30 protein-coding genes and 1 pseudogene are annotated in these 40,482 nt (G+C 73.1%); 21 read left to right on the top strand and 10 right to left on the bottom strand.

The genetic code is table 11. The features are described 5' to 3' along the window. Window positions 1-130: 130 nt before the first annotated feature. The 3 genes from AB0G56_RS38705 to AB0G56_RS38695 form a co-directional block, all read right to left on the bottom strand. Window positions 131-2,260, bottom strand: coding sequence for an ATP-binding protein (locus AB0G56_RS38705; protein WP_360979919.1), 2,130 nt, complete (start codon window positions 2,258-2,260; stop codon window positions 131-133). Beyond that, window positions 2,257-2,937 carry a DUF4255 domain-containing protein gene (locus AB0G56_RS38700; RefSeq protein WP_360979916.1) on the bottom strand — a complete coding sequence of 227 codons (681 nt, stop codon included), beginning with the start codon at window positions 2,935-2,937 and terminating at the stop codon, window positions 2,257-2,259. The genes AB0G56_RS38705 and AB0G56_RS38700 overlap by 4 nt, the downstream gene beginning before the upstream one ends. A 248-nt stretch (window positions 2,938-3,185) precedes the next feature. Further along, entirely contained in the window at window positions 3,186-3,854 is a 669-nt protein-coding gene (locus AB0G56_RS38695) for a response regulator transcription factor (RefSeq protein ID WP_360979913.1), read from the bottom strand. 914 nt (window positions 3,855-4,768) lie between these two features. On the opposite strand from AB0G56_RS38695, the gene AB0G56_RS38690 reads away from it, so the two are divergent. From AB0G56_RS38690 to AB0G56_RS38675, 4 genes are all read left to right on the top strand, one after another. Next, the gene (locus AB0G56_RS38690; RefSeq protein WP_360979928.1) at window positions 4,769-7,573 is read left to right on the top strand and encodes an AAA family ATPase; all 2,805 of its coding nucleotides are present in this window, start codon (window positions 4,769-4,771) and stop codon (window positions 7,571-7,573) included. A 208-nt stretch (window positions 7,574-7,781) separates the two neighbouring features. Continuing rightward, window positions 7,782-8,312, top strand: a complete 531-nt coding sequence (locus tag AB0G56_RS38685) for a hypothetical protein (RefSeq protein ID WP_360979910.1) — start codon at window positions 7,782-7,784, stop codon at window positions 8,310-8,312. A gap of 138 nt (window positions 8,313-8,450) precedes the next feature. Further along, the gene (locus AB0G56_RS38680) at window positions 8,451-8,564 is read left to right on the top strand and encodes a tryptorubin family RiPP precursor (protein ID WP_360979907.1); all 114 of its coding nucleotides are present in this window, start codon (window positions 8,451-8,453) and stop codon (window positions 8,562-8,564) included. Window positions 8,565-8,732: 168 nt separating this feature from the next. Then, on the top strand, window positions 8,733-9,782 hold the full coding sequence (locus AB0G56_RS38675; RefSeq protein ID WP_360979904.1) for a cytochrome P450: 1,050 nt from the start codon (window positions 8,733-8,735) through the stop codon (window positions 9,780-9,782). On the opposite strand, the gene AB0G56_RS38670 is transcribed toward AB0G56_RS38675, so the two are convergent. Next, the gene (locus AB0G56_RS38670) at window positions 9,769-10,479 is read right to left on the bottom strand and encodes a glycerophosphodiester phosphodiesterase (protein ID WP_360979901.1); all 711 of its coding nucleotides are present in this window, start codon (window positions 10,477-10,479) and stop codon (window positions 9,769-9,771) included. The genes AB0G56_RS38675 and AB0G56_RS38670 overlap by 14 nt on opposite strands. Before the next feature lie 42 nt (window positions 10,480-10,521). Beyond that, the gene (locus tag AB0G56_RS38665) at window positions 10,522-11,571 is read right to left on the bottom strand and encodes an adenosine deaminase (protein WP_360979898.1); all 1,050 of its coding nucleotides are present in this window, start codon (window positions 11,569-11,571) and stop codon (window positions 10,522-10,524) included. Window positions 11,572-11,771: 200 nt separating this feature from the next. Between AB0G56_RS38665 and AB0G56_RS38660 the strand changes: the two genes are divergently transcribed. After that, entirely contained in the window at window positions 11,772-12,500 is a 729-nt protein-coding gene (locus AB0G56_RS38660; protein WP_360979895.1) for a DUF4190 domain-containing protein, read from the top strand. A gap of 186 nt (window positions 12,501-12,686) precedes the next feature. After that, window positions 12,687-13,166: a DUF4190 domain-containing protein gene (locus AB0G56_RS38655; RefSeq protein ID WP_360979892.1), complete on the top strand. Its 480-nt coding sequence runs from the start codon at window positions 12,687-12,689 to the stop codon at window positions 13,164-13,166. Window positions 13,167-13,403: 237 nt separating this feature from the next. On the opposite strand, the gene AB0G56_RS38650 is transcribed toward AB0G56_RS38655, so the two are convergent. Further along, window positions 13,404-13,979, bottom strand: a complete 576-nt coding sequence (locus tag AB0G56_RS38650; protein ID WP_360979889.1) for an NADAR family protein — start codon at window positions 13,977-13,979, stop codon at window positions 13,404-13,406. Window positions 13,980-14,186: 207 nt separating this feature from the next. On the opposite strand from AB0G56_RS38650, the gene AB0G56_RS38645 reads away from it, so the two are divergent. From AB0G56_RS38645 to AB0G56_RS38610, 8 genes are all read left to right on the top strand, one after another. Further along, window positions 14,187-15,722, top strand: coding sequence for a gamma-aminobutyraldehyde dehydrogenase (locus tag AB0G56_RS38645; RefSeq protein WP_360979886.1), 1,536 nt, complete (start codon window positions 14,187-14,189; stop codon window positions 15,720-15,722). Between the two features lie 51 nt (window positions 15,723-15,773). Continuing rightward, window positions 15,774-17,021: a spermidine/putrescine ABC transporter substrate-binding protein gene (locus AB0G56_RS38640; protein ID WP_360979883.1), complete on the top strand. Its 1,248-nt coding sequence runs from the start codon at window positions 15,774-15,776 to the stop codon at window positions 17,019-17,021. A gap of 5 nt (window positions 17,022-17,026) precedes the next feature. Beyond that, window positions 17,027-18,211, top strand: coding sequence for an ABC transporter ATP-binding protein (locus tag AB0G56_RS38635; RefSeq protein WP_360979880.1), 1,185 nt, complete (start codon window positions 17,027-17,029; stop codon window positions 18,209-18,211). After that, window positions 18,211-19,140, top strand: coding sequence for an ABC transporter permease (locus AB0G56_RS38630; RefSeq protein WP_360979877.1), 930 nt, complete (start codon window positions 18,211-18,213; stop codon window positions 19,138-19,140). The genes AB0G56_RS38635 and AB0G56_RS38630 overlap by 1 nt, the downstream gene beginning before the upstream one ends. Beyond that, a complete protein-coding gene (locus tag AB0G56_RS38625) occupies window positions 19,141-19,941 on the top strand; it encodes an ABC transporter permease (RefSeq protein ID WP_360979874.1) in 801 nt (266 codons plus the stop codon). A gap of 47 nt (window positions 19,942-19,988) precedes the next feature. Next, window positions 19,989-21,407: an FAD-dependent oxidoreductase gene (locus AB0G56_RS38620; RefSeq protein ID WP_360979871.1), complete on the top strand. Its 1,419-nt coding sequence runs from the start codon at window positions 19,989-19,991 to the stop codon at window positions 21,405-21,407. Window positions 21,408-21,564: 157 nt separating this feature from the next. After that, a complete protein-coding gene (locus AB0G56_RS38615; protein ID WP_360979868.1) occupies window positions 21,565-22,026 on the top strand; it encodes a hypothetical protein in 462 nt (153 codons plus the stop codon). Window positions 22,027-22,329: 303 nt separating this feature from the next. Beyond that, window positions 22,330-24,165, top strand: coding sequence for a glycoside hydrolase family 18 protein (locus AB0G56_RS38610; protein ID WP_360979865.1), 1,836 nt, complete (start codon window positions 22,330-22,332; stop codon window positions 24,163-24,165). On the opposite strand, the gene AB0G56_RS38605 is transcribed toward AB0G56_RS38610, so the two are convergent. Together AB0G56_RS38605 and gabT are read right to left on the bottom strand one after the other, a co-directional pair. Then, window positions 24,104-24,688: a phosphatase PAP2 family protein gene (locus AB0G56_RS38605; RefSeq protein WP_360979925.1), complete on the bottom strand. Its 585-nt coding sequence runs from the start codon at window positions 24,686-24,688 to the stop codon at window positions 24,104-24,106. The two genes, AB0G56_RS38610 and AB0G56_RS38605, sit on opposite strands and share 62 nt — an antisense overlap. 547 nt (window positions 24,689-25,235) lie before the next feature. Beyond that, on the bottom strand, window positions 25,236-26,570 hold the full coding sequence (gabT, locus tag AB0G56_RS38600) for a 4-aminobutyrate--2-oxoglutarate transaminase (protein WP_360979862.1): 1,335 nt from the start codon (window positions 26,568-26,570) through the stop codon (window positions 25,236-25,238). Between the two features lie 308 nt (window positions 26,571-26,878). Here gabT and AB0G56_RS38595 point away from each other — a divergent pair, with 308 nt between their 5' ends. The 3 genes from AB0G56_RS38595 to AB0G56_RS38585 all read left to right on the top strand — a co-directional run bounded on the left by AB0G56_RS38595 (window position 26,879) and on the right by AB0G56_RS38585 (window position 33,164). Further along, the gene (locus AB0G56_RS38595) at window positions 26,879-29,362 is read left to right on the top strand and encodes an ATP/GTP-binding protein (RefSeq protein WP_360979859.1); all 2,484 of its coding nucleotides are present in this window, start codon (window positions 26,879-26,881) and stop codon (window positions 29,360-29,362) included. A gap of 293 nt (window positions 29,363-29,655) precedes the next feature. Further along, a complete protein-coding gene (locus AB0G56_RS38590; protein ID WP_360979856.1) occupies window positions 29,656-31,323 on the top strand; it encodes a PucR family transcriptional regulator in 1,668 nt (555 codons plus the stop codon). Window positions 31,324-31,718: 395 nt separating this feature from the next. Next, complete coding sequence (locus AB0G56_RS38585; RefSeq protein ID WP_360979853.1) at window positions 31,719-33,164, top strand: aldehyde dehydrogenase family protein; 1,446 nt, start codon at window positions 31,719-31,721, stop codon at window positions 33,162-33,164. 348 nt (window positions 33,165-33,512) lie between these two features. On the opposite strand, the pseudogene AB0G56_RS38580 reads toward AB0G56_RS38585, so the two are convergent. Together AB0G56_RS38580 and AB0G56_RS38575 are read right to left on the bottom strand one after the other, a co-directional pair. After that, a pseudogene (locus AB0G56_RS38580) lies at window positions 33,513-33,703 on the bottom strand (hypothetical protein); the annotation flags it as partial. Between the two features lie 86 nt (window positions 33,704-33,789). Beyond that, window positions 33,790-34,803, bottom strand: coding sequence for a LacI family DNA-binding transcriptional regulator (locus AB0G56_RS38575; protein ID WP_360979850.1), 1,014 nt, complete (start codon window positions 34,801-34,803; stop codon window positions 33,790-33,792). A gap of 418 nt (window positions 34,804-35,221) precedes the next feature. On the opposite strand from AB0G56_RS38575, the gene AB0G56_RS38570 reads away from it, so the two are divergent. From AB0G56_RS38570 to AB0G56_RS38555, 4 genes are all read left to right on the top strand, one after another. Beyond that, on the top strand, window positions 35,222-37,162 hold the full coding sequence (locus AB0G56_RS38570; protein ID WP_360979847.1) for an acyl-CoA dehydrogenase family protein: 1,941 nt from the start codon (window positions 35,222-35,224) through the stop codon (window positions 37,160-37,162). Between the two features lie 221 nt (window positions 37,163-37,383). Continuing rightward, complete coding sequence (gene dxr / locus AB0G56_RS38565) at window positions 37,384-38,646, top strand: 1-deoxy-D-xylulose-5-phosphate reductoisomerase (RefSeq protein ID WP_360979844.1); 1,263 nt, start codon at window positions 37,384-37,386, stop codon at window positions 38,644-38,646. Window positions 38,647-38,654: 8 nt separating this feature from the next. Continuing rightward, window positions 38,655-39,947 (top strand): site-2 protease family protein, encoded by a 1,293-nt coding sequence (locus tag AB0G56_RS38560; RefSeq protein WP_360979922.1) that lies wholly within the window; start codon window positions 38,655-38,657, stop codon window positions 39,945-39,947. Window positions 39,948-40,117: 170 nt separating this feature from the next. Next, the coding region (locus AB0G56_RS38555) for a flavodoxin-dependent (E)-4-hydroxy-3-methylbut-2-enyl-diphosphate synthase (protein ID WP_360979841.1) at window positions 40,118-40,482 on the top strand (365 nt) is incomplete at its 3' end.

Below are 40,482 nucleotides of genomic sequence, written 5' to 3'. Positions count from 1 at the left end.
ACCCCCCCTATTGCACAACCCCCCCCCACTTCTCCGCCGGGCGTGACCCCCCCCGCCGGCTGTCGGGGGGGGGGGGGGGGGCCCCCCGGGGCCCCCCCCACCCCACCCCTTCTCGCTGCTTCCCCGGCGTCTACCAGGAGCCCTCGTCCGGCAGCAGCCGGCCCGCCTTGCGGTACTCACGGCGGGCGCCCTCCAGCACGTCGGCCGAGGTGACCAGCCCGTCGCGGCCGGCGGCGAGGTAGGCGGCGGTCACCACGGCGCTGCGGATCGAGCCGCCCGCCAGCTCGAAACCGGCGACGACCGCGTCGAGTTCGACGCCCTCGGCACAGGGCACGTGGGACAGGCTGTGCCGCCACAGGGCCAGGCGCTGCCGGGCGTCGGGGAACGGGAAGTCGACGACCAGGTCCAGGCGCCGGGTGAACGCCTCGTCGATGTTGGCGCGCAGGTTCGTGGTGAGCAGGGCGATGCCGTCGAAGGACTCGAGGCGCTGGAGCAGGTAGGCGCTCTCCATGTTGGCGTACCGGTCGTGCGAGTCCTTCACCGCGGACCGCTTGCCGAACACGGCGTCGGCCTCGTCGAAGAGGAGCACCGCGTCGGTGCGGTCGGCCTCGGCGAAGATGCGCTCCAGGTTCTTCTCCGTCTCGCCGACGTACTTGTCGACGATGGAGGACAGCTGGACGACGTACAGGTCCAGGCCGAGTTCGGCGGCGACGACCTCCGCGCTCAGCGTCTTGCCGGTGCCGGACTCGCCCGCGAACAGCCCGAGGACGCCCCGGCCCCGGCCGCCGCCCGCGCTCAGCCGCCACTCGCCGAGGACCCGGTCGCGGTGGCGGGCCCGCAGGGCCAGCTCGTGCAGCTGGGCCAGGGGCCCTTCGGGCAGGACCAGGTCGCTCCAGTCGACGGCGGGCCGGATGCGGCGCGCGTGCTGCTCCAGCCCCGACGCGGACTGCCGGCGCGCGGCGACGCGCAGATGGGCCGGGGCCATCGGGACGCCGTCGAAGGCGGCGAGGGCGCGGGCGGCGCGGGCGGCGCGCGCGATCCGGTCGTCGGCCAGATGGTACGGCGCCACGGTGGCGGCCAGGTCGAAGCCGGGCTCCTCGCCGAGCGCGGCCGACCAGGCGCGCAGCGCCCCGGCACGGCGCGGGGGCACCTCCAGGACGAGCGGGTCGCCCGCGTCGTCGTCGCACCAGAGCGGGTCGTAGGGCCGGGAGCCGGCGATCAGTACGGGTACGTCGGTGGCGGCGGCCAGCTCGCGCACGATCCGGGCCGGTTGCTCCGGCAGGGCCGAGACCACGACCACCCGTCCGCTCAGCCGCGCCTCGCGCAGCAGGCCGGGCACGTGGTCCTCGGGCCCCGTGAAGTGCAGGGCGGCCAGGCCGGCCGTGCGCAGCGCGGCGGCGGCACAGGTGAGCGCGTCGCCCTCGCGGCCCTCGCGGAGGTAGGCGGTGGGCGGCGGCGCGGCGGTGAGCCGGGCGGCCAGGCGCCGGGCGAGGACGGTGAACTCCTCGTCCCCGCCGTCGTCCGCGGCGCCGTCGGTGCCGACGGTGTCGTCCGGCCACGGCGGGTCGGGCAGCGAGCGCAGGTGCCCGGCGAGGTCGGGGTCGTGGGTGTCGTCACCGAGGAGATGGGCCACCAGCCGGTCCGGCACGCGCAACGAGCGGCTGAGGAAGGGGCGTTCCGGCTCCTCCACGACGAGCAGCCCGAGCGCGGTCAGCGGTGCGGTGGGGTGCAGCCGGGCCCGCGCGGGCGCCGAGTGGGCGGGGACGCCGCACAGGTCGAGGGCGAGGGCGACGGTGGCCCGCCGGCGGCTGACGTCGTCGTTCAGGTAGCCGTAGAGCGGTTCGAAGGAGCGGTCCAGGTCGGGCGCGAGGGCGACCAGGAGGAGGGCGGTGTCCAGGTCGCCCAGTCCGAACCGCGCGGCCAGCCCGGCCAGCCGGTCACCGGCAGGGCCGGTGGCGCCGGTAGAGCCGGTGGCGGCGGTAGAGCCGAGGGCGGCGGTGGCGGCGGCACCGGCCGGGTCGTCGGACACCGCGTCGGGCTCGGACGCCGGGTCGGGTTCGGACTCCGCCACGCGCAGCAGGTGCCGTACGGCGTCCTCGGACAGGTACAGGCCGCGCAGCGGGTCGGCGGCCGTGGGGTCGTCGGCGGAACGCCTGCCGACCAGCAGCGCGACCCGGTCGCGCAGCACGGCGAGGCGGTCGAGGAGCGCGTCGGCGGGCGCCGGCACCGGCTGCGCGGGTGCCTGTTGCGAGACGGTCATGTCGCCCTTCCCGGACCGCGGCGGCGCCGGGCCGCCTCGCGTGCGGCGCGGATCGCGGCGACCTGCCGCGGCCGATGCGCGCGTTCCTCCGTCCCGGCCCCGCCGTCCAGGGTGCGTACGCGGACGGCGGCACCCTCGGTGACGGGCGGTCCGGCGTCGTACTCGGGGTAGGCGGGGAACGGTGCGGTGACGACGACGTCCAGGGACGGCTTGAGTTCACCGCCGAGCGCGGACCAGATCTCGGCCAGCGAACGGGACTCCGTCTGGATGCCGGCCACCGACACGGGCACGCTCAGACCCAGCGCGCCGAGCGCGGCGGGGAGTTCACCGGGCGCGATCACCTCGCGCGGGATCAGCGTGGCCAGGACCGCGGACAGCAGGCGGTGTTCGTCCTGCGGCTGCTTGGTCCAGGCGGTCACCAGGTACGAGAGCCGGAACCAGCGCGGCGGCTGGCGCCGTTTGACGACCACGTCCCGCTCGTCGGTCACGGGGATGTGACCGCGCTGGCGGCGGTTGACGTCCTCCCGGATGTCGTACAGGTAGGCGTTGATCGTGGGCGCGTTGCGCCGGGCGGCCCAGTCGCGGGTGGGCGCGTCGAGGACCACCTCGATCCCGGATCCCGTCAGGGCGCCGCCGCCCAGCAGGGTCTTGAGGACCTCGTCCACTTCGTGGATCACCGTCGTGCTCCCGCCCTGCCGTGCTCTGTTCCGCGTTCCGTGGCCCGCGTCCCGTGGTCCGCGTTCTGGCCCCGTGTGACTGTGGCCCGTGCCTGGGCCCGTGCTCGTGTGTTCGCCCCGGCGCCCGGGGCCGGCCGCCACGCGGTGTCCGATCATGCCCCGGCGCCTGCCCCCGCGCGCAGGAGCGGCGGGGACAGGGGCCAGGCAGACACCGCTGCCCCGGGGGGCGGCCTCGAGTGCCCGTTCGGTCAGATGTAGCCTTCCCGGAGGGCATGGGCGACGGCATGCGCGCGGTTGCGAAGGTGCAACCGGGTGGTCAGCCCGTGGATGACGTTCTTGACGGTCCGTTCGGAGTAGGACAACTTGCCGGCGATCTCCCCGGTGTCGAACCCCTCGGCGACCAGCCGCAGCACGTCGACCTCGCGCGGCGTCAGCCCGGAGCCGGGCGCACCGGCCCGGCCGGCGGCGTTGCGGTGCAGGGTGCCCACCTGGTCGATGAGGCGTCCGAGCAGGTCGGCGGGCAGGTCGCCGTCGCCGCGCGCCGCGGCGAGCACGGCCTGCACCAGACGGTGCGCGCCGGCCTCGTGGCGCCACACGATGGCGCCCACGCCGCACTCGATCACGTCGAGCAGTTCGGCCTCGCGCAGGGAGCTGACGACGACCACGGCCCGCGCGCCCTCGCTGCGCACGACCCGGCGCAGCCGGGTCAGCGCGGCCTCGTCGAGCGTGTCGTCCACGAGCAGCGCCACGGTGCCGGGGCCCGAACCGGTCTCTTCCCGCAACTCGACCTCGGGGAACCGGCGCAGCTGGCTCAGCACCCCTTCACGCAGGATCGGATCCGTGGCGTGCACCACGACCGGTATGCGGTCGGCGGAACCGGCGGTGCCGGGGTGCGTGGTCCGCGATGAGCTGAGCAACGGTTTCCCCTATGTCCACGTGCCCGTCACCTCTGTGGGGGCGGTGACTGGCGTGTGCTCACCACACTCCTGTGGTGGCGGGGGTCCGCACAATCGTGGAGCACCACGAGCCGCACCACGAGAACAGGCGTACGTACACCACGACGGTGACCGCCCGGGCGGTTCCCTCTGCCCGGCCGTCGGGTGCAGTGGGACTTGTCACGTCACCGGCGGCCGGTGGGGGACGTCCTGGTGTGCGGAGGGCGTCACGTCCGAGCAAGGAGGCAGGGATGGCAGCGTTGCCGGGACCGCGTCGGGAACACCCGTGCGAGCAGTTGCGCACGCGTCCGTTCGACCACCCGACCGACCACGGGACTGACCACATGCCCGAACGGCCCTCCGTCCGGCTGCCCGACCATGCGCCGGCGCGGCCCTTCGAGCACCCTGCGGCCCGGCCTTCCGGGCCCTCGTCCGACGGGTCTTCCGGGTCCTCCTCCGACTGGTTTCCCGGGCCCTCGTCCGAGTGGTCCTCGGGTCCCTCGTCCGACCGGTCCTCGGGTCCCTCGTCCGCGACGCTGCCCGGCCGCCCCTGGGAGCACCCGCAGGCCCGGCTGTCCGGCCACCCCACCGAGCGAATCTCTGACCGGCCTTCCGACCGGCCTTCCGACCGGCCCGGCGAGCGACCCTACGACCGGCCGGCCGAGCAACGGCACGCCCGGCTGCCCGAACAACGGGGTCACCAGCCGCATGCCACGGCGCCCGACCTACGGGACCATCAGCCGCATGCCACGGCGCCCGACCTACGGGACCATCAGCCGCATGCCACGGTGCCCGAACACCGGGACCACCAGCCGCACCCCGTGCCGCCCGAAGAACGTGCCCACCAGCCGCACCCCACGCCGTCCGAGCGACCGGACGACCACCGGTGGCGCGACCTGCCGCCCGAACACCGGGAGGCAGCGGCGCTGCTGGCGGCCAAGGCCGAGCGCGCCCGGGCGGGGTCCGGCGGCCTCGTCCTGCTGCGCGGGGCCACCGGCACCGGACGGACCACGGTCCTGGAGGCCGCTGCCCGGTCCGCCGCCGGGCACGGCATGCGCGTGCTGCGCGCCCGCTGCGCCCCCACCGACGCCGGTCTGCCGTACGCCACCGCGCTCCAACTCCTGGGCGCCGTACCGGGGTTCGAACAGCACGGCCGACCGGACGCGTCCGGCGGCCCAGACGGCCCCGGCGACGAGCGCGGCCGGGCAGAACTGCTGTGGCGCGCCCTGAGCGCGTACGCCGCCCAATCGCCGCTGCTGGTGGCCGTGGACGACGTCCACCTCGCCGACGGGCCCTCCCACCGCTGGCTCGTGGAGACCGCCCGGCACCTGGACCGCTTAGCGCTACCCGTCCTGCTGGTGGTCACCGAACGCAGCCAGTACGACGTCGACCAGCCCCGCCCGGGCTTCACCCACACCCTCTCGCCCGCCCTGGTGCGCACCCACACCCTCGCCCCGCTCACCCCGGGCGCGGCGGCCGCCCTGGTGTACGCCCGGTTCCCGGCCGCGCCCGCCGCCTGGGTCGAGGACTGCGTACGGGCCGGGGCGGGCAGCCCGCTGCTGCTGCGCGCCCTTCTCGACGACCTCGGCGGCCCGGCCCGGCACCCCGCCGTGCCCGAGACGTCGGCGGCGCTGTACCCCGGCGCCTACCCCGCCGCCGTGTCGTGGTGGCTGGACAGCGCCGGAGACGGCACCGCCGAGGTGGCGCGGGCCCTGGCCGTCCTCGACGACGGCCCGGACCGCCGGAACACCCCGCCCGGCGACCGGCGGCCGTCGGGGGCCGGCGCGCGGGCCGCCGAGGAGTCGGTGGCGCTGCTCGCCGACCTCGCGGGCGCCGACCCGGCCCGCGTGACGGGCTGGCTCACCGCCATGACCGGGCTCGGCCTGCTGCGCACCCCGCCCGGCGGCCGGCCCCGCTACGCCCACCCCCTGCTGCGGGACGCGGTGCTCACCGGCGTACCCGAGGCCCGGCGGCGCGCGGCGCACCAGGCCGTCGCCGAGGCGATGCTGCACCACGGCGCGCCCACCGAGACAGTGGCCGGGCAGCTGCTCCGGTCCGGACCGGTCGGCGCCCTCTGGGCGGTGGGCGTGCTCCAGGACGCCGCCTCCCTCGCCCTGGGCGAGGGGCGTGCCACCGACGCCATGGCCTTCCTGCGGCGGGCCCTGGACGAGCCGCTGCCCGAACCGCGCCGGCAGCGGCTGCTGACCGAGCTGGGCTCCCTGGAGTGCGCCGGGGACGAGTCGGCCTCCGGGATCCCCCGGCTCAACGAGGCGCTGCGGCTGCCCGGCGCCCCGCAGGACCGGGCCCGCGCCGCCGTCGCCCTGGGCACCGCGCTCGCCGGCCGCGGCCGGCCGCGCGCCGCCGTGGAGGTGCTGTGCGCGGCGGTGGCCCAACTCGCCGACCGGCCCGACCTGGTGGCCACCTTGCACAGTGCCTCCGCGCTGCTGGCCGACCGGGACCAGACGGTCCGTGGCGAGGTGTACCGGGTGCTGCGCGAGAGCGCCGGCCAGTCGCCCGACCCGGTCGGCGCGGCGGCCCGGATGCTGCTCGTGCGGTACGCGGCCACCGCGGGGCTCACCTCGGCCGAGGACGCCATGCGGCAGGTGCGCGAGCTGCTCGCCGAGCCCGCGCACCCGCTGACCGAGCCGTTCCTGCTGGGCACGGCCGCCGCGGTCGCCCAGTGGGCCGACGAACTCGACGAGGCGGACCGGCTGGTGGACCGCGGGCTGTCCGGTCATCGGCCCGGCCTGCTGCACCCGATGCACGAGGCGCTGCTCAACACCCGGGCCGACATCGCGGCGGCGCGCGGCACCTACGGACGGCTCCCGGCCGAGCCGCCCGCCGTCCACGTCACCGGGCCCGGCAACGTGCACGCCCACACCCTGCTCGCCCTCGTCGAGCAGGACCGTACGGCCGAGGCGCGGAGCCTCGCGGACGGCTTCGACCTGCGCAGCGTGCCCGACTCCTGGGAGCTGAACCGGTTCCTGTACGCCCGCGGCGTGCAGCGCGCCGCCGCCGGGGACCCGGCCGGGGCGCTGCACGACTTCCTGGAGTGCGGACGGCGCCAGTCGGCCCGCGAGGTGGTCAGCCCCGTCGTCACCCCCTGGCGCTCGGCCGCCGCCGAGTGCCGGCTGGCGCTGGGCAGCCCCCTGGACGCCCTCGAACTGGCCGAGGAGGAGCTGCGGCTGGCCCGCGTGTGGGGCACTCCCCGCACGGTCGGCCGGGCGCTCAGGGTGCTGGGCGAGGCCACCGGCGGGCGCCGTGGCCTGCGGCTGGCCGAGGACGCCGTACGGCTGCTGCGGCAGGCCCCGGCCGGTGCGGGGCCTGAACTGGTGGCCGCCCTGCTGGCCCAGGGCCGGCAGCTGACCGCGGCGGGGGAGCGCGTCCGGGCCCGCGCCTGCCTGCGGGAGGCGGCCGAACGCGCCGAACGCCTGGGCGCGCCGCGGCTGCGGACGCTCGCCGAGCAGGCCCTGCGCGCGGGCGGCGCCCGCCGTCCCGCGATCGTCCGCAGCGGTTCAGGCTCGCTCACCGGCAGCGAGCGCCGCATCGCCCGGCTGGCGGCCGACGGCCGCACGAACACCGAGATAGCGGATCTGCTCCACCTGGCCCGGCGCACCGTGGAGACCCATCTGACGAGCACCTACAAGAAGTTGGGCATCCGGCGGCGCGGCGAGCTGAGCAAGGCCCTGGCCGGGGAATGACCTGCCCCGGCCGGCCCGGGCCGGTCCCGGGCCGATCCCGGGCGGTCGGCGAGCCGGTGGGCCCCGTTGTCACCTTCCGGCTGTCAGGAGCTGACCAACAGCCCCTCCCCAGCGCCGCCCTGACCCGGAAGAGGGCCCCGCGGCCGGTGGAGGGAGGACTCGCCGACCCAAGTTTTGAACACGTTCAACACCGGCGTACGCTCCTGCCATGAGCGACAGAGCCGCCCTCCTGAAGGGCATCCGCGTCCGGCTGGTCGTGTTCGTCGTCTGCCTCGCGCTCAGCGGGGCCACCGCCTTCCCGCTCGTCCACGAACTGCACTGGGCCGAAAGCGCGTTGCGCGCCCTGTCGGTGCCCGAGCACCTGCCCGCCCTCATGGGCTGGACCGAGCGGGTGCGGCGCGGGCTCGACACCGCCGACGCCGACTATCCGTTCCTGCTGTACGGCACGGACTGGCTGGCCTTCGCCCACCTGGTCATCGCGGTGGCCTTCTACGGCCCCTACCGGGACCCGGTCCGCAACATCTGGGTCGTGGAGTTCGGGATGATCGCGTGCGTGGGCATCGTGCCCCTCGCCCTCGTCTGCGGACCGCTGCGCGGGATCCCGTTCTGGTGGACGCTGATCGACATGTCCTTCGGGGTGTTCGGCGTCATTCCGCTGTACGGCGTACGCAGGCGCATCAAGCGGCTGGAGGCGCTCCCGGTCAACACCGCCCGTACCGGCGGACAGTGCACTGTGTAGCCGTACCGACCGCCCGTTGAACACGTTGAACAGCGTAGTGATTATCCGGTTGTCATCCTGGGCAGTGCTCTCCGAGCCACCGCACGCGATCTTCAACAGCCCCCGGGTCCTCCCGGAACACCGGCCACGCAGGGTCGTGTGCCTCAGCCCCACCAGAGAGGAAACGCACTCATGAAGCTTCTCTTCGCCGTCCGCAACAAGGTCTCGGCCCGCAAGAGCCTGAAGGCCAGCGCCTGGTACATCTGGTACTGATCCGGCGCGCGGCGCCCCCGCCGTACGGCCGCGGACATCGTTGTCCACCGCGTGACCCGTGCACTCGCACCACGTGCGCACCCGCACTCGTCCACGCATCCGGACCACGGTGCCCGGCCGTCCGGCGGGGGCACCGCACCGGCTCCCACCGCCCCTTCCGGAGAACCCATGCCCCTGTCATCCGTGCCGCGCACCCGCACCACCGTGTTCGCCCCCCGGCTGGCCGCCCTCCTGCACGACCACCTCGGCCAGGACCTCTTCCGGCTCGAACCCGACACCATCGGCGTCGCCGGACCCCGGATCGCGGACCGGATCCTCGCCGCCCGGCGCGCCACGGAGACCGAACGGCCCACCTTCAAGCCCCTGCAGGGCCGCTCGATCTCGCGTACCGAGGCCTCCTCGGTCACCCGGACCGTCGGCAACGACGTCCGCGAGGCGCTGAAGCGGCCGCTGCCCGAGCACGTCGACCTTTCGGGTTCCTGGCCCCTGACCGGGCACCTGTTCCTGCGCGACCTGATCCTCGGTCAGGACCCGCCCAGGCTGCGCATGCTGATGAGCCGCAACCTCGAACTGACCACGAAACTCACCTGGTCCGTGATCGCTGTCGGCGCGGCACTGCCCGGCTGGCCCCGCCCCGGCGGCGGACGCCTCACCGGACTGGGGGAGCGGGCGGCGAACGCCACCGGCTACCAGGAACGCCGGTACGCGATGGGCATGTACCGCAGGGCCGCCGCCCCGGTGTGCTTCACCGTCTCCACGCTGGTGGCCAACGCGCTCTGGCTCGGCTCGCCGTTCGACGAGGGAATGTCCAACCGCAACATCATCCACGAGTCGCTGCGTCTGCTGCCGCCCTCCTGGAACATCCTGCGCAACGCCTCCCCGGAGTACCCCGCCCTCGACGACAGGATCGGCGCGGACGACGACGTGCTGCTGCTGCCGCTGCTCTCCCACCGCGACCCGGCGCTGTGGGAGGACCCCGAGGCCTTCCGCCCGGAACGCTGGGACACGCTCGACCCCGACAACACCCCGGGCTACCTGCCCTTCGGGCACTCCTCCGAACGCTGCTGGGGCCGGCACATGGTCATGCCGCTCGCCGAACTCCTCCTGGACCTCGTGCGGGACGCCGGCCTGGTGGTCGACCCCGGACAGCACACCGGGAACGTGCCGCTGCTCGGGCTGCTGGGCGTGGACGACGTACGCCTCGTCAGACCGGCCTGACCCCGCCCGCACCTCCCCGGCCGCGCAGCGCGCACAGCACGTCGACGCGGTTCGTCGTGACGGAGTCCACGCCCAGGGCGAGGAGGCGGCGCAGCGAGCGGCGGGTGTCCGGGGTCCAGACCGACAGCAGGTGGCCGCCGTGGTGGACCCGGGCCGCGAGGTCCCGGTCCACCAGACCGAAGCGGTAGTTGAGCCACTTGGGCCGCACCGCGTCCAGCAGCCCGGGGCGCGGCGGCGCGAGCGAGGTCCACGTCAGGGCGATCTCCGCGGACGGCTGCGCGGCCCGCACCGCGAGCATCGCCTCGGGGCCCGCGCAGTAGTAGACGCGGTCCTGCGCCCCGCACTCCCGGACCACCCCGGCGACGCGCCCCACCGCCCGCGCTCCCGGCGCCCCCGGCAGGTCGATCATCACGCGGTGGCCCTCCGTGGCGGCGAGCGCCTGCGCGAGCGTGGGCACCCCGCCGTCCGTGAGCCCCTGCACCTCCTCGGCCGAGAGCGACCGCAGCGGCCGGTCGTGCGCCCACAGCCGCTTCAGCGAGTCGTCGTGCAGCAGCACGGGAAGGCCGTCCCGGGTCAGCCGTACGTCGATCTCGACCGCGTCCGCGCCCCGGTCGAGCGCGGAGCGGAGCGATTCGATCGTGTTCTCACGGAAGCGGTAGGGGTCGCCGCGGTGCGCCACGGCCGTCACGGTCTGCATGGGCCCATTGTGTCCCCGGCCGCCGGCCGCCCTCCGATGCGGTCAGGGAGCGAGCCACCGCGCGGTGTACGCGTCGATCTCGTCGGCGATCCGCGCCTTGCCCGCCTCGTCCAGGAAGGAGGCGTGCACCGCGTTCTTGGCCAGCTCGGCGATGCCCCGCTCGTCCAGGCCGAGGAGCCGCGCGGCGACGGCGTACTCGCTGTCGAGGTCCGTGCCGAACATCGGCGGGTCGTCGGAGTTGACCGTGACGAGCACCCCGGCGCGTACGAACTCCCGGATCGGGTGCTCGTCCAGGGTGCGCACGGCCCGCGTGGCGATGTTGGAGGTCGGGCACACCTCCAGCGCGATCCGGTGCTCGGCGAGATGCGCGAGCAGCTTCGGGTCCTGCGCCGAGCTGGTGCCGTGGCCGATCCGCTCGGCGCGCAGCTCGGTCAGCGCGTCCCACACCGTCTCGGGGCCGGTGGTCTCCCCGGCGTGCGGGACGGAGTGCAGCCCGGCGGCGATCGCACGGTCGAAGTACGGCTTGAACTGGGGCCGCGGCACGCCTATCTCGGGGCCGCCGAGCCCGAACGACACCAGCCCCTCGGGACGCAGCCGGTCGTCGGTGGCGAGCCGCACGGTCTCCTCGGCCGACAGCAGCCCGGCCTCGCCGGGGATGTCGAAGCACCAGCGCAGTACGGTCCCGAAGTCCGCCTCGGCAGCCTTGCGGGCGTCCTCGATGGCGTCCATGAACGCGCGCTCGTCGATACCGCGCCGGGTGGACGAGAACGGCGTGATGGTCAGCTCCGCGTAGCGCACCTGCTGGCGGGCCATGTCCCGGGCCACCTCGTACGTGAGCAGGCGCACGTCCTCGGGGGTGCGGATCAGGTCCACGACCGACAGGTACACCTGGATGAAGTGCGCGAAGTCCGTGAACGTGAAGTAGTCGGTCAGCGCCTCGGGGTCGGTGGGCACCTTGGAGTCGGGGTGGCGGGCGGCCAGTTCGGAGACGATCCGCGGGGAGGCGGAGCCGACGTGGTGCACATGGAGTTCGGCCTTGGGCAGTCCGGCGATGAAGGCGTGCGGATCGCGGGGTGCGTGCTGGTCGGTCAAGGTGTCCCTCCCCGGGAACGGCGCCGCGGGCCCCTGGGGCACGCGGCGCGGGTGATCGGCTGATCGATGAGCACGGCCATCGTAGGCGCAGGCCCGGCCGCCGTGCCGTGGGGTCGCGGAGCATGATCCGCCCGGCGGGCAACGGCCGTGAGCCCAGGCCTTAGCATGTCCTGACGATCGACCGAGGGGGACCGGAGAACATGACGGACGGAACACGGGCGGGCGAAGACGCCGGGTCCGGCGACAACCCGTGGGCCCCGCCGGAGAGCGGCTCCTCGCTGGAGAAGCGCCCGCCCGCGCCCGAGCAGCCGCCCGCGGCCCCGCCCTCCGTGCACGACCAGGCCACCATGGCCGCGATGCCGGCCACCCCGCCCCCCGGTTTCCCGCCGCCGGGACACGGCACCCCCGCGGACGTCCCGCCCGGCGCTCCCGCGGACGCCGTTCCCGGCGCTGCGGCCGGTGACTTCGCCGTGCCGCCGCCGCCCGTCGCGCCCACCGGTCCGGCCCCCTCCGCGGGTCCCGGCGGCTACGGCTATCCCGGCGCGCCCGGCTACCCCGGCTACCCGGCCTACGGCTGGCCCGGCATGGCGCCGGCCCCGCGCAACGGCATGGGCATCGCGGCCATGGTGCTCGGCATCCTGGCCTGCTGCCTGTTCTGCCTGTACGGCGTGGTCTCGGTGGTGCTCGGCATCCTCGCCGTGGTCTTCGGCGTCAAGGGCCGTCGCAGGGCGGAGCGGGGCGAGGCCGACAACCGAGGCCAGGCCCAGGCCGGCTTCGTCACCGGCATCATCGGGATCGTCCTGGGCATCGCGATGATCGTCGTTTACGTCGTCCTGATCGCGACCGCCGTCCACGAGTCCCGCACCTCGGACCCGTACTCCTACGACGGCGCCGCGCGCCCGTCCGCGACGGTCCTCGCCGACCGCTGAGACCGGGGCCCGGATCCGGCCGTCCGTCGGCCGTCCGTCGGCCGTCCACCGACCGGAGACGCGACCGGAGCCGGGACCGGCCCGCGCGTGCGGGCGTCCGCGCGGGACGGTGCCGTCCGCGCCCATCCACCGCGCGGAACAGGGGCATTACGATGCCCTGACTGTCAACGGAGGGGAAACCACACCATGTCCAACACCCAGCCCGCACCGGACGGATTCGGACCGCCGTCCCAGCCGCCGCAGCAGCCCGCGCCGGGCTACGGCCAGCCCGCGCCCGGCTACGGCTACCCGCAGGCCGGCCCCGGCTACGGCTACCCGCAGTCCGGCCCCGCCTATCCGGCCGCGCCGCCCGTGGGCTACCCGCAGGCCCCCGGCTACGGCATGCCGATGCAGCCGAGCAACGGCATGGGCACCACGGGACTGGTGCTGGGCATCATCGGCGTCGTCTGCAGCCTGACCTTCTTCCTGTGGTTCTTCGGGATCATCCTCGGCATCCTCGGGATCATCTTCGGCGCCATCGGGCGGGGCAAGGCCAACCGCGGGGAGGCCACCAACAAGGGCGCCGCGACGGGCGGTCTGGTCTGCGGCATCATCGCCACGGTGGTCCTGCCGCTACTGGGCATCCTGGTCTTCGCGAGCATCATGGGCAGCGCCGGCACGTTCTGACCGTCCCCGCCACATCGCAGCACCGCCGCCCCGCACCACCGACACACCGCAGGGGCCGGCCGCCCACCGGGACCGGCCGCCCCTGCCGGCCACCGGCACCGGCCCCTGCGGGGCTGCCCGCCGGGACCGGCCCCTGCCGGGCTGCCCGCCGGGACCGGCCCCTGCCGGGCTGCCCGCCGGCACCGGCCCCTGCCGGGCTGCCCGCCGGCACCGGCCCCGGCCCGGCCGCGCGCCGCCTCAGACGGCCACCCCCTCCTGTCCCGTGCGCAACCGCTCCCGCGCCTCCATCAGGGCGAAGCCCAGCAGGTTGGGGCCCCGCCAGCGGTTCGGGTCCGCCGCCGCCTCGTCGTCCGCGGTCAGGCCTATGCCCCACACCCGGTCCAGCGGCGACGCCTCCACCAGAAGCCGCTCGCCCGTCCCCAGCAGGAACGCGCGCAGCCCGGCATGGGCGGCGAACTTGTGGACGCTGCCCTCCACCACGATCCGGAAGCGCTCGCGCGCCCAGAGCGCGTCGTCGAAGCCGCGCACCAGCCGCCCGGCCTTCTTCGCCTGTGCCGGATGCCCCGCGGCCAGCGCCCGCCGCTCCGCCTCCGCGTCGCCGAACAGCCGCGCCTTGCCCGCCATCATCCAGTGCTCGGCGGTCGCGTACGTCACCCCGTCCACCGTGAACGGCGACGGCCACCACTGGCTCAGGCAGCTCGCGCCCACCTGTCCGTCCGGCCGCGGCCGGTGCCCCCAGAAGTACAGGTACCTGGTCCTCGCCCCCGCGCGAACCTCTCTGATCAGGGCTTCCTGTGAGTCGATCTTCCCCATGCACGCGAGTGTGGCACGCACCACTGACACTCCGTCCTGCCTTTTCCGTGCCGACTCGACACCTGGTCGACAGATTCCGTCGCGTAACCAAAAGGCAACAACGGAATCACTTGTTGGCTCCCGGGTGCTCTGTCAGGATCGGCACTCAAATCGAGCTGAAGCTACGCCACCCGCCCCTGAACAGCGGCGACGGCGGAGGAGAGCGACATGCACAGACCGGGCACCGCCACCCCGGAACGATTCCCCGCACAGGAGCGTTTCGCCGAGGGCGCGCAGTTCGTCGCCGGACGCCTGACGAAGGGCACGTCCGGCCGTACCCACGCCGTGATCGACCCGGCCACCGGCGAGGAGGTCCTCACCTACGAACTGGCCGGCCGCGAGGACGTCGACGCCGCGGTCGCCGCCGCGCGCGCCGCGTTCCCCGGCTGGGCGGGCGCGACGCCCGGTGAGAGGTCGGACGCGCTGCACCGCTTCGCCGCCGTGCTCGCCGAGCGCGCCGAGGACTTCGCCCGCGCCGAGTCGCTCCAGTGCGGCAAGCCGCTCAAGCTGACCCGTGAGTTCGACGTGCCGGGCACCATCGACAACACGGCGTTCTTCGCCGGTGCCGCCCGGCACCTCCAGGGCCAGGCCGCCGCCGAGTACTCCGGCGACCACACCTCGTACGTGCGCCGCGAGCCCATCGGTGTCATCGGCTCCATCGCGCCCTGGAACTACCCGCTCCAGATGGCCGCCTGGAAGATCCTCCCGGCGATCGCGGCGGGCAACACCATCGTCCTGAAGCCCGCCGAGCCGACCCCGCTCACCTCGCTGATGTTCGCCCGGGCGGCCACCGATGCGGGCCTCCCGGACGGCGTGATCAACGTCGTCACCGGCACCGGCAAGGAGGCGGGGGAGCACCTGGTGGGCCACCCCGACGTGGCCATGACCTCCTTCACCGGCTCCACGGGCGTCGGCAGGCGGGTCGCGGAGATCGCCACCGCCACCGTCAAGCGCCTCCACCTGGAACTGGGCGGCAAGGCGCCCTTCGTCGTCTTCGACGACGCCGACCTGGACGCAGCGGTCAACGGCGCTGTCGCGGGCGCGCTGATCAACACCGGCCAGGACTGCACGGCCGCCACGCGCGCGTACGTGCAGCGCCCCCTCTACGAGGAGTTCGTGGCGCGCACCGCCGCCCTCATGGAGACCGTCCGGCTCGGCGACCCGTTCGCCGCCGGCACCGACCTCGGCCCGCTGATCTCGCACGTCCAGCGGGACCGCGTCGCCGGCTTCGTCGACCGGGCGCGCGCCTACGCGCGCGTGGTCACCGGTGGCGAGGCACCGCAGGGCGACCTGAAGCGCGGCGCCTACTACCGGCCCACCCTGGTCGCGGACGCCCCGCAGGACAGCGAGATCGTCCAGGCGGAGATCTTCGGGCCGGTGCTGGTCGTGCTGCCCTTCGACAGCGACGACGAGGGGATCGCGCTGGCCAACGACACCCCGTACGGCCTGGCCGCCTCCGCCTGGAGCCGGGACGTCTACCGCACGGGCCGCGCCACCCGGGAGATCAAGGCGGGCTGCGTGTGGGTGAACGACCACATCCCGATCATCAGCGAGATGCCGCACGGCGGGTACAAGTCCTCCGGCTTCGGCAAGGACATGTCCGCGTACTCGTTCGAGGAGTACACGCAGGTCAAGCATGTCATGTTCGACAACACCGCGGTGGTCCGCAAGGACTGGCACCGCACGATCTTCGGAGACCGATAGCCGAACTCCGGCCCGCGTCGGGCCGAATCCTCCCGAAAGGGCACCACGCGCATGGAGCAGTACGAGCCCGACCGCCCGCCACCGGCCCGACCGGACGCCGCGGGGCGGGGTCTGCCGGGCGGCAGGCCCGCCCCCACCCGCCGATCGCTGCTGCGCGCCGGCGCGGGCGGCGCGCTCACGGCGGGCGCACTCGGGGCGCTGAGCGCCTGCGGCATCCCGGCGGCCGGCCGGACGCAGGGCGGCACCGCCACCGAGGACCGCTCGGCCGAGGAGAAGACCGTGAACTTCTCCAACTGGCCCGAGTACATCGACGTCGACGACAGCGGCAAGCACCACCCGACGCTGGAGACGTTCACCCGGCGCACCGGCATCCGGGTCCAGTACAGCGAGGACATCAACGACAACAACGAGTTCTTCGGCAAGATCAAGCCGCAGCTCGCCGCCGGCCAGGACACCGGCCGTGACGTCATCGTCCTCACCGACTGGCTGGCCGCGCGGGTGATCCGGCTCGGCTGGGTGCAGAAACTGGACCCGGCCAACCTGCCGCACGCCTTCGCGAACCTCGCCGAGCAGTTCCGCAGCCCCGAGTGGGACCCCGGGCACGCCTACTCCTACCCCTGGCAGGGCGTCTCCACGGTCATCGCCTACAACAAGAAGGCGCTGGACGGCATCCAGGTCGGATCGGTCTCGGACCTGCTCGACAACCCCAGGCTCAAGGGACGGGTCGGTTTCCTGTCCGAGATGCGCGACAGCATGGGCATGACCCTGCTCGACATGGGCAAGGACCCGGCGAAGGTCACCGGCGACGACTACGACGCGGCGATCGCCCGCGTCCAGAAGGCCGTGGACAAGGGCCAGATACGCCGCTTCACCGGCAACGACTACACCTCCGACCTCAGCAAGGGCGACCTGGCCGCCTGCCTCGCCTGGGGCGGTGACGTCGTCCAGCTCAAGGCGGACAACCCCGACGTCGGCTACCTCATCCCCGACGCCGGCTACATGACCGCCACCGACTGCATGCTGATCCCCAACAAGGCCCGCCACAAGGCCAACGCCGAGCGCCTGATCGACTTCTTCTACGAGCCCGAGCAGGGCGCCGCGCTCGCCGCCTACATCAACTACGTCTCTCCGGTCGACGGCGTGAAGCCCTACCTTGCGAAGATCGACAAGTCGGCGGCGGACAACCCGCTGATCATTCCCGACAAGGCCACGGCGGCCAGGTCCCACGCCTTCCGCGCGCTCGGCGAGAAGGAAGAGGCGGCCTACGAAGAGAAGTTCGCGAAGCTCACAGGGGCGTGACGACCATGAAGACGACAACTGACGCGACGGACACCAGCGGTGACGTCCGCCTGACCGGGATCGGCAAGCGCTACGGCGCCTTCACCGCCGTGCACCCGCTCGACCTGACCGTGCCGCAGGGCTCCTTCTTCGCCCTGCTCGGCGCGTCCGGCTGCGGCAAGACCACCACCCTGCGGATGATCGCCGGCCTGGAGGAGCCCACCCAGGGCACCGTCCACCTCGGCGACCAGGACGTGACCCACCTGCCGCCCTACAAACGCCCGGTGAACACGGTCTTCCAGTCCTACGCCCTCTTCCCGCACCTGGACATCTTCGAGAACGTGGCCTTCGGCCTGCGCCGGCGCGGCATCAAGAGCGTGAAGAAGCAGGTCGAGGAGATGCTGGACCTCGTCCAGCTCGGCGAGCAGGCCCGCAAGAAGCCGCACCAGCTCTCCGGCGGCCAGCAGCAGCGCGTCGCCGTGGCCCGCGCCCTGATCAACCACCCCAAGGTGCTGCTGCTCGACGAGCCGCTGGGCGCCCTGGACCTCAAGCTGCGCCGCCAGATGCAGCTGGAGCTCAAGCGCATCCAGACCGAGGTGGGCATCACCTTCGTGCACGTCACCCACGACCAGGAGGAGGCCATGACCATGGCCGACACGGTCGCCGTGATGAACGCCGGACGCGTCGAACAACTCGGCTCGCCCAACGACCTCTACGAGAACCCGCGCACCACGTTCGTCGCCAACTTCCTCGGCACCTCCAACTTCATCGAGGCCGAGGTCGACACGGCGAGCGGCGACGAGGTCGTGCTGAGGGCCGGCGGCGGCAAGCTCTGTCTGCCCAAGGCGCGCTGTCCGGCTCCGGCCGGCCCCGGCGGGAAGGTGCTGGCCGGGGTGCGCCCGGAGAAGATCTCCCTCACCCACGCCGACGACGCGGGCGACATCCCCGAGGGGCGCAACCGCATCACCGGCAAGATCGCCGACTCCAGCTTCATCGGCGTCTCCACGCAGTACGTGATCGACAGCCCGCTCTGCGCCGACTTCGAGGTCTACGCCCAGAACATCGACCGCGACCCGCGCCTGGTGCCCGGCGCCGAGGTGGTCCTGCACTGGAACCCGGCCCACACCTTCGGCCTGGACGCCGCCCAGTCCCTGCTTGCCGGGACGACGGGCTCCGCCGGTGCCGGGCCGGCCGAGGAGGACGCCGCCTGATGTCCGCCGTCACCGAGGCGCCGCCCCCGCTCGCGCCCACCGCCCCCCGGGCGAAGCCGCCGCGCAGGCGGGGCCGCCTCACCCCGTACTGGCTGCTGCTGCCCGGCATCCTGTGGCTGGTCGTCTTCTTCGCCCTGCCGATGATCTACCAGGCCTCCACGTCGGTGCAGACCGGCTCCCTGGAACAGGGCTACAAGGTCACCTGGCACTTCGTGACCTACTGGGACGCCCTGTCCGAGTACTGGCCGCAGTTCCTGCGCTCGGTGCTGTACGCGGCCTCCGCGACGATCCTGTGCCTGCTGCTCGGCTACCCGCTGGCGTACCTGATCGCCTTCCGCGCCGGCCGCTGGCGCAACCTGATCATGATCCTCGTGATCGCGCCGTTCTTCACCAGCTTCCTGATCCGCACCCTGGCCTGGAAGACGATCCTCGCCGACGGCGGCCCGGTCGTCGGAGCCCTCGGCGCGCTGCACGTCCTCGACGTCACCAACTGGCTCGGCTGGACCTCCGGCGACCGCGTGCTGGCGACGCCGCTCGCGGTGGTGTGCGGACTGACGTACAACTTCCTGCCCTTCATGATCCTTCCGCTGTACACCTCGCTGGAGCGGATCGACGGGCGGCTGCACGAGGCGGCGGGCGACCTGTACGCCCGGCCCGTCACCACCTTCCGCAAGGTCACCTTCCCGCTCTCCATGCCGGGCGTGGTCTCCGGCACCCTGCTGACCTTCATCCCGGCCGCCGGCGACTACGTCAACGCCGACCTGCTCGGCTCGACCGACACCCGCATGGTCGGCAACGTCATCCAGTCGCAGTTCCTGCGGATCCTGGACTATCCGACGGCCGCCGCCCTCTCCTTCATCCTCATGGCCGCGATCCTCGTCATGGTCACCGTCTACATCCGCCGGTCCGGGACGGAGGATCTCGTCTAAATGCCCTTCGTCACCTGGCTCAAGCGCCGTCTCGTCGTCATCGCGGGACTCCTGACCCTCGGATACCTCCTCCTGCCGAACGTCATCGTCACGGTCTTCTCCTTCAACAAACCCAAGGGCCGTTTCAACTACGAATGGCAGCGGTTCTCCACCGACGCGTGGAAGGACCCGTGCGGCGTCGCCGGAATGTGCGGATCGCTCTCCCTGAGCCTCCAGATCGCCGTCTGGGCCACTCTGGGCGCCACGATCCTCGGCACGATGATCGCCTTCGCGCTGGTCCGCTACCGCTTCCGCGCCCGCGGGGCCGTCAACTCGCTGATCTTCCTGCCGATGGCGATGCCCGAGGTCGTCATGGCCGCCTCGCTGCTAACCCTCTTCCTCAACATGGGTGCCCAGCTGGGCTTCTGGACCATCCTGATCGCCCACATCATGTTCTGCCTCAGCTTCGTCGTCACCGCGGTCAAGGCCCGCGTGATGTCGATGGACCCGAGACTGGAACAGGCCGCGCAGGATCTCTACGCCGGCCCGTTCCAGACGTTCGTCCGGGTCACCCTGCCGATCGCGGCTCCCGGAATCGCCGCGGGCGCGCTGCTCGCCTTCGCGCTCTCCTTCGACGATTTCATCATCACCAATTTCAACGCGGGATCCACCGTCACCTTCCCCATGTTCGTCTGGGGTTCGGCACAGCGCGGCACACCCGTTCAGATCAATGTCATCGGTACGGCCATGTTCGTCATCGCCGTACTGTTCGTGCTCGTCTCCATGGTCATCGGCAATCGCCGTACCAGGCAGAAAGCATGACGGCTCCGGAATACCCCTGAAACACGACCCTGTGGGGAGTTGAAATCATGGCCCCGAGCGCCATGACCCGTTGGACCGGTTCACTGTCCGAGGCACAGCCCGCCCCCTACTGGCTGGACGACCCCGGCCGCCCCCGCCCCGAGCCGGCCCTGACCGGCGCGGAGACCTGCGACCTGCTCGTCGTCGGCGGCGGCTACAGCGGACTGTGGACCGCGCTGATCGCCAAGGAGCGCGACCCCCGGGCGGACGTGGTGCTCGTGGAGGGCCGCGAGGTGGGCTGGGCCGCCTCCGGGCGCAACGGCGGCTTCTGCGCCGCCTCCCTCACCCACGGCCTGTCCAACGGCCTCACCCGCTGGCCGGACGAGATCCACAAGCTGGAGGAGCTGGGCGCCCGCAACCTCGACGCCATCGAGGAGGCGGTCGCCCGTCACGGCATCGGCTGCGAGTTCGAGCGCACCGGCGAGATCGACGTGGCCACCGAGCCGTACCAGGCCCGCGAACTGCGGGAATGGCACGCCGAGCTGGAGCAGAAGGGCCTCGCCGAGGGCCTCGAACTGCTCGACCGGGACGCTGTGCGCGAGCAGGTCGCCTCACCCACCTTCGAGGCCGGGCTGTGGGACCGCCGAGGCGTCGCCATGCTCCACCCCGCCAAGCTGGCCTGGGGCCTGAAGGACGCCTGCCTGCGGCTCGGTGTCCGCGTCCACGAGCACACCCCCGCGCTCACCCTCAGGCCGTACGGCGCCGGGATGAGCGTGGGCACCCCCTACGGTGCCATCCGCGCCCGCCAGGTCGCGCTGGGCACCAACGTCTTCCCGAACCTGGTCAAGCGCGTCCGGTCGTACACCGTCCCGGTCTACGACTACGCCCTGATGACCGAGCCGCTGACCGACGCCCAGCGCGAGTCCATCGGCTGGAAGAACCGCCAGGGGCTCGGCGACTCCGCCAACCAGTTCCACTACTTCCGGCTCTCCGCCGACAACCGGATCCTGTGGGGCGGCTACGACGCCGTCTACCCCTACGGCGGCCGGGTGCGCGCCGAGTACGACGACCGCCCGGAGACGTACGCCAAGCTCGCGGGCCACTTCTTCACCTGCTTCCCGCAGCTCGAAGGGGTCCGCTTCACCCATGCCTGGGGCGGCGCGATCGACACCTGCTCGCGCTTCTCGGCGTTCTTCGGCACCGCCCACCAGGGCAAGGTGGCGTACGCGGCCGGGTACACGGGCCTGGGCGTCGGCGCCACCCGCTTCGGCGCCGAGGTGATGCTCGACCTGCTCTCGGGCGAGCGCACCGAGCGCACCGAACTGGAGATGGTCCGCAGGAAGCCGCTGCCCTTCCCGCCCGAGCCGCTGGCCTGGACCGGCATCGCGCTCACCAAGTGGTCGCTGGCCCGGGCGGACGCCCACGACGGCCGGCGCAACCTGTGGCTGCGCACGATGGACCGCCTGGGCCTGGGCTTCGACAGCTGAGGGCCGGCGGGCCGCCGGCGGACCCACCGGTGTGATCGGCAATGTGGCCTGCATCACTCCGACTCGGTTCCCGAACCCGCGTAATGCCGTGACGGAGGCCTCCCTCTCCCTCGTGGGCGCGACACCGCGCGTCCACGACGAAGAGGGAGGTCTCTCCATGACCGGGACGAAGACGGCGGTCGAGTGGCTGGCATCCGTCGCACCGGACCCCCGGGCCTGCCGCAGGGAGTGGGAGCGCAACCCGCGTGGTGTCGCGCTGCTGCCCGCGGGCAAGGCCTGGGACGTCCTGATCCTGCCGGGCGACCTCGGCTACCCCACGCTCGACGTGCTGAGCCGGGTGCTCGACCGACTCGGCCCGGTCCTCGCCGACTTCGGCGACGGCCGCCTGGGCTTCCTCGTCCCGCCGGGCACGGCGGCACGCTGGCTCGGCACCGGCATCCGCAGCGCCGGCCCCGGCACCTGGATCGTCGTCCCGTACCCCGGCAGGACCGCCGGCACCCTGCGCTGGCTGGTCCCGCCCGACGGCTCGGGCAGCCTCACCGACCCGGTCCTGCTGGAACTCGCGATGCACGAGGCGGCGGCGTCCCTGGCGACGGAGCCGCCGGGGGACGACACATGACGACGAATGACGGGGGGCCGGGGCGCGGGCGACCAGCTGCCCCGCTGCCCCGCTGCCCCGCTGCCTGGGGGCTGGGGTCCGGGAGCCGGGGGCGGGGGGTGCGGCATGGGTCGGGCCCGCCGCAGGGGTGTCCGGGGCGGGGGAGGGCTCCGGGATGCCGTAGGGCTCCGGGGGACGGCGTAAGGCGTCAGGGGCGGCGTAAGGCGTGGCGTCAGAGGTGGCGTCAGAGGTCTTGACAACCTCATTGGTCTGGACCAAATTGGGCGCGCTCCACCCTCCCCACTCCCCTGACCGGAGGCACTTGTGGAACGCGACAGACGACACCGGCCGGCCGCGCGCCGGCTGCTCGCCGGGCTCACCGCCACGCTCCTGGCCGTGCCCGGCGTCACCGCGCTCGCGTCGGCGGCCCGCGCGGCCGACGCCGATCTCGCGCGCAACGGCGGTTTCGAGTCCGGCCTGGACGGCTGGACCTGCACGGCCACCGGCAAGACCGTGACCAGCCCCGTCCACGCGGGCACGGCGGCGCTCCAGGCGACCCCGGCCGGCAGCGACAACGCGCAGTGCGCCCAGACGGTGTCCGTCCAGCCGAACTCCCAGTACACGCTGTCCGGTTACGTCCGCGGCTCCTACGTCTACGTCGGCGCGAGCGGCACCGGCACCACCGACACCTCCGCCTGGACCCAGTCCGCCGCCGACTGGCAGCAGCTCACCACGACCTTCCGCACCGGCGCCGCCACCACCAAGGTCACCATCTACACCCACGGCTGGTACGGCACCGGCGCCTACTACGCCGACGACATCTCGCTCACGGGCCCCGGCGGCGCCCCCGGCCAGCAGCCGCCCGCCACCCCCACCGGCCTGAAGACCGGCACCGTCACCGCCACCAGCGTCGCCCTGTCCTGGTCACCCGTGACGGGCGCGACGGGCTACGCCCTCTACCGCGACGGCACGAAGGTCCAGTCGGCCACCGGCACGACGGCGACCGTCACCGGCCTGACCCCCTCCACCGCGTACTCCTTCCAGGTCGCGGCCGTGAACGACGCCGGCGAGTCCGCGAAGTCGGCGGCGGTGACCGCGACGACGGCGGCGGACCCGGGCGGACCGGGCGGCGGCGGGAACCCGGGCCTGCCCACCCACGCCCTCGTCGGCTATCTGCACGCCAGTTTCGCCAACGGCTCCGGCTACACCCGCATGGCCGACGTCCCCGACAGCTGGGACGTCATCGACCTGGCCTTCGGCGAACCCACCTCGGTCACCTCCGGCGACATCCGGTTCAACCGCTGCCCCGTCACCGAGTGCCCCGGCGTCGAGAGCGACGCCGACTTCAAGGCCGCCATCAAGGCCAAGCAGGCCGCGGGCAAGAAGGTCCTCATCTCCATCGGCGGCCAGAACGGCCAGGTCCAGCTGACCACCACGGCCGCGCGGGACACCTTCGTCTCGTCCGTCTCCAGGATCATCGACGAGTACGGCCTGGACGGCCTCGACATCGACTTCGAGGGCCACTCCCTCTCCCTGAACACCGACGACACCGACTTCAGGAACCCCACGACCCCGGTCATCGTCAACCTGATCTCGGCCTTGAAGACCCTGAAGGCCAGGTACGGCGACAAGTTCGTCCTGACGATGGCCCCGGAGACCTTCTTCGTCCAGATGGGCTACCAGTACTACGGCACGGGCAAGTGGGGCGGCCAGGACCCGCGCTGCGGCGCCTACCTCCCGGTCGTCTACGCCCTGCGCGACGCCCTGACCCTGCTCCACGTCCAGGACTACAACTCCGGCCCGATCATGGGCCTGGACAACCAGTACCACTCCATGGGCGGCGCCGACTTCCACATCGCGATGACCGACATGCTCCTGACCGGCTTCCCGGTGGCCGGGGACACCACCCGCATGTTCCCGCCGCTGCGCCCCGACCAGATCGGCATCGGCATGCCGGCCTCCACCCAGGCGGGCAACGGCTACGTCGCCCCCGCCGAGGTCACCAAGACCCTCGACTGCCTGACCCGGAAGACCGACTGCGGCTCGTACACCACCCACGGCACCTGGCCCGCGCTGCGCGGTCTCATGACCTGGTCGATCAACTGGGACCGCTTCGGCGGCTGGCAGTTCCAGAAGAACTTCGACGCGTACTTCGGCTGAGCACCGCCGACAGCACCGCCAGCAGCACCGCCCCCAGGCACCAACTGGCCACCACGTCCAGCGGCCAGTGGTAGCCGCGCCGCACCAGCCCGTACGACACCCCGAGCACCGGCACCGCGCCCCCGGCGACCGCCACTCGCCGGGCGAGCGAAGTACCCAGCCACGGCCACAGCACGACCACCGCACCTCCGTAGGCGACGACCGCCGTCGCCGTGTGCCCCGAGGGGAAGTACCCGGTCCCCGGCGGCACGGCGGGGGTGCCCGGCCGCGCGATCCACTCCTTCAGCGGCACGAGCAGCAGGGGCAGTACCGCCGTCACCGCCGACGCGGCGAGCGGCGGCCCCCACCACCGCCCCACCCCGGAACCTCGCCCCCGCCACGCCACGTACGCCAGCATCACCAGCAGCACGGGCACGGCGACCTGCACGTTCCCGAGGTCCGACAGCACCTCGGAGAAACGGTCCGGGCGCAGCAGGGCACGGCTGACCCGCCGGTCGGCACCGAGCAGCGGCCCCTGGACCATGACCTGCCAGGTGATCAGCGCGAAGGCCGCGACCGTGACCGGAATCCCGATCAGCGCGGTCGTCCGGGTCGTCCGGGGCGCCAGGCTCGTTCGAGGGTTCGACACGGCACACAGCTTCGCAGAAGGGGCTCCCCGCGCCCGCGGGCCGGGTGCGCCGGGGGCCGGTCCCGGACATGCCGAAGGGCCGGCGCAAAGGGGGGGTTCTGCGTCGGCCCTTCGAAGGGCGGTCGTCCATGCGATTGCGACCGTCCTGACCGGAACGTCGCGCGCCCCGGGGGGTTTGGGGCGAGCGACCGTCCGATCGGTGAGGAGACCCGGAGCCCGGGGGCTCCGGTGGTGTGCGCGAGGCACGGACCAGGTCGAAGCTGGGGAGGCTACGGCCTGATGTCGCCCGCAGTCGCCTGCGGGCGGGGTGTATCTCTCATCTGGAAGAGAACCTACGGCAGGGCGGGGGCGCGGGACAGGGCGATCGACGACCCGACATCCACCCCGCACACCTTCTTCACACGGTCTGCCGCCCCCCGCGCCACCCGTGCGGACGTGCCGCTCAGATGCGCGCGAACGCCTGCTCGATGATGTCGAGGCCCTCGTTCAGGAGGTCCCCGCCGATCACCAGCGGGGGCAGGAAGCGGAGGACGTTGCCGTAGGTGCCACAGGTCAGGACCAGCAGGCCCTCGGCGTGGCAGGCCTTGGCGAGCGCCGCGGTCGCCTCCGGGTTCGGCTCCTTGGTCGCGCGGTCCTTGACCAGCTCGATCGCGATCATCGCGCCGCGCCCGCGGACGTCGCCGATGATGTCGAACTTCTCGGCCATGGCGGACAGGCGGGACTTCATGACCGCCTCGATGTCCTTCGCCCTGGCGTTGAGGTCCAGCTCCTTCATCGTCTCGATCGCGCCGATGGCACCCGCGCAGGCGACCGGGTTGCCGCCGTAGGTGCCGCCCAGGCCGCCCGCGTGCGCGGCGTCCATGATCTCGGCGCGGCCGGTGACGGCGGCCAGCGGCAGACCGCCGGCGATGCCCTTGGCGGTGGTGATCAGGTCCGGGACGATGCCCTCGTCCTCGCACGCGAACCACTGGCCGGTGCGGCAGAAGCCGGACTGGATCTCGTCGGCGACGAAGACGATGCCGTTGTCGGCGGCGAACTGGCGGATCGCCGGCAGGAAGCCCTTGGCCGGCTCGATGAACCCGCCCTCACCGAGCACCGGCTCGATGATGATCGCGGCCACGTTGTCCGCGCCGACCTGCTTGGTGATCTGGTCGATGGCCTGCTTGGCGGCCTCCGGACCCGCGTTCTCGGGACCGGTCGGCCAGCGGTAGCCGTAGGCGACCGGGACGCGGTACACCTCGGGGGCGAACGGACCGAAACCGTGCTTGTACGGCATGTTCTTCGCCGTCAGCGCCATGGTGAGGTTCGTACGGCCGTGGTAGCCGTGGTCGAAGACGACGACGGCCTGCCGCTTGGTGTACGCGCGGGCGATCTTCACCGCGTTCTCGACGGCCTCGGCGCCGCTGTTGAAGAGCGCCGACTTCTTCGCGTGGTCACCCGGGGTCAGCTCGGCCAGCGCCTCGGCGACGGCCACGTAGCCCTCGTAGGGGGTGACCATGAAACAGGTGTGGGTGAAGTCGGCGAGCTGCGCGGAGGCGCGGCGTACGACGGCCTCGGCGGACGCGCCCACGCTGGTCACGGCGATGCCGGAACCGAAGTCGATGATGCGGTTGCCGTCGACGTCCTCGATGATGCCGCCGCCGGCGCGCGTGACGAAGACCGGCAGCGTGGAGCCCACGCCCTGCGCGACCACGGCCGTACGGCGGGCCTGCAGCTCCTGCGACTTCGGGCCGGGAATGGCGGTGACGACGCGGCGCTCCTGCTCAAGTGCGGTCATGGGGGCTCCCTGAAGAGATCTTGCGTTGGGGGGCTTGGTCGAGGACGGCGTTTTCTGGACGCTTTTCCTCCTTTTCTCGCAGGTTAGGGCGGCAGAAGGAGGGTGGGCATGCTCCATGTGGGCGTTGTCGGCGGTCGCGGTTGTCCGTGGTGGATATAGAAGGGGTGCGGGGACGAGCGTGCCGGGTGGCGGTGCCGTGGCGTGCGGCTTGCCGCACGGTCGGTGAACTCCCTTGGCGCGGGCGCTAGATTGACTCGCTGACGGTGGACGGAACCGTGGACGGAACGGCAGCTCAGGGGGCAGGGGAGATGGACGACGGGACGCAGGACGCCCGGGGCACGCATCCGGAACACGCGTACCCGGTGCCTCGCCCGGCGGCGCCGCGGGACACCCCCGCCATGCCGCCCCGGCCCACACGCCCACCGGGCACACCGGCGCCGTACGAATCACCACTGCCACCACTGCCCTCTCAGCTGCCCCCTCAGCACCCCCGGCGGGCCGCCGTCGCCGACTGGCTCGACATGTCCCGCCCGGCTGCCGCACCGGGTATCTGGCGCCTCGGCCACCGGCCGCCCAAGGGCGGTGACGACACCCCCGGCCGGCTGCCCTCCATCACCGTCGTCGGACTGCTGATCCCGCTGGTCGTCGCCCTGCTGGTGTGGTCGCTGTGGCGGCAGGGCGCCCTGCCCTACGAGTCGGCCCCCCTGAAACTGTTCACGCCGGACGACTGGTGGTGGGGCGGGACCGTCTCGCCGAAGGGGTGGCAGGGGCGGGAGGCCCGGGTCGTCTACGACGGCGTCTTCTTCGCCGTGCTCGTCTACGCGGTCGGACGGCTGGGCAGCTGGCCCGAGGTCGCAAGGCACTTCGTGGGCCTCCGCCCGCAGCCCTCCCGGGCCCTGTTCGCCGCCGTCGGGGCGCTCGGCGCCCTCAGCCTCGTCTTCCCGGAGGCATTTCCGCTGGTCGGCTGGGACGCGGTACCGGTCGTCGCACCGCTGTTCTCCCTGGTGGCCCTGGTCTCGGGCGGCTACGGCCTGTTCGCCTCGCAGCTGTTCACCGACAGCCTGTACGCCCTGGTCACCCTCCTGGTCCTCTGGCCCTTCGCCCGGCTCGGCGGCTGGTGGGCGTACGTCCGGGAGCTGGTCGCCCGGCGCCGGGCCGCCGCCGATCCCGCCGCGCCGCCGCCGGCCGACGTACCCCGTTCCCAGTGGCCCGAGCTGCGGCGCGCCGGGCACCACCAGGCGGCCGACGTGCTCACCGCCGAGGTGGCCGCCGGGCGGATGAACGACGTCGACTGCGCCCGCGTCGAGCGGGCCTGGGGCGCGGCGCGGCGCGAGGCGCGGCCCGCCGTCTTCGCCGACACCGTGCTGCGCCAGGGCGGCGCCGCCTGGACCCACCCGTCCGGCGCGCGCGACCTGCCCGCCCGCGCCGCCCGGCACGACCTGCTGGAAGGCCAGGTACGGCTCGGGCGCTGGGTGGCGGGGGAGCGGGCACCGCGTGCCTACCACGACGCCGGCGCCGCCCTCGGACCGGAGCAGCTCGGCACCTCGCTGCTGCTCGTGGGGCCGCCCGGCTCCGGCAAGACCCGGCACGTGGTCGGGCCGGTCACCGAGGCGCTCACCCTCCAGGCGCTGACCGGCCGTTGCGCGGTCGTCGCCGTCTGCGCAGCCGGTACGCCGCTCGGCCCCGACGGCGCGTACGACGTCGTCGTGCGGATCGGCGATCCCGCCTCCGCCCACGACCTCGACCCGTACGCCGAGTCCCTCGACCCCGACGAGGCCGCCGCCTTCCTGGCCGAGGCGCTGGTCGGGGACCTCGACACCGTGGGCACCCAGAGCGCCGCCACCGCCCTCTCCCAGCTGCTCGGCCCCTACCGGGCGGTGCACGGCCGCTTCCCGACGCTGCCGGTGCTGCGTGAACTGCTGGAGGGCGACCCCGGGGCCCTCGCGGCCCTGCGGGCGGGGCTCGCCGCGGGCGAGCCCGCTCCCGAGGACGCCGGCGGGCGCTCCGACGCGCACGCCGTGATGCGCCGTGAGCTGGACGCCCGGATGCGGCAGGCCGGCAGCGCGGCGGACGCCGGCCCGGTCCTGGCCGACCGGCTCGCCCTGCTCGACCGGCCGGTCTTCGCCGAGTTCTTCGGCAGCAGCACCACCGGCAGCCGCCCGTTCTCGCTGCGCGCCGTCGCCCACCATCCGCTGCGGGTCCGCATCGACCTGCCCGAGCGCGGACACGAGGAGGCGTCCCGGATCGTCACCCGGCTGGTCCTGGCCCAGTTCCACAGCGTCGTACGGGAGGCCCGGCGCCCGCACTTCGCCTGCCTGGTCCTCGACGACGCCACCGGCAGCGTCACGGCCGAGTCGGTGCGCCGCATCCAGCGGCTGCGCGCGCAGAACGCCGGCGTCGTCCTCGCGCTGCGCTCGGTCGCGGACGTGCCCGAGGCCCTGCACGGGCCGCTGCTGGGGGCCGTGGGCTGCCGTATGGCGCTGTCCGGGGTGACCACCTGGGACGGCAGCCGGTTCGCGCACGCCTGGGGCACCGAGTGGGTGGAGACGAAGGAGGTCGCCAAGCACACCGTCTTCGCCGACCAGCCGATGACCCGGGCGATCCACGCGCTGCGCAAGCTGGTCACCGGCAAGGCGGTGACCACCGACGCCGTCACCACCAAGCAGGTCGAGCGGGAGCGCTGGTCCGCCTCGCAACTGGCCCACGAGGTTCCGCCGGGGCATGCGGTGCTGTCGCTGACGAGCGTGGCGGGCGAGCACGCGCCCCCGCTCCTGGTGGACCTGCGCGGCTGAATCCCTCGTCGGCTCCGCCCCAGGCCCCCGCCACCGGCGCCCACCGACTCCCTCACCGACCGTGCGACCGGGCGGCCCCGGACGGCCCTGGGAGGCCCCGGACGGGCATCCGGTTCGCACCGACCGTACAGTGAGGCAGAATCGACACAGGCCGTTCATACGCGACGGCCAAAACTCCGCAACGATCACCAGATCAACCAGATCAACCTGATCACCAGATCAACCTGATCACCAGATCAACCGGATCGACCAGATCACCACATCGCCAAGACCTCCGCAGACCTGAAGGTCCCATGCCCCCGACGCTCGCCTCACTCGTCCACCACTCCGCGCTCAAACTGACCGTGCGCGCGGGCGGGGACCGCCTGGACGTGCCCGTCCGCTGGGCGCACGTCAGCGAGCTGGCCGACCCCGTGCCGTACATGGAGGGCGGCGAGCTGCTGCTGATCACCGCGCTCAAGCTGGACGCGGAGGATCCCGAGGCCATGCGCCGCTACGTCAAGCGGCTGGCCGGGGCCGGAGTGGTCGGGCTCGGCTTCGCCATCGGGGTGAACTACGAGGAGATCCCCGAGGCGCTCGTCGCCGCCGCCGAGGAGGAAGGCCTGCCGCTGCTCGAGGTCCCGCGGCGCACCCCCTTCCTCGCGATCAGCAAGGCGGTCTCGGCCGCCATCGCCGCCGACCAGTACCGCGCGGTCACGGCAGGCTTCGCCGCCCAGCGCGAACTGACCAGGCAGGCGCTGAACGCCGGACCCGAGGGACTGCTCACCGCACTCGCCGCCCAGGTGGACGGCTGGGCGGCGCTCTACGACGCCTCCGGCGCCGTCGTCGCCACCGCGCCCGAGTGGGCCACCCGCAGGGCCGCCCGGCTCACCGCGGACGTCGAACGGCTGCGGGACCGGCCCGCGCCCGCCTCCGCCGTCGTCGGCGGACCGGAGACCGAGGACCGCGTCGAACTGCACTCGATCGGCACCGGTCGCCGCCCGCGAGCCGCCCTCGCGGTGGGCACCGCCGCCACCCTCGGCACCGCCGAGCGGTACGCCGTCCACTCCGCCGTCGCCCTGCTGACCCTCACCACGGAGCGCTCCCGCTCCCTGCACGCCGCCGAGCAGCGGATCGGCGCGGCGGTGCTGCGCATGCTGCTCGCCGGCCAGCCCGACCACGCGCGGGCCGTAGCCGGGGACCTGTACGGCAGCCTGCTGGACGCGCCGTTCCGGATGATCGTCGCCGAGTCGGCCTCGGCGTCCGCGGCGCGCGCGCACGCCGACGCACACGCGCGCGTGCAGTCCGCCAAGCCCGCCCCGGCCACCCCGGCGGCCGCCGTCGGCACCGGAGGCGACCCGCTCGCGGGCCTCGCCGAGGTCGTGGAGGCCGCCGCCGCGCGCTCCGGCGAGGCGGTGCTCGTCGTGCCCGACGGGGAGCGGCTGGTGGTGCTGGCCGGGGACGGCAGCGCCGCGGTCACCGCCTGCGGGGAGTACGCCGGTGCTTCGGAGGCCGCGCGGGCCGCCGCCGTGTCCGAGCAGAAGGCCGGTGACGAGGCCGAACTGGTCGTGGGCCTGTCCGCCCCGGCCGGGCCGATCGCCGCGGCGGCCGCCTTCAAGCAGGCCGAACAGGCGCTGTCCGTGGCGCGGCGGCGCGGGCGGGTGCTGGTCGAGCACGAGCAACTGGCGTCGGGTTCCGTGCTGCCGCTGCTGGCGGACGACGCGGTGCGGGCGTTTGCGGACGGGCTGCTGCGGGCCCTGTACGAGCACGACGCGACCGGCCGCGGGGACCTGGTGGCCAGCCTGCGGGCCTGGCTCTCCCGGCACGGCCAGTGGGACGCGGCGGCAGCCGACCTCGGCGTGCACCGCCACACCCTGCGCTACCGGATGCGCCGAGTGGAGGAGATCCTCGGCCGCTCCCTGGACGACCCGGACGTACGCATGGAGCTGTGGCTGGCCCTGAAGGCCACGACAACGGAATAGCCCACCGCCCCGAACCCGGACCGGCTTTGTGGCCCCGCACAGCCGGCCGCCGTCCCGAATCCGGACCGGCTTTGTGGCCCCGCACAGCCGGCCGCCGTCCCGAATCCGGACCGGCTTTGTGGCCCCGCACAGCCGGCCGCCGTCCCGAACCCGGACCGGCCTCGTGGCCCCGCACAGCCGGCCGTCGCCCGAACCTGGACCGGCCCAACCAGCCACCGCCCCCGACGCCCCGGACCCGAACGGGCCCCGCGCAACCACCCGCCGCCCCCTCTGCCAAACCGGCGCACCCCCCGCCCCCACTGCTCCACCCCGGACAAGCGTCCGCGGGGCGTCTCCGTCCTACCGTTGTCGACGCAAGCACTCACCTCCAACGCGGAAGGGCCGGGACTCGTCCAATGACATCCACCACCGCCTTCTGGCTCGCCGGCCGCCAGGCCACCGGCGAGGACACCTTCGACGTCACCTCCCCGTGGGACGGCCGGACGGTCGGCAAGGTCAGCCTGCCGACGGACGCCCAGGTCGAGGAGGCCGTGGCCGCCGCGCACGCCGTGCTGGACGAGTTCGCCGCCACCCCGGCCCACGTACGTGCCGCCGCCCTGGACCAGGTCGGCAAGCGGCTGGTCGAGCGCGGTGAGGAGATCGCCCAGCTGATCTCCGCCGAGAACGGCAAGCCGATCAAGTGGGCGCGCGGCGAGGTCGGTCGCGCCGTGTCGGTGTTCCGGTTCGCCGCGGAGGAGGCCCGCCGGTTCAACGGCGGCGAGGCCCAGCGTCTGGACACGGACGGCGGCGGCCAGGGCCGGCTCGCCCTCACCCGCCGCTTCCCCAAGGGCGTCGTCCTCGGCATCGCGCCGTTCAACTTCCCGCTGAACCTGTGCGCGCACAAGGTCGCCCCGGCCATCGCCGCAGGCGTCCCGATCATCCTCAAGCCGGCCCCGGCCACCCCGCTGTCGGGCCTGATCCTCGGGGAGCTGCTGGCCGAGACGGAGCTGCCCGCCGGTTCCTGGTCCGTCCTGCCCGTCTCCAACGACCGTATGCCCGCCCTGGTCCAGGACGAGCGGCTGCCGGTCATCTCCTTCACGGGGTCCGAGAAGGTCGGCTACGCGATCATGGACTCGGTGCCGCGCAAGCACTGCACCCTGGAGCTGGGCGGCAACGGCGCGGCCGTCGTCCTCGGCGACTGGGCGAGCGACGAGGACCTGGACCGGGCGGCGACCCGCATCGCCACCTTCTCCAACTACCAGGGCGGCCAGTCCTGCATCTCCGTGCAGCGCGTGATCGCCGACGCCTCGGTGTACGACCGGCTGCTGCCCCGCATCGTCTCCGCCGTCGAGGCCCAGGCCACGGGTGACCCGTCCGACCCGAAGACGGACGTCGGCCCGCTGGTCAGCGAGGACGCCGCCCTCCGCGTCGAGTCCTGGGTGCGCGAGGCCGCCGACGCCGGCGCCACCGTGCTCACCGGCGGCAAGCGCGACGGCGCCTCCTACGCGCCGACCGTCCTCGCCGACGTACCGGCCGATGTCACGATCGCCTCCGAGGAGGTCTTCGGGCCGGTCCTGACCGTGCAGAAGGTGAACGGCGAGGCCGAGGCCTTCGCCGCGGTCAACGACTCCAAGTACGGTCTTCAGGCAGGCGTGTTCACCCACGACCTCCAGGCCGCCTTCCGCGCCCACCGCGCCCTGGAGGTCGGCGGCGTGGTCGTCGGCGACGTGCCGTCCTACCGCGCCGACCAGATGCCCTACGGCGGCGTCAAGCAGTCCGGCGTCGGCCGTGAGGGCGTGCGGTTCGCGATGGACGACTACACCTACGAGCGCGTCCTCGTACTGACCGGTCTGGCCCTGTAGGCCGGACGGTCGATCACCGACGACGGCCGGAGCCCGACTGTGCGGGGGCTCCGGCCGTCCGTCCATCCTCTGCCCGCCCATTCCGCCTGTTCGGCCCGTCTCTCCCTCGGCCTGACCGTCCATGACCGCGTGGCGGCGCCGGGCCCGCCCCGCCCGCCGGCTCGGCGGTCGCCTCCCGGACCCCCTCACCGAAGTCGCAGGCGCGGTGGAGCAGTTCGGCGGTGCGGCCCGGGGCCGGGGTGACCGCGTCGCCCGACAGCTTCGTACGGTCGACGATCTCGGCGTCAGACTGTTCGTCGAAGCCGGCGGCGCCCAGGGCGCCCTGCCGGTTCACCCGGTTCGCCCGGTTCACCCGGCGATCGGCAGTCGCGCCCCGTCCCGGAGGGACAGCGGGATGCGGTCCAGCGGCGCCTCGACCGGCACGCTCCCGCCGCCCTCGCGCGTCCGCCCGGTTCACGCGTCCGCCCAGCGGGCTCCAGCGGGGAGACGGACCGTCGCTCGGGCGCGCCCGCGGTCAGCACCGGCGCCACCAGCAGGTCCAGCAGGGCGCCGGGGAGCCCGTCGAGGGCCGGACCGCCGAGCCGGGCGCGCACCCGGACCGCGTCGGCCCCCACGGCTCGACGCCTCAGGGCGCCGTCGGCACGGGACCCGAACTCGCGCGCACGGTCAGCTGCGGGGCGATGAGGACCACCTCGTCGCCGTCGCGCCCGTCCAGCTTGGCCACCAGGCGCTCGACGGCGCACCGGCCCATCTCCTGGGCGGGGACGGCCACCGAGGTGAGCCGCACCGAGGCCTGGACGGCGACCTGGTCGGGGCAGATCGCGGCCACCGACACGTCCTCGGGGACGGCCCGGCCCTGCCGGCGCAGCAGGGCGAGCAGCGGCTCGACCGCGGACTCGTTCTGCACGACGAACCCCGTGGTGCCCGGCCGCTCGTCGAAGATCCGGGCCAGGGTCGCGGCCATCGCGTCGTAACCGCCCTCGCAGGGGCGGTGCAGCACCTTCAGGCCCAGTTCGCGGGCCCGGGAGCGCAGTCCGTCCAGGGTCCGTTCGGCGAAGCCGGTGTGCCGCTCGTAGACGGCGGGTGCCTCGCCGATGACAGCGATGTCGCGGTGGCCCAGCTTCGCCAGGTGCTCCACGCACAGCGCGCCGGTCGCGCCCCAGTCCAGGTCGACGCAGGTCAGACCGGCGGCGTCGGCGGGCAGACCGATGAGCACGCAGGGCTGGTCGGTGCCGCGCAGCAGGGGCAGCCGCTCGTCCTCCAGTTCGACGTCCATGAGGATCATCGCGTCGGCCAGCCCGCTGCCCGTGACCCGGCGCACGGCGTCGGGACCCTCCTCGCCGGTGAGCAGCAGCACGTCGTACCCGTGGGCGCGGGCGGTGGTCGCCACCGCGATGGCGATCTCCATCATCACCGGCACGTACATGTCCGTGCGCAGCGGGATCATCAGGGCGATGACGTTCGACCTGCTGCTGGCCAGGGCGCGGGCGCCCGCGTTCGGGTGGTACCCCAGTTCGCGGACGCTGTGCTCGACCCGCTCCCGGGTGCCCGCGGAGATGGACCGCTTGCCGCTGAGGACATAGCTCACCGTGCTCGCCGAGACTCCGGCGTGCTGCGCGACCTCGGCGAGGGTGACCATCCAGCTCTCCAAGCTTTGTGAAGCGCTTCGACAGTGCGCCTGACCGACAGGGGTGTGTAGGGGTGTGTATGAGGCCCGTTCGACAGTAGCCCCAGCGAGAATGGGTGTCCATAGTGCCCATAGGTTGTCGAAGCGCTTCGACAGCTTCCCGACCGATCATGGCAGACCGGTCCCGCCGTGTCCGGACGGTCCCTCCGCGCCCGCCCCGGCGCCCGCCCGGCCACCGCCGTCCCTCCACCGCATGACACCACACCGGCACGCCCGCGGTCCCACCGCCCGCCCGCGCCCGGACCACCGCCGCGCGAGGGGTGGTGACATCGTCCGGTATCGGGTACATACGAACCAGTAGCACCGGTCGGTAACGAAAGCACCCAAGACCCCTATTCGCGGGGCCCGTCCTCGCGGCGAGGTGAGCCACATGTCCGCACCAGCGACCAGCAAACCCACCGTCACCGAGCGCGAGGCCCGGCAGGTGGCGGAGGCCGCCCGGGAGCAGCACTGGCGCAAGCCCAGCTTCGCCAAGGAACTGTTCCTCGGCCGTTTCCGGCTCGACCTCATCCACCCGCACCCGCTCCCGGCCGACGAGGACGTGCGGCGCGGCGAGGAGTTCCTGGCCCGGCTGCGCGCCTTCTGCGAGACGGAGGTCGACTCCGCCCGCATCGAACGCGACGCCCGGATCCCGGACGAGGTCGTCACCGGACTCAAGGAACTGGGCGCCCTCGGCATGAAGATCGACACCAAGTACGGCGGCCTCGGCCTGACCCAGGTGTACTACAACAAGGCGCTCGCCCTGGCCGGCTCCGCCAGCCCCGCGATCGGCGCGCTGCTCTCCGCCCATCAGTCGATCGGCGTACCGCAGCCGCTGAAACTCTTCGGCACCCAGGAGCAGAAGGACACGTTCCTGCCCCGGTGCGCCCGCACCGACATCTCCGCCTTCCTGCTCACCGAGCCGGACGTCGGCTCCGACCCGGCCCGCCTGGCGACCACGGCCGTGCCGGAAGGGGACGACTACGTCCTGGACGGCGTGAAACTGTGGACCACCAACGGCGTGGTGGCCGACCTGCTCGTCGTCATGGCGCGCGTACCGAAGTCCGAGGGGCACCGGGGCGGCATCACCGCCTTCGTCGTCGAGGCAGCCGCCGAGGGCGTAACGGTGGAGCACCGCAACGCCTTCATGGGCCTGCGCGGCATCGAGAACGGCGTCACCCGCTTCCACCGGGTCCGCGTCCCGGCCGCCCACCGCATCGGCGAGGAGGGCCAGGGCCTGAAGATCGCCCTGACCACCCTCAACACCGGACGCCTCTCCCTGCCGGCCATGTGTGCGGGCGCCGGCAAGTGGTGTCTGAAGATCGCCCGCGAGTGGTCCGCGGTGCGCGAGCAGTGGGGCAAGCCGGTCGCGCTGCACGAGGCGGTGGGCTCCAAGATCTCCTTCATCGCCGCCACCACCTTCGCGCTGGAGGCCGTCCTCGAACTGTCCGCCCAGATGGCCGACGAGAACCGCAACGACATCCGCATCGAGGCCGCCCTCGCCAAGCTCTACGGCTCCGAGATGGCCTGGAAGATGGCCGACGAGCTGGTCCAGATCCGCGGCGGGCGGGGTTTCGAGACCGCCGCCTCCCTCGCCGCCCGCGGCGAACGCGCCGTCCCCGCCGAGCAGATGCTGCGCGACCTGCGCATCAACCGCATCTTCGAGGGCTCGACCGAGATCATGCACCTGCTGATCGCGCGCGAGGCCGTCGACGCCCACCTCTCCGTCGCCGGCGACCTGATCGACCCCGACAAGTCCCTGCCCGACAAGGCGAGGGCGGGCGCGAACGCGGGCGTCTTCTACGCCAAGTGGCTGCCGAAACTGGTCGCCGGCCCCGGGCAACTCCCGCGCTCGTACGCCGAGTTCCACCCCCGCGGCCACGCCGACCTCTCCGGGCACCTGCGCTACGTCGAACGCCACGCCCGCAAACTCGCCCGCTCCACCTTCTACGCCATGTCCCGCTGGCAGGGCCGCATGGAGACCAAGCAGGGCTTCCTCGGTCGCGTCGTCGACATCGGCGCCGAACTGTTCGCGATGAGCGCGGCCTGTGTGCGCGCCGAACTCCTGCGCAGCCGCGGCGAGAGGGGCCAGGAGGCCTACCAGCTCGCCGACGCCTTCTGCCGCCAGTCCCGCATCCGCGTCGGCGAACTCTTCGACCGCCTGTGGAACAACACCGACGACCTGGACCGCAAGGTCGTCAAGGGCGTCCTCGGCGGCGCCTACGAGTGGCTGGAACAGGGCATCGTCGATCCCTCGGACGACGGACCGTGGATCGCCGAGCCGGAACCGGGCCCCAGCGGCCGGGAGAACGTGCACCGGCCGATCCGGTAGACGCCCGCGCCCCACACCCGGCGGTACGCCCCATCGGTCCCCAAGCGGTACGCCCCACCCGCCCCCGGCGGCACGCCCCGCGCGTGCCGCCGGAGCGCACGCCGGGGGCGTGCCGCCGGAGCGCGCACGACCGCAGCGCCCTCCCCGTGCTCCGGCGCGCCCCGGACCCGCCCGAAGGACGCGCTGTCCTGAGACGGAGACGTTGCGGCCACAATGGGGGGATGAGCGACAGTCCAGCCCCTCTCGCCGATCCGCATCTCGTCTTCGACCCCGTCACCGGGGACGGCCCCAAGGACGTCGTCGTCCTCGGGTCCACCGGGTCCGTCGGCACCCAGGCCATCGACCTCGTGCTGCGCCACCCGGACCGTTTCCGGGTCACCGCTCTGTCCGCCAACGGCGGCCGGGTGGGTCTCCTCGCCGAGCAGGCGTTCCGGCTGCGGGTGCGGACCGTGGCCGTGGCCCGCGAGGACGTCGTACCGGCCCTGCGCGAGGCGCTGGCCGCGCAGTACGGGAGCGCCGGGCCGCTCCCCGAGATCCTGGCCGGCCCGGAGGCGGCCACGCACCTCGCCGCCTCCGACTGCCACACCGTCCTCAACGGCATCACCGGTTCCATCGGCCTCGCCCCGACCCTCGCCGCCCTGGAGGCGGGCCGCACCCTCGCGCTCGCCAACAAGGAGTCGCTCATCGTCGGCGGCCCGCTGGTCAAGGCGGTCGCCGAGCCGGGGCAGATCATCCCCGTGGACTCCGAGCACGCCGCGCTCTTCCAGGCCCTGGCCGCCGGGACCAGGGCGGATGTGCGCAAGCTCGTCGTGACCGCGTCCGGCGGCCCCTTCCGCGGCCGTGGCAAGGACGACCTAGCGGACGTCACCGTCGAGGACGCCCTCGCCCACCCCACCTGGGCGATGGGCCCGGTGATCACGGTGAACTCCGCCACCCTCGTCAACAAGGGCCTGGAGGTCATCGAGGCCCACCTGCTGTACGACATCCCCTTCGAGCGCATCGAGGTCGTCGTCCACCCGCAGTCGTACGTCCACTCGATGGTCGAGTTCACCGACGGGTCCACACTCGCCCAGGCGACGCCCCCCGACATGAGCGGGCCCATCGCCATCGGCCTCGGCTGGCCCGAACGGGTGCCCGACGCCGCCCCCGCCTTCGACTGGAGCAAGGCCTCCACCTGGGAGTTCTTCCCTCTCGACACCGAGGCCTTCCCCTCCGTCGGACTCGCCCGGCACGTCGGCCGGCTCGCGGGCACCGCCCCGGCCGTGTTCAATGCGGCCAACGAGGAGTGCGTCGACGCGTTCCTGCGCGGCGCACTGCCCTTCAACGGGATCATGGAGACCGTGACACAGGTGGTCGAGGAGCACGGCACACCCCGCACGGGAACTACGCTGACCCTGCCGGACGTCCTCGAAGCGGAGACCTGGGCCCGCTCCCGCGCCCGGGAACTGACAGCGCAGACGGCGACCGCGGAGGCGCGTGCATGACGTCCCTGATGATGATCCTCGGCATAGTCGTCTTCGTGATCGGCCTGCTGGTCTCCATCGCGTGGCACGAGCTGGGGCATCTGTCCACGGCCAAGCTCTTCGGCATCCGCGTGCCGCAGTACATGGTCGGCTTCGGCCCGACGATCTTCTCGCGCAAGAAGGGCGAGACGGAGTACGGCATCAAGGCCATCCCGTTCGGCGGCTACATCCGCATGATCGGCATGTTCCCGCCGGGTGACGACGGCCGGATCACCGCCCGCTCCACCTCACCCTGGCGGGGCATGATCGAGGACGCCCGCTCGGCCGCGTACGAGGAGCTGGAGCCCGGCGACGAGAAGCGCATGTTCTACACGCGCGCCCCGTGGAAGCGGGTCATCGTCATGTTCGCCGGCCCCTTCATGAACCTCGTCCTCGCGGTCGCCCTGTTCCTCATCGTGCTGATGGGCTTCGGCATCTCCCAGCAGACCACCTCCGTCAGCTCCGTCTCGCAGTGCGTCATCGCGCAGAGCGAGAACCGCGACACGTGCACCAAGAAGGACGCCCCCTCGCCGGCCGCCGCCGCGGGCCTGCGGGCCGGCGACAAGATCGTCTCCTTCGACGGGGTGCGGACCACCGACTGGGACCGCCTGTCCGACCTCATCCGGGCCAACCCTGGCAAGCAGGTGCCGATCGTCGTCGACCGGGGCGGCAAGGACGTCACCCTGCACGCGAAGATCGCCACGAACCAGGTCGCCGAGAAGGACTCGCACGGCCAGATCGTCCAGGGCAAGTACGTCAACGCCGGGTTCCTCGGCTTCAGCGCCGCCACCGGCATCGTCCGCCAGGACTTCGGCCAGTCCGTGACGTGGATGGGCGACCGGCTCGGCGAGGCGGTCGACTCCATCGCGAGCCTGCCCGGCAAGATCCCCGCTCTGTGGGACGCGGCCTTCGACGGCGCCCCCCGCCAGCCCGACTCCCCGATGGGCGTGGTCGGCGCGGCCCGCGTCGGCGGCGACATCTTCACCCTGGACATCCCGCCCACCCAGCAGCTGGCCATGGCCATGATGCTGGTCGCCGGCTTCAACCTCTCCCTGTTCCTCTTCAACATGCTGCCGCTGCTGCCCCTGGACGGCGGCCACATCGCCGGCGCCCTGTGGGAGTCCCTGCGCCGCCACCTGGCCAAGGTGCTGCGCCGCCCGGACCCCGGACCCTTCGACGTGGCGAAGCTCATGCCGGTGGCCTACGTGGTGGCCAGCGTCTTCATCTGCTTCACGATCCTCGTCCTCATCGCGGACGTCGTTAACCCCGTCAAAATCACCTAGCCACCCACTGTTCGAGGCGGCCGGGCAGGTGTCCTGTCCGGCCGCCTCCCATTGAGTGGGTTTGCCGGGTGGGATGTGCCGATGATCGGGGCGGTGCCGTAATCTCGAAGCCTGGAGCCCGCCGCAGAACGGGGCCGGACCTTGATTCACGACTTGGGGTTGCACAGCAGATGACTGCGATTTCTCTCGGCATGCCGTCCGTTCCGACCAAGCTCGCCGAGCGCCGCAGGAGCCGGCAGATCCAGGTCGGATCCGTGGCGGTCGGCGGGGACGCGCCGGTGTCGGTGCAGTCGATGACGACGACCCGTACGTCGGACATCGGTGCCACGTTGCAGCAGATCGCGGAGTTGACGGCGTCGGGTTGCCAGATCGTGCGGGTGGCGTGTCCGACGCAGGACGACGCGGACGCGTTGGCGACGATCGCGCGGAAGTCGCAGATCCCGGTGATCGCGGACATCCATTTCCAGCCGAAGTACGTGTTCGCCGCGATCGAGGCGGGTTGTGCGGCGGTGCGGGTGAATCCGGGGAACATCAA

The organism is Streptomyces sp. NPDC021356 (assembly GCF_040641015.1).
Classification (GTDB): domain Bacteria; phylum Actinomycetota; class Actinomycetes; order Streptomycetales; family Streptomycetaceae; genus Streptomyces.
This window is presented reverse-complemented; position numbering and strand designations above follow the sequence as displayed.

What these genes read in the sequence shown, in the direction of transcription:
- gabT (WP_360979862.1), bottom strand. Translation starts at nt 26,570, where the DNA reads ATGACCGCACTTGAGCAGGAGCGCCGCGTCGTCACCGCCATTCCCGGC.
- AB0G56_RS38585 (WP_360979853.1), top strand. Translation starts at nt 31,719, where the DNA reads ATGACATCCACCACCGCCTTCTGGCTCGCCGGCCGCCAGGCCACCGGC.
- AB0G56_RS38630 (WP_360979877.1), top strand. Translation starts at nt 18,211, where the DNA reads ATGTCCGCCGTCACCGAGGCGCCGCCCCCGCTCGCGCCCACCGCCCCC.
- AB0G56_RS38605 (WP_360979925.1), bottom strand. Translation starts at nt 24,688, where the DNA reads ATGGTCCAGGGGCCGCTGCTCGGTGCCGACCGGCGGGTCAGCCGTGCC.
- AB0G56_RS38675 (WP_360979904.1), top strand. Translation starts at nt 8,733, where the DNA reads ATGCCCCTGTCATCCGTGCCGCGCACCCGCACCACCGTGTTCGCCCCC.
- dxr (WP_360979844.1), top strand. Translation starts at nt 37,384, where the DNA reads ATGAGCGACAGTCCAGCCCCTCTCGCCGATCCGCATCTCGTCTTCGAC.
- AB0G56_RS38595 (WP_360979859.1), top strand. Translation starts at nt 26,879, where the DNA reads ATGGACGACGGGACGCAGGACGCCCGGGGCACGCATCCGGAACACGCG.
- AB0G56_RS38670 (WP_360979901.1), bottom strand. Translation starts at nt 10,479, where the DNA reads ATGCAGACCGTGACGGCCGTGGCGCACCGCGGCGACCCCTACCGCTTC.
- AB0G56_RS38575 (WP_360979850.1), bottom strand. Translation starts at nt 34,803, where the DNA reads ATGGTCACCCTCGCCGAGGTCGCGCAGCACGCCGGAGTCTCGGCGAGC.
- AB0G56_RS38650 (WP_360979889.1), bottom strand. Translation starts at nt 13,979, where the DNA reads ATGGGGAAGATCGACTCACAGGAAGCCCTGATCAGAGAGGTTCGCGCG.
- AB0G56_RS38590 (WP_360979856.1), top strand. Translation starts at nt 29,656, where the DNA reads ATGCCCCCGACGCTCGCCTCACTCGTCCACCACTCCGCGCTCAAACTG.
- AB0G56_RS38645 (WP_360979886.1), top strand. Translation starts at nt 14,187, where the DNA reads ATGCACAGACCGGGCACCGCCACCCCGGAACGATTCCCCGCACAGGAG.
- AB0G56_RS38655 (WP_360979892.1), top strand. Translation starts at nt 12,687, where the DNA reads ATGTCCAACACCCAGCCCGCACCGGACGGATTCGGACCGCCGTCCCAG.
- AB0G56_RS38625 (WP_360979874.1), top strand. Translation starts at nt 19,141, where the DNA reads ATGCCCTTCGTCACCTGGCTCAAGCGCCGTCTCGTCGTCATCGCGGGA.
- AB0G56_RS38705 (WP_360979919.1), bottom strand. Translation starts at nt 2,260, where the DNA reads ATGACCGTCTCGCAACAGGCACCCGCGCAGCCGGTGCCGGCGCCCGCC.
- AB0G56_RS38640 (WP_360979883.1), top strand. Translation starts at nt 15,774, where the DNA reads ATGGAGCAGTACGAGCCCGACCGCCCGCCACCGGCCCGACCGGACGCC.
- AB0G56_RS38615 (WP_360979868.1), top strand. Translation starts at nt 21,565, where the DNA reads ATGACCGGGACGAAGACGGCGGTCGAGTGGCTGGCATCCGTCGCACCG.
- AB0G56_RS38620 (WP_360979871.1), top strand. Translation starts at nt 19,989, where the DNA reads ATGGCCCCGAGCGCCATGACCCGTTGGACCGGTTCACTGTCCGAGGCA.
- AB0G56_RS38685 (WP_360979910.1), top strand. Translation starts at nt 7,782, where the DNA reads ATGAGCGACAGAGCCGCCCTCCTGAAGGGCATCCGCGTCCGGCTGGTC.
- AB0G56_RS38570 (WP_360979847.1), top strand. Translation starts at nt 35,222, where the DNA reads ATGTCCGCACCAGCGACCAGCAAACCCACCGTCACCGAGCGCGAGGCC.
- AB0G56_RS38635 (WP_360979880.1), top strand. Translation starts at nt 17,027, where the DNA reads ATGAAGACGACAACTGACGCGACGGACACCAGCGGTGACGTCCGCCTG.
- AB0G56_RS38560 (WP_360979922.1), top strand. Translation starts at nt 38,655, where the DNA reads ATGATGATCCTCGGCATAGTCGTCTTCGTGATCGGCCTGCTGGTCTCC.
- AB0G56_RS38660 (WP_360979895.1), top strand. Translation starts at nt 11,772, where the DNA reads ATGACGGACGGAACACGGGCGGGCGAAGACGCCGGGTCCGGCGACAAC.